The organism is Tatumella ptyseos ATCC 33301 (genome assembly GCF_000735525.1).
Lineage (GTDB): Bacteria > Pseudomonadota > Gammaproteobacteria > Enterobacterales > Enterobacteriaceae > Tatumella > Tatumella ptyseos.
Map to the genome: position 1 here is coordinate 1 of NZ_JMPR01000033.1, position 57671 is coordinate 57671.

The window sequence follows — 57671 nt, forward strand, 5'->3', positions numbered from 1 at the left end:
CCTCCACGTCAGCAGCGGTGTTGGGAGCTGAGGTTTTACATCTGAAACTGGAGCATTTAAGAAACATTGGCTTCTGGCTGAGCCATTGCCACCCATGAATACTACAATGAGTAGCTTCGCTACTTGCAACGTTTTCTACCACCCAGTCTTCAACGCATAACGGTGCTCGCGTTACATCCATGGTTATGTCTATCTTAAGAAGGGCGAGCTGAAGCTTATAACAATGTAGTTCATAACTATGGCGCAAATATTGCATATATAAATTGGATAAACTGAGACTATTTAGAATGTTAACGAGAAATATTTTATAAAGGTTTTATCATGACGCATTTCACACTCAAGCAACTTAAATATTTCGTCACTGTGGTTGAGACAGAAAGTATCGCCGAAGCGTCACGACAGCTGCACATTGCCCAGCCCTCGATTTCGGTTGCAATCAAAAACCTTGAGGACGCTTTTGAACAGCAGCTGTTCATTCGCCATCATGCTCAGGGCGTATCGCTCACCTCCAGCGGGAGACGGTTCTACGAAAAAGCAAAAGAGTTGCTGCGGCTCTCCTATGAGTTTGAGCAAAGTTCACACGCAGAAAATGAGCTGGTTTGCGGCACCATCGCCGTGGGTTGTTTTGAATCGGCGGCTCCGCTGTATATGCCCAAGCTGATTGCAGGTTTCAAAAAACTCTACCCGGAAATCAATATTCAGCTGTACGACGGTGAACAGCATGAGCTGATGCACGGTTTACATCGTGGCCGTTTTGACATGGCATTTCTCTACGATCTCGATCTGGAAAACGCGATTCAGAAAGAACCGCTGAATGCGCCGCATAAACCCTATGCGCTACTACCGGCGGCGCATCCGCTGGCGAAAAAAAGTGCGGTGACGTTACAGGAACTGGCAAGCGAACCGATGATCCTGTTGGATGCGGTACCCAGCAAAAATTACTTTATCAGCATTTTCAAAGAGAATGGTTATTACCCTGAAGTGGCCTATAGTTCACCGTCAATTGAAATGGTGCGGTGCATGGTCGGGCAGGGGCTGGGCTTTTCGGTGCTGGTGACCCGGCCCTGTTCGGATATGACATACGATGGGCAGCGCCTGGTGCAACTGGATATTGTCGATGAAATGGCGGCATCGACGCTGATTATGGCTTATCTGCAAAATAATGAACCCACGCGGCCCACGCGGTTATTTATGGATTATTGCCGCAGCGTTGAATTAACTCCGGCCGTCAGCAGCCATTAAAATGGTGGCTCTACCCGTTGCGGGTAGAGCCAACGTCAGTTGTACTTAACGTAATTCAATCCAGGTGGTTTTTAATTTGGTGAACTTATCAAAGGCATGTAAAGACAGGTCGCGGCCAAAACCCGATTGCTGATTGCCACCAAAAGGAACGGTCACATCCAGCGCATCAACGGTGTTGACCGACACCGTCCCGGCGTTCAATTTGCGCGCCACACGATGCGCCTGATTCAGGTCGTCCGACCATACTGACGCGGCAAGGGCGTAAATATGATTATTCGCCAATTCGATAGCTTCCGACTCATCATCAAAGACTTTTACCGCGAGCACCGGGCCGAACACTTCATCACGCCATAAATTAACGTTTTCACTTTCAATCTCAATCACCGTCGGCAGGATGTAGTTAGCGACCGTCTCGATTTCGCGTTGCTCGCCACCCGCGCGCACAATACCGCCCTGAGTCACTGCGGTCTGAATAAAATCCATCACCTTATTTTTATGCGCTGTCGAAACCATCGCGCCCATCTTCGCATCCGGGTTAAGCGGGTGGTCAGGTTGCCAGTCGTGCAACCTGGTGATCAACTTCGCCATAAAGTCGGGATAGATCTTACGTTCAACTAATAATCTGGAGTTGGCTGAACAAACTTCTCCCTGATTGAAACAGATACCGAAGGCGGCTTTTTCGGCGGCTAAATCGAGATCCTGGCAATTGGCAAAAATAATGTTGGCGCTTTTGCCACCACATTCCAGCCACACCTGTTTCAAATTAGATTGGCCGGAATAGGCCATAAAGGCTTTGCCCACCGCGGTCGAACCGGTAAAGGTCAGCACATCAACATCGTTATGCAGGCCCAGTGCGGCACCGGCTTCGATCCCCAGCCCGGTAACAACGTTTAACACCCCAGCGGGTAATCCGGCTTCCAGCGCCAATTCTGCCAGTTTCAGTGCGGTGAAAGGCGAATTCTCCGAGGGTTTCAGGATCACACTATTTCCGGCGGCCAGGGCCGGGCCGATTTTCCAGGCAGCAATATCGAGGGGGAAATTCCACGGTACAATGGCGGCCACAACGCCGACAGGCTCACGGGTGATGGTTGCCAGCGTTCCTGGCCGGGTCGGGGCCACTTCGTCATAAATCTTATCGATACTTTCTGCGTACCAGGAAATCACATGGGCAGCCCCCGGCACATCAACGTTATACGCATCGAGCACCGGTTTCCCCATGCTGACGCTTTCCAGCAGCGCCAGTTCTTCCCGGTGCTCCAGCATCAGATCTGCCAGCCTGCGCAGCACCGCTTTGCGTTGCGCTAACGGGCACTCGGACCAGATGCCAGAGGTAAATGCCTGGCGGGCGGATTCCACCGCTGCGTCAATATCCTCTGCCTGGCAAGCGGTGACTTCCGCTAACACCGCATTGGTGGCGGGGTTCACCACCGCCCAGGTTTTCTCCGCTTTGGCGAAGTAAGGTTTACCCCCGATAAGGGCATGCGTGCTAAAGCGTTGTTGGTTCAGCAGACTTTGCCAGTAATCACGATTATGCATACGCGTTCTCCTTATTCGTCTCGGTGTCAGCTACCGGCGTTCCTTGCAGGATCATGCTTGCCGCACGTTCGCCAATCATAATTGAAGGGGCATTGGTGTTGCCGCTGATAAGCGATGGCATGATTGATGCGTCAGCCACGCGCAAATTTTCCACGCCATACACTTTAAGGGTATCCGGTGCGACAACGCTCATTTCATCCCGGCCCATCTTGCAGGTGCCCACCGGATGGAAAACGGTGGCGCAATATTCTTTGACGTATTGATGCAGCTGTTCGTCAGTCTGAATATGTTTGCCCGGCAGCATCTCTTCACCCCGCAATGCGGCGAATTCAGGCTGAGCAAGAATGTTCCTTGCCACCTTGATCCCCTCAACCAGCACGCTGGCGTCATAAGGGTCGGCGAGGAAATTAAAATCAATTGCGATTTGCCCATCGCGCGTTAACTGCAACGCGCCGATCGATTTCGGGCGCAACACGCAGGTGTGAATCGCGTAGCCGTGGCCCCATTCAAATAAGCGCCCCCGGTGGCTGCGGTAACCCGGCACAAAATGGAACTGAATATCGGGTTCATCGCTACTGAGTTTTGTCGCGGCAAAACCACCCGCTTCAACATAATTGGTGGTTAACCACCCTTTACGACGAAACAGATAGTTGAAGGGTGAGGTCAGGATCGGTTTCCAGGCGGCGAGGGAAAAACCCAGCGTTAGCGGGTTGCCGGAACGCACGGTGACCAGACCATCCAGATGATCCTGAAGATTTTTCCCCACACCGGGAAGAGGGTGCATCAGCGGGATACCTGCGGCTTCAAGTTCGGCGGCAGGCCCGATGCCTGACTTCAACAGAATATGCGGCGAGCCAATCGAGCCTGCTGACAGGATGACTTCGCGGCGGCACAAAATTGACGTGGGTTGATCGCGTCCATGCTCAGTAATACGCACGCCTTTGACCATTTTGTCTTCAATGATTAACGTTTGCACGGTGCAGTCGGTCATGACCGTCAAATTGCTTTGACCAATATGGGGATGCAAAAATGCGCGATAGCTCGATAACCGTTTGCCCTCTTTTTGCGTAACGTTATAAATGCCGACACCCGCCAGCGATTTACCGTTAAAGTCGGTGTTCTCCGCTAATCCGACCCGCTTGCCCGCCGCGACAAATAGCGCTGATACCGGATTGGGATCGCGCGGTTTATCGACCAGTAATTCGCCGTTAAAACCATGATATGCCGGGTCCTGAGACAGCAGATTCTTTTCCGACCGTTTAAACCAGGGCAGGACATTATTCCAGCCCCAACCCTCACAACCTTGCTGTTCCCAGCGGTCATAATCAGAAGGTAATCCGCGAATATAAATCATGCTGTTCATGGATGAGGAACCACCCAGCGCCTTGCCGCGCGGGACGTGGAGTTGTCGTCCCCCCAGGCTTTTTTGTGGCGTTGAATAAAAGTTCCAGCTGAACTTTTTGCTTTTATACAGGGTAATGGTTCCCGCAGGCGTCTGGATGCGTGGGGTCTCATCGCGACTGCCAGCCTCAATCAGGCAGATCTTCAGATCTGCCTGCTCCGCCAGCCGGGCGGCCAGTACGGAACCTGCGGAGCCCCCACCAATAATGATGTAGTCGTAGGTATTGCTATTGTTCATAGTCATTCCGGTAATTATTTAACAAGAGAGGTTTGCGCCACTGCCTGAGTACGGCAGAGGAAATAATAAACAGGTGAGACGATGGCTAAACCAATAATCCAGGAGATGTCGGCACCACCTAACATATTCGCTGCCGGACCGGTGTAAATGGCGGTGGACATAAAAGGAATCTCGACCACGATACCCAGCAGATAACAGAAAATGGCTTTTGAATTGAAGTAACCGTATATGCCACCGTCGCGACGGAAGAATGAAGCGACATCATAATTACCGTGGGCCACCAGATAGTAATCAACCAGGTTAATTGCCGTCCACGGCACCAGCACATACAGCAGCATTAGAATAAAGTTGGTGTAATTGACCAGAAAGTTTTCCTGACCATAAATCGCAATCAGCACTTCGATAAGGATGGTGACAATCGAAACCACAATGCGGGCGCCAGAAAGTGGCGACCATTTAGGCAGGAATGTCTGGCCGAGCGTCAGGGTGCAGAGCACGCCGCAATAGAGGTTCATTGCATTGGTCGCGGCAATGCCTAAGGCAAACACAATAATTACGGTGGAGGATAATCCGCCGGTCATATTCACAATGCCGGTGATTAAATCACCATCCACGATGCAAATAGAAACCAGAATGCCAAGAATCATCGGGAACAATGAACCCAGTACGCATCCCAGGTAGCTACACCAGAAGACACTTTTTTCGCTGATATCTTTTGGCATGTAGCGGGAATAATCGGATACATAAGGCGCATAGGCCAGCTGCCATAACGCGGCGATGGAAATGGCACCGAGGAATCCGCTGAGATTAAAGCCATTACGTGCGAGAAAATCAGTCGGCAGACCATGCACGAAAACAATCCACGCAAAGGCCGCGAGCAAAATAATACCGGATACCCACGACATCACCTTGGTGTAGGCATGAATCAGGTTATAACCGAAGGCACAGGCGACCAGGCTGAGTACCGCAGAAACCAGGATGCCGGTATCGGTAGAAACCGGTGCGTAGATGGCGTGCAGTGACTGACCGCCCAGCACCAGGTTCGATGCCAGAAAGCCGATATACATGATGACGACTAACGCCACCACCAGCACGGAACCATAAGAACCAAACTGGCCGCGGGTTTGCACCATCTGCGGCACACCTAATTGTGGCCCCTGCGCGGAATGCAATGCCATAAACAGCCCACCGGCAAGGTTACCAATCAATACGGCGAGGGTGGCCCACATAAAAGATAAGTGGAAAATACTCACCGCCAGCGCACCGGTAATCACGGTAAGCAACATGATGTTTGAACCAAACCAGATGGTAAAAAGATCCCGTGGCTTTCCATGACGTTCATGCGCGGGAATAGGCTGGATGGTGCTCAACTCTATTGTGGTTGCAACAGCATTATCTTTTGGGTTGTTTGTCATCATAGTTATCTCAACAAAGTCATTTGCAGGCTTGCCGCATGGCTGCGGTTATAACCACCCAAAAAATTGGGAGGGGTGAAAATAACGTTGATGGGATGTTGCAACAGTTGGCTATAGAGAGAAATGAAGAAAAATATAGCCAACTAATATAAAAAAAAGATGCAATCTCGCTTATGGATTGGCTGCCCCAAATTGGAACGTTAAAGAATGACAGGCGAGATCTTTTTGAATCTAATTAACCATTTGATTATTAACATCTAAAATGCCACGTTCTGGCTGAATGCCTTATTTTGGTGCGCACCTGCACGTCACTGAAGCATCGTTGGCAATATTAAATATCGTCAATTTTGCAAAATTAATAAGTAAAAATGTTGCCTGTGAATCGCGTGAATTTGATTTATCTCAGCACCTTTTTATCTTGCCTGTGCAGAGCGGATGCGGCTTTAACAGGGCTTTGTATTTTATTTCGGCGATCAAGGTTGCCAGCAGGTTAAATATTTTCTATCCAGACGCTCACTTTATAATATTTTACCGCCTGCACGCGCTCCAATAGTCTTGGGTCCTTCTTAAGTGGTTAATCCCCTGCGTGATGCGGGATGAAGGACGTTGAAATGACATCATTAAAAACTGAAACAGATACGCTGATTATTGGCGCGGGTCAGGCGGGGGTTGCCATGAGCGAACACCTGACGCGTCTGGGCATTCCGCATCTGGTAGTGGAGAAAAATCGGATTGCCGAATCATGGCGTAGTCGTCGCTGGGATTCACTGGTTGCCAACGGTCCGGCCTGGCATGACCGCTTTCCGGGGATGGAATTTCCCGGCTGCTCACCTGACAGCTTCGTGGCGAAAGAACAGGTTGCCGATTATTTTGTCAACTACGCCGCCATGAACCAGTCACCGATTCATACTGGGGTCGAAGTGTTAAGCGCTGAACGCAATCAGGGGCGCAGTGGTTTTACCGTCACCACCTCCGCAGGCGTGATCAATGTGCAGCGTATCGTGGCCGCTACCGGTCCTTTCCAGCGTCCGGTTATCCCGGCGATTGCTCCTCAACATAGCCAGGTACAACAGCTGCACTCGGCAGACTATAAAAATCCGCAGCAGCTGCCGCAGGGGGGCGTGCTGGTGATTGGTGCCGGTTCTTCCGGCGTGCAGATTGCTGATGAGCTGCAACGTGCCGGTAAGCCCGTATGGCTGTCGGTAGGACCGCACGATCGTCCACCACGTTCCTACCGTGGCCGGGACTTCTGCTGGTGGCTTGGGGTGCTCGGCCTGTGGGATGCCGCAGCCAGCCAACCGGGCAAAGAGCATGTCACCATCGCCGTCAGTGGCGCACGCGGTGGGCATACTGTCGATTTCCGTCGTCTGGCGGCGCAGGGCGTTAACCTCGTTGGCCTGACGGAAAGTTGCACCGCTACCACCGTACGTTTTCAGGACGACCTGGCGGTGAATATTGCGCGCGGCGATGCTAATTATCTCGCATTGCTGGATGCTGCTGACGCGTATATCGACCGTAACGGTCTTGATTTACCGCCGGAACCGCAGGCGCGTGAGTTCCTGCCAGACCCCGCCTGCGTAACCCATCCGCAGTTGTCACTTAATCTGGCCGAAGCTGGCATCACCAGCATTATCTGGGCGACGGGCTACGTGGCCGATTACAGCTGGCTGAAGGTTAATGCCTTTAATGACCAGGGCAGACCGCAGCATCATCGTGGTGTTTCCAGCGAACCTGGCGTCTATTTCCTCGGCTTGCCGTGGTTGTCACGTCGTGGTTCCACCTTTATCTGGGGCGTCTGGCACGATGCCAAATTCATTGCTGACCAGATCGCTATCCAGCGTCAGTACCAGCAGTACCGCGCTCCCTCTGACTCGCTTTAAGGAACTGTTATGCCTACTCATCAACGTATTCGTATGTTCAACACCAAAGAAACCTATCCGAATCAGACGCTGGACAACGATCTCTGCCAGGCGGTACGCGCCGGTAATACCGTCTACGTGCGCGGCCAGGTCGGTACTGATTTTGCAGGGAATCTGGTCGGGCTGGGCGATCCACGCGCTCAAACCGAACAGGCGATGAAAAACCTCAAACAGCTGCTGGAAGAAGCCGGTAGCGACCTGAGCCATATCGTGAAAACCACCACCTATCTTACCGATCCACGCTATCGCGAGCCGGTTTACCAGGAAGTGGGCAAATGGCTGAAAGGAGTGTTTCCGATTTCAACTGGCCTGGTGGTTTCGGCGCTGGCACAGCCGCAGTGGCTGATGGAAATTGATGTGATTGCGGTGATCCCGGATGACTGGGAGGCGAAATGACGCTTTCGATTGCCGCACGCTGTGCGGAGTCCGGCCAGCTCGGTATCGCCATTAGCTCGTCGAGCATTGCCGTCGGCGCGCGTTGCCCGTGGCTGGTAGCCGGAGTGGGGGCGGTATCCAGCCAGAACATTACGTTACCGGCACTGGGGCAGCAGATTCTGGCGCGTCTTGAAGAGGGCTTAACGCCGGAACAGGCGCTGAAAAGCGCGCTGGCGGAAGATCGCTTTAGCGAGTATCGCCAGGTGACGGTCATTGACGCCAGCGGTCGCAGCGCTGCCTTTAGCGGTGACAAGACGCTGGGTATTTATCATGTGGTGCAGGGTAAAGAATGCGTGGCCGCAGGCAATATGCTGGCGGAGCAAGCGGTGATCGCCGCGATGGTGACGGCTTTTGAAGCCACCACCGGTGAACTCACCAGTCGTCTGATTACGGCGTTGCAGGCGGGGATCGACGCCGGTGGTGAGGCGGGGCCGGTGCATTCTGCTGCCGTGAAAGTAGTCGATGATTACACCTGGCCGCTGGTGGATCTGCGCGTTGACTGGGCAGAAGAAAACCCATTGGCAGAGCTGCACAAATTGTGGCTGGCGTATGAACCGCAGATGCAGGCTTACGTAACACGGGCACTGGATCCACGCGATGCCCCGAGCTATGGCGTACCCGGCGATGAGTAACGCGGTGCGCGACATCCTCGCGGCACTGCTGGCGTTTGATACCACCAGCCGCGAATCCAATCTGGCGTTGATTGCCTGGATTGAAGATTTTCTGGCGCAACGGGGTATCGCTTCGCAACGCATCATGGATGACAGCGGGCGCAAAGCCAACCTGTATGCCCGGCTGGGACCGGGCGGTGACGGCGGGGTGATGTTGTCCGGTCATACCGATGTGGTGCCGGTCGATGGTCAGCAATGGACGTTGCCGCCGTTTGCCCTGACGCTACAGGAAGGGTGCTACTATGGCCGTGGCAGTGCCGACATGAAGGGCTTTCTGGCCTGCGTGCTGGCATCGCTGGATAACTTTCTGGCCCAGCCGTTGCGCCTGCCGCTGCATCTGGCTTTTTCCTATGATGAGGAAGTGGGCTGCATCGGGGTGCGCAGCATGGTGGATTATCTGCGCGCGTCTGCGGAGAAACCCGCCATGTGCATCATCGGCGAGCCGACAGAAATGCGCCCGGTGTATGGACATAAAGGTAAGGTGGCGATGCGTTGTCAGGTGCATGGCCGCGCCTGTCACTCGGCCTATGCACCTTCCGGCGTCAATGCCATCGAATACGCGGCAAAACTTATCAACCAGCTCGGCGAGGCGGCTCAGCAACTGAAGCAGATAGAGGATGCGCGTTTTGATCCCCCCTATAGCACGCTCCAGACCGGTGTAATTCAGGGCGGTAGCGCGCTGAACATCGTGCCGCAGGATTGTCAGTTTGATTTTGAAATCCGCTATCTGCCGGGCGCAAATGTACAGAGTATCATTACACAGGTTGAACAGTTTGCGCTGCAGCAGTTGTTACCAGAAATGCAGGCGGTGGCAGCCGAAAGTGTGATCCATTTTCAGCCGCAGAGTAACTACCCCGGCCTGCTCACCGATCCCCAGTCGCAATTTGCCCAATGGCTGGCGCAATGGAGCGGTAGTAATGATTTCTCAACCGTGGCGTTTGGCACAGAAGGTGGATTGTTTGATGAAGCAGGAATCGCCACATTAATCTGCGGACCGGGTAGTATGGAGCAGGGGCATAAACCGGACGAGTTTATCGCTATTGAGCAAGTCGGTCGTTGTATGGAAATGCTCAATCATCTCTGCCAGTGGATGCGTGTTGCGTCATAAAAATTCTGCACAGTTGCCAGTCACATAGCTTATCCTCTGATTGCCGGATACATTGTTCCCTTTTGTCGGGTTACTTTTGCCTTATCAGATGTTTCCGGGTAAGGGGAGCAGTATAGTTCTGTCGTGGAGCAGTTATTACAGACGGCAATATTAATCATGAATGTCCAGAATTATACGCCACGACAAATTCTGAACTGGTATGAGGACGAGGAAATGCAACATATTAAACCCCATGTTTTTTTGAGTCCATTATATGTAAAAGGGTAATGACTCCAATTTATTGGTAATGATTTATCGTCAGATAGTGCCCGATGACTTTGTCATGCAGTTCCACTGATTTTGAGAACGACAGCGACTTCCTGCTCAGTCTTGCAAGGTGCTGTCTCAGATTCAGGTTATGCCGTTCAATACGCTGTGTGTAATGCTTGCTGATGACGTGCAGCTTTCCCTTCAGCCGTGACTCATACAGCGGCCATCCGTCCGTCATCCATACCACCACTTCAAAGGCCGACAACAGGCTCAGAAGACATTCCAGTGTGGCCATGGTCCGCTCACCAAAGACGTGTGCCACCACCGTTCTGCGTATCCTGTCATATGCGTAAAACAGCCAGCGCTGGCGCGATTTGGAGCCGACGTAACCCCACTGTTCGTCCATCTCCGCGCAGACGATGACGTCACTGCCCGGCTGTATCCGGGAGGTTACTGACTGCGGCGTGAGTTTTTTTAATGGCGCAAAATGGTGTTGAGGCCCACGCCCATAATGCGTGCGGTGGCGCGGCAACCGACGCCGTTCATGGCCATATCAATGATTTTCTGGTGTGTACCGGGCTGAGAAGCGGCATAAGTGAACTGAAGCTGCCATGTTTTACGGCAGTGAGAACAGAGATAACGCTGATGCCCGGCAGTACTTTTGCCATTACGCACCACGCCTTCAGTAGCGGAACAGGAGGGACAGCAGACGGAGATGGAAGCCACAGGAGCACCTCAAAAACACCATCATACACTAAATCAATAAGTTGGCATCACTACCCGAGTCAGACTGCATCATTTAAGCAATAGAGTTTGGTATAAAACCGTGCTCCTGCCCGATAATTACACGACGAGTGTGGTCTACCGCGGGATAAATATTATGCTGCTATGGTGCATGCCTCAAAACAGGGATTAAGCGATTCGTGCTGGATTATGTACAAGCAGGCACTGGCTGATAGTGGTCAGGTATAAAGGGGGGCACGGGGCAACGGCAATTTTAAACACCACGCTGGGGAAAGAAAATGAAATTTACGAGACGGAGTATATCCAGGGGCTGAAAACTTCACAGTGATTATTCTTGATCAGATTGACGGCCTGTCTGCAACGGATGAAACCAGAATAGCAATCTCTTACGCCACGTTTGACCCGCTACCACAGGCGAAAATTACGAGTAAAATGAATTAAGCCGTACCAGCACAGGCTGATACGGCTTAATTCATGATTTTTTTATTCCTGATGTCATGCGACCTTATGGCTGTTTTACAGACCCCGGATATACGGCGGCACCCAGGTTTCCCGGCACGCATCCAGATAATCCGACCACCACTGCATCATCTCCTTGCGGGCTTCCAGATGTTCGGCCTTATGAATGTAAGCCAGACGCACGGTGTTGCGCTCCTGATGACTCATCTGGCGCTCCACTGCATCCTGCGACCATAAACCGGACTCCATCAGGGCGCTACATGCCATTGCCCGGAAGCCGTGTCCGCAGATATCCTGTTTCGTGTCATATCCCATCAGGCGCAGTGCCTTGTTCACGGTGTTTTCACACATCGGCTTATACGGGTTGTGGTCGCCGGGGAACACCAGTTCACCATCACCGGAAAGCTCCTTAATCTGTTTCAGAATGGCGACAGCCTGTTCCGAGAGGGGCACGATATGCGGCGTGCGCATTTTCGCACCTCGCCCGGAATAACGTACGCCTGCAATGGCTTCGCGTGTCCCGGGTATCGTCCAGACCCGGTTTCTGAAATCAATTTCTGACCAGCGGGCAAAGCGCAGTTCACTGGAACGGATGAACAGATGCAGCGTCAGCAGGACAGCCAGCCGGGTGAGTTCCCGTCCCTGGTGATATGCCTCAATGCGTTCAATCAGTTCAGGCAGCCGCTCCAGGGGCAGGGCGGGATAATGCCGTCTGACGGGAGGAGCTGTCACGCCGTCAAGGTTTGCCGCCGGGTTGCTGTCGATTAATCCCTGATGAACTGCATGACGCATGATGTTGCTGAGGTGCTGCCGCGTGCGGGACGCAACTTCAAGCAGGCCTTTTTGCTCAATGCTTTTCAGCAGGTCAATGAAATGACGGGGTTTAAGTTCTGATACTGACAGGTGCCCGATAACCGGAAAGACATGATTGTTCAGGCTGGCAAGCAGGCGGTCGGCGGTGTTTTGCGACCATTTTTTATTGCTTTTATGCCAGCTCAATGCAACGTGCTTAAAAGTTTTTTCCGGTGAGCGGGCAGTTTTCTCTGCAATACGTTGTTGTGCTGGATTAATATTCTGCGCCAGCAGCTTGCGTATGCCATCTCGTTGCTGTCGGGCGTAAGCCAGGGAAACATCGGGATAGGGACCTAAGCTGAGGCGGGATTCTTTACCATTGATACGATATTTGAGATACCAGAGACGTGAACCGCCTGGGTTGACCAAAAGGTACAGGCCATGAGAATCGGAAACTTTAAAAGGTTTAGCGGATGGTTTTAAGCTGCGGATTTTCGTGTCGTTCAGAGACATATGGTGGTCACTCCATAATCGAACTGAAATGACCCCAAATCAGACCACCAATCTTGCCCGATGCGGAGAGGGAAATGAAAATGCATCGGGAAGACTTTTCACACTAACTTGTTGAATCTATATCGTATAAAGATTCGTGAAGATGCATGAAAATATAAATATGGCTCCTCTGACTGGACTCGAACCAGTGACATACGGATTAACAGTCCGCCGTTCTACCGACTGAACTACAGAGGAATCGTCGTGAAGACGGGGCGAATAATAACGAGGCAGTGCAGGGTTGTCAAAGATGTTTTTCGTCCGGGGTCTCTGTTTGACGATAAAAGAGACAAACCTGCGAAAAAAGAAACAGTTCGGAGAAAAAATATGCCGCTAAATATGAAAACTCCCGGTCTGGCCGGGAGTCGGAAGTTTACCTGTCAGCGTACCCGCCGGTCAGAACGGTGCATCAATATCCACCACATCGATCAGTTTATGGTTAACAAACTCTTTTAGTCCCAGGCCGAGTAATTCACGGCCATACCCTGAGCGTTTCACGCCGCCGAACGGCAGATCGGCTTTAACCATGGTCGGGTGGTTGATAAAGACCATTCCGGTAGTGATTTTTTTAGCCAGTGCATATCCGTAGCGGGTATCGGCCGTAAATATTGAGCCTCCCAGTCCGAAGTGCGAGTCGTTGGCAATACGCACAGCATCTTCGTCGTCTTTAGCTTTAATAATCATTGATACCGGGCCAAAGAACTCTTCATACCAGGCGGGGTTATCCGGTGTCACGTTGGTCAGTATTGTCGGCTGAACAAAAGCGCCTTGCTGCGGTACTTTCTCACCGACTTCAGTGGCGGTCGCGCCGTGTTTCACGGCATTTTCAATCTGTTTCCGCACGCCATCCGCAGCCCGCTGCGATGAAAGAGGGGCCAGTTGCGTGCTGCTGTCCATCGGGTCACCGGCTTTCAGTGCAGCGACACCGGCTGTGTATTTTTCCAGGAAGGTGTCATAAATTTTTTCGTTGATGATCATCCGTTTGGATGACACACACACCTGACCGGCATTCCAGTGACGTCCGAACACTGCCCATTTGACGGTCTTATCCAGTTCCGCATCGGCCAGTACCACAAAGGCATCCGTACCGCCCAGCTCCAGGGTGGATTTTTTCAGATATTTTGCCGCTGTCTGCGCCACGCTGGCCCCGGCCTTTTCTGACCCGGTCAGGGCCACGCCGTGCACGCGCGGATCCTTCAGCACATCCTCAATTTTATTGTGGGGCAGGAACAGATTGGTGAATCCGCCGGCAGGCAACCCGGCATCCAGCATCAGTTGCTGAAAGGCTTCGGCACACTGAGGTACGTTGGAGGCATGTTTCAGCAGCAATGTATTACCGGCGGCCAGCTGTGGCGCCAGAATTCGGGCAATCTGATAGAACGGGAAGTTCCAGGGTTCGATGGCCAGGATCACCCCCAGAGGCTGGTGAACCAGTACGGCTTTACCTTCCGCCGGGTCAGCGACCGGCAGCGGCTCATCCGCCAACAGCTTGCCGGCATTTTTAACGTAATATTCGAAAATAGCAGCAGATAATTCCACTTCGGCTTCAGCTTCAGCAAGAATTTTACCCATTTCCAAAGTGATGATTTTGGCGAATGTCGTTTTCTTCTCTCGCAGGATATCTGCGGCTTTCTGTAAGACGGGCACGCGTTCTGTGATGGAGAGTTCACGCCATTGTTTAAAGGTTTCATCGGCGCGGGTGATTGCGGCAGCGATGTCGCTGTCGGTTGCGTCCGCAAATGTTTTGACTGTTTCACCGGTGTAAGGATTAATGGTTGAAAATGGCATAAAGCGTACCTTCTGTTAGCCGGGCTGGCGTACTGCCTCAGTCCGGAGGGGTATTTTTCCCCGGGTTGTCATTACTCTTTTCTTAAGTGATTTATAAGCAAAGATGACCAAATATTCCAGATGGCACGCTCTATTGGTGCTATAGGTCACATTTTTTCTGTTTTTTCAGGCGATTACCCTTATGATTTTAAAGGGTATGCCGGCCTCTCTTCGGGGACAGAAAAGCCTGTTAAGGTGCAGAGGTATCGGATAATAACGGCAGACCAGGCCGGCCTGCCGGAAAGGCGGGTTATCTTATATTCCCTTGGACTGACGGACTCAGTTCAGGGATATGCGTACAATGCTGTCAGGGCCTTTGGTCGACATATCTTTATTGAAGTCCTGCTTCACGGTGACATACAGGGTATTACCGTCCGGAGAAACCAGCAGACTGTTCGGGTGACTGCTAAACGACCAGTGATGTTTTACGGCATACGTGGTGCCGTCCAGTACCAGCACTTTCTTCGATTCACGCTGGCTGATATAGACCTCGTTGCGTTTTGCATTGAATTTGATACCCAGGGCATCTCCCGGCAGACGTTTAATCACCTTACCGGTATGTTCATCAAAGACCAGAGTCGTTTTTTGTTTTGAATCATCGGTGACAAACAGGCGTCCTGTGGCAGGATCTTCAGCCATATTCAGGAACAAATACGCTTTGCCATCTCCCGCCGTCAGGCGTTTTTCGATTTTATGGCTGTGAGGATTAATGACCAGGATTTCACCGCCACCATTGGCGGCATAGATTTTGTCCGTCAGCGGTGAATAAATGATCCCGGTGACCCATTTACCGGCATTTTTGATTCGGGTCTTCAGGCGGAAGGTCCCGGTATCCACGACGGAGATAAAGCCCGGATCGGCTACCGCCCCTACGTATAACTCATTGCCGTGCCATAAGATTTCACGTGCGCCCACGGCATCACCGTCTTTATCTTTACCCCCGAACATCAGGCGCTGCAGCACCTTACCGGTCTGTGCATCGACTTTTGAGACTCCGCCATCCAGCGTATTTGTGGTGTAAAACACCTTGCCTTGCGCATCGGTCGCCATGCCGAAGTTTTTCAGATCGGTGTGAGTTTCGCCGATCACGTTCAGCGTGCGGGGATCAAGGCGGTACAGCACGCCACCGTTCACATTTTTAAAGCTTTGCGCACTGGCGACATACAGAACACCCGCGTCCTGCGAATAGGCCATTTCATACAGCCCGTCGCCTAATTCACGCTGAGTCAGTGACTGATCGACCGGCGCTTTTTCCGTGGCGCTCACGGCCGGTGCTTGTACTTTACCGGCGGGGGCTTGGCAGGCAGTCAGGCCGAAGGTCGTGGCAATAGCAACAGCCAGTGCAGCGTTACGCGCGCTGAATAATGGTCTCATTCTTAGCTCCGGAAGGGGGATAGGCAGCGCTTAGCGCTGACTTTTATTATCGAATTAGTAAAAAGAATGAGAAGCATACGCATTAACCATTGGGAAGTAAATCTTACTCTGCTTCTGGAGACGGCGGGAAACAGGAGTGAGGAATAATCACTACCGGCTCAGCGTTTTACCGGGCCTAAGTTTAAAGAATGCTTCTTGATCAAAAGGATAGATAAAAATGCCTGCGGTTTTTATTACTCGTACACAAATTGTTATATTTAGAAATACAACTTTTTAATATTTCCTGAAAAGAAATAATTATCATTATCCTTATCATTCTTTGTCCGGTGGCAGATGAGGGGCTTCTGCCACCGGGTCAGCATTATAACAACGTCCGTCATTCATCTTTGTCAGGGGATAACATGTCTTGCAATCATCATACAGTGGCAGGAGACAGCATTCTGCCGCTTCACCGTCGTACGTTTCGTGTCTCATTACTGGCCATTGCTGTTCAGTGTTGCCTTACATCACTGACTGTGCAGGCTGCAGAAAGCCCTGCCACACCGGCCACGGAAGGCAATACGTCCGACCTGGTGGTCACCGGAAATCCCGCGGCCGCCGGTAGTGCGAAGAAAACTGATTATACGGTACAGACCACCCGTGCCGGCACAAAGATGCTGATGACACCGCGGGATGTCCCCCAGTCACTCAGCGTGATCACTCAGGCAAGAATGAAGGATCAGGATCTGCAATCCATCGGCCAGGTTCTGGCCAACACCACCGGTGTTTCGGCGGATCTGGTGGACAGTGAACGTTCAGATTATTACTCGCGAGGCTTTAAAATCAGCAGTTTTACCTTCGATGATATCCCCACCTCGGTGAATGATGACTGGAACTTTGGTGATGCCGCTTCAGACACGGCGATTTACGACAGAATCGAGGTAGTACGGGGGGCCACGGGTCTGATGACCGGAGCCGGAAATCCCGCCGCCTCGGTCAATATGGTCCGTAAACAAGCCGACAGCAAAACCTTCACCGGAAATCTGACCGCCAGTTATGGCACCCGGAATAATCAGCGTTATGTGGCGGATCTTTCCGGGCCTCTGAATGCGTCCGGCTCACTGCGTGGCAGGGTGGTGACGGGCTATCAGGATCAGGACAGCTGGCTCGACCGCTATCATAAAACCAGTAAGTTCTTTTACGGCGTGGCAGAGGCTGACCTCAGTGAACGGACAACGCTCTCGCTGGGCTATGATTATAATGATACCGAAACAGGTAACCCGACCTGGGGGGGCTTGCCGGATTTCTACAGCAACGGTGACTTAACGCATTATCGCCGCAGTCTCAACTCTGCCGCTGACTGGACGCGTTATAACACCAACTCGCACAAGCTGTTAGCCAATCTGGTGCATCATTTTGATAACGGCTGGATATACCGTATCAACGGCACACATGCGATCAGTACCTTTAATGACAAACTGCTGGATGTGATGACCTACCCGGATGAGGATACAGGGGAAGGTGCGACCGGGTTTGGTAGTAAGGATCGCGGACACCGTTCCCTGGACTCGGTCGATACCTATGCCAGTGGACCGTTCAGTCTGCTGGGGCGTGAGCATCAGTTAATGGCAGGGATCAGCTATAGCCGTCAGCATAATGCCACTTACAGTCAGGACGGCATTACGGATGCGGATAACTATGATATCTCAGCTGCCGATATGGGGGTGTTTGATAATCACTGGAGCGGGAATATTGGCGAGCCTGAATGGCAAAGCTGGTATGTGAATGCTAATGATATTGTCCGGCAGAAATCGGCCTATACGGCGGCACGATTCTCACTGGCTGACCCGTTGACACTGATCGCGGGTGCGCGTTATACCCAGTGGAGCACCGACGGAACCAGCGGGAATATGGCGAAAAATAATATTACCCCGTATGCCGGCCTGGTCTATGACATCAACGATGCGCTGTCGGCTTACGCCAGTTATACCTCCATCTTCCTGCCACAGACTTACCGGACGGGGTCCGGTCAGACACTGGCTCCGGTGACCGGCAAAAGTTATGAAACGGGTCTGAAATCTGACTGGCTGAATGGCCGGCTGACGGCGACCTTCGCGGTATTCCGCATAGAACAGAACAATGTCGGTCAGGAAGAGAACGGGGTCTACGTCAATAACAGCACCGAACAGGCTTACACCGCGGTTAAAGGCGCCGTCAGCAAAGGGGTTGAGTTTGAGCTTAACGGTGCGGTCACGGATAATCTGGAAATGACGTTTGGCGCGACCCGTTATGTGGCACGCGATGCTGAAGGGCGTTTTAATCCGGAGCAACCACAGACGTCCCTGAAACTCTTTGCCCGCTACCAGGTGCCGGCGTTACCTGATTTAACCCTCGGCGGAGGCGTTAACTGGCAAAACCGCATCTTTGACGATGTGACCGGTGCGGACGGTGAGACCGTACGGGTGTATCAGAGCAGTTATCCGCTGGCGAGTCTGTTTGCCCGCTATCAGTTAACACATCAGGTCTCGGTACAGGCAAATATCAACAACCTGTTTAACCGGACCTATTACAGTTACCTGAACAATTATGTGTATGGTGCCCCGCGGATCGCGTCGGTCAGCCTTTCTTATCAGTTCTGACCGGTGAAAAAAGATCCGGGCCGGAGGGACAATGGCATGGGTTGACATGTGTTCAATCTATCGGAAATCGCGGTGATTGAGCTGACGGCTACCCGATACCTTACGGGGTTCAGAGCCGTCAGCAGTGGTTAAAATCCACAGGTTTCTACCCACAGAACCTCTGGCAATTGATAAGCGGAAGATTCAGCACGCATGAGAGACAGCAGTAAATATCATAAAAGATAAAGCATCAGGCTGTATGAATCAGGCAAATTTGCACAGGTTTGACTGACCTGTAACCATCACGGGTATCGGGTGTCTGAGAACATAATTCAGGAAAAAGATGGAACATTAAAAATAAAGGATTCTGATTCGGGGAAAACGGCCTCTTTCAGACATCCATGCCCGCATAAATCAGAGATCAGAAGGTACAGTCACTCTGTCTGCTGTACCGCCTGACCAGGCTAAAGAGGTATATCAAATACCGTTCTGACGTTCCGGGTCGTGACGAAATCAGTCAGCGGGTTTTCGGTAGGGCTATTGCTTAAAACAGTTTTTTCACCGCCACTCACATTCGCATGATGTTCTCCGGGCAACAAATTCTCCTCAGGGGGACTCTTTGCTTTACAGGCAGCCTGCAACCCGGCGGGTTTTGCCGTTACCGGGAATACCTTTGCCATTCGCAGATGACGTGGCAGTGAAGACTATTTACCAAATGACATCAATTCCTGAACTGATTTTTCGGTACAGATCTCAAAATACTGAATACCGTGCAGGATATTCACAGAGATACCCGAAGACCTCCCCCAGCCTTGCCATAACGATACATGAATCCCTCTTTCTATCACTTTATTATTGTCATTATAGCTTTACACCTATATAGGTCATTGGCTATATTACGCAGGAGGGATTGTGTGGACGATTAAAACAACGGATAGGTTTGATCACTGGTATTCCTCGCTCAATGATACCGACCGGGCTTGCGTGCTTGCAGCCCTGTTGGTGCTGAGGGAAAAGGGGCCGGGTTTGTCCCGACCTTATGCCGATACGCTCAGAGGCTCTCGCTATAGCAACATGAAAGAGTTACGCATTCAGAGCCGGGGGGGAGCCCATACGGGCATTTTTCGCTTTTGATCCGGCCCGTGCCGGCATCGTACTTTGTGCCGGAAATAAAGTTGGCAATGAAAAACGTTTTTACGATGAGATGCTCCCGGTCGCAGATCGGGAATTCACCATCTGGTTGAACACAATGAGAGAGAAGGAGTAACGCGATGGGCAGAACGCTGGAGCAGCTTATTGCGGATGAAAAACCTGAAGTCGTGGCCGAAGCTCAGGCAATGGCAACGGACATCCTGCTGAATATTCACCTTGCCGAACTGCGTGAGAAAGTACAGAAAACGCAGGTCGAAATGGCGAAGGCGCTGGGCATCAAACAACCGACTGTTGCCGGTATGGAAAAACCGGGACGCGATCTGAAACTGTCCACGCTTAAACGTTATATCGAAGCCACCGGGGGAAAACTGCGCCTGGATGTTGAATTGCCGGATGGTTCTCACTACGGATTTGTACTGTAAAGAGTGGTGCCCCGCGCAGCGCGTCGGTCAGGCTTTCTTATCAGTTCTGACCGTTATGCTGTGAGCAGTGACGGGAAGGATCCCGCCCCTGTTGCCTGCGTGCGTGCCCGTCCGGTGGGAGGCTACCGGATGAAGGTCGCCGGTCCTTTGCCGGCGGTGAAGCCCGTTGTTTCTGCCGGTCTGGCCCTCGTTATCCGCGGGCCTGCCAGGGTCACGAAATGTCGGTCATAATGTGTTTGATACGGGTATATTCTTCCAGGGAGTAGGCCGATAAGTCCTTGCCGTAACCTGACTTTTTAAAGCCGCCATGCGGCATTTCGGCACAAAGCGGGATGTGGTTATTGATCCAGACGGTGCCAAACTCCAGTTCATGACTGATCCTGTGCGCCAGCCGGAGATCCTGCGTCCACACGCTGGCCGCCAGCCCGAATTCCACCTCATTCGCCATTTCGGTGGCTTCTTCTGCGGTAGTAAATGACTGAATGGTCATCACCGGACCGAAAATTTCCTGCTGAATGACTTCATCCTGCTGGCAGAGTCCGGAAATTAATGTGGGTTCAAAATAGAAACCCGGTCCCTCACCGGCCTGCCCACCGGTTTCAATACGGGCATGGGCGGGCAGGCGTTCGATAAAACCACGAACCTGATCACGTTGTCTGCTGCTGTTCAGCGCGCCATAAAAGGCCGAGGTATCTTCCGGTGCCCCATAGCGTAACTGTCCTATCTGCGCTTTCATCGCCTCCAGGAAGCGGGGATAAATCGTCTGCTGGACAATCAGCCGTGTGGCCGCAGTACAATCCTGACCGGCATTGAAAAAGCCGGCAGCACAGATTTTTTCAACAGCCTGTGGAATATCCGTATCTTCGAAGACGATCACCGGGGCTTTTCCGCCCAGCTCCAGGTGTGTCCGTGTCAGGTTCTCTGCGGCGGAGGCAGCGACCTGTTGGCCAGCCCGTACCGAGCCGGTAATAGACACCAGCGCCGCCCGCGGAGATGAAATCACCCGCGAGCCGGTGGCCGCTTTGCCCAGTAAGACATTAATGGTCCCGGCCGGGAAGAACGGTGCGGCGAGTTCGGCCAGCAGCAAAGTGCTCTGTGGTGTGGTATCACTGGGTTTCAGTACCACCGTATTTCCGGCTGCCAGCGCAGGGGCTATTTTCCAGACTGCCATCATAAACGGATAGTTCCAGGGCGTGACCTGGCCGACCACGCCCAGCGGCTCGCGGCGGATCACCGAGTTCATGTCCGGTAAATATTCGCCGGAATTTTTACCCTCCATACAGCGGGCTGCACCGGCAAAGAAGCGGAGAGTATCGCAGGAAGCAATAATCTCTTCCTGCCGGATGAAGTGTCGGAGTTGTCCGGTTTCCTGGCTCTGCACAGTGATAATCTTATCGGCATTGTCTTCTATCGCGTCTGCAAGCTGCAGCAATGCCCGCTGGCGTTGTGACGGGGTCGTCTTTTTCCAGATCCGGAAAGCCGCATGCGCAGCATCATACGCAGCGTCCACCTCTGCCTGACCGGCCTGAGGTGACAGTGCATAGACCTCGCCGCTGACCGGGCTGATTAACTCAAAATAGTCAGAGGACGTTTCCGCAGTAAAAGCATGATTGATAAAATGCGATAATTTGCGCACGGTTTCCTATCCTTAATCATAATATTTATTATGTTTTATCATCCGTGAACGGGAATTTATAGCGACAGCATCATACGATTTTTATATGAAAGCAGACCGGTGGAGGGGGGAAAGAAATGATAAAATTAATGGGTAACTTCACCCGAACGGAACCTACGGTAAAGACGCCATGGTGAAATTAACAGGGAGAGGGGAACGTCAGCCGCGGGCAGTTCATCCGGAGGTGTTGTCTTATGATCGCCAAAGAGAGATTGTCACGACCCGTCTGTCTTCCCCCTTAATTGAGCTCTGCCTAAAGAAATCACGAGGCCTATGATTACTCATGCTGTGATTTTTTCACCTATCGGTCAGTCCAGTCGTTCAGACCAGATCATACAACGACTGGCAAATGCCATTATTTCCGGTTTATTGTCAGCGAATGAGCAATTACCGAATGAGGCTGATCTGGCCAGGATGATGGGTGTTTCACATATCACCATCCGGGAAGCACTGAATACTCTGCGCGCCAGGGGGCTGATTTATACCGCCCGCGGCCGGAACGGGGGCAGTTTTGTGGCCGACTCTGTTCAGAAAGAGGCAGCTCCGGAAGACCCTTTTTACAATATCAGCACCGAATATCTGTCGGATCTTGGCGAATGGCACAGTGCCATCTTTTGTCATGCGACCCGCCTGGCTGCCACGCGGATGACCGAAAAAGATCGGCAGGGATTAACAGAATTTATCGACGTACTGGAACAGTCAGACAGTCCGGAACTCCGTTGTCAGTCTGATATGCGATGTTTGCTGACGATTGCGGCTAATTCCCAGTCGGCGCGGATAGCGCATCAGGAGCTGATGATCCAGGCCGAATGGGCAGCACTGGTCACCATCCTCTATCAGTCAGAGGCATTTCACCGGCAGATTGTTGATGACTATCGCCATCTTCTTGCTGCTTTCCGGGCACAGGATGAGCTGCTGGCAGCGAAGGTGGCCGGCACACTGATTGACCATTTTACGACCAGACTGATCGAGTTTAAGTTCAGCGTACAAACGCTCTAGCTACGCGGCAGGAATAACATGTTAAATGAAGATGAAGTTAAAGTCTGTGTCGCTGAAAGAACTGAACATCTGTTCAGTTCGGTTACCGCATCGGCAGCCGCGCTCTCTGCCGGAATGGCTGACGTACTCTCGGTGATGGCAGATGCTGAGCACTTTCCCCGCAAGCTCCCTGAAAGTCAGTTACGGAAAACCCTGTTTCCCGTGATTGAACACACGCTTGCCGAAAGCCGGTATTGTTTTGGCGCGGGGTTTGCCTGCCATCATCATCTGCCGGAGGATAAGCAGCCTTATTGGTTTCTGGAGTGGTGGTTTAAAAACCCCCGAAAAAATCAGAACTCCTGCCTGGAACTGGATCAGGCCACGCAGCAACGGCTGGACTTCAGTACCTTCGAATGGTTTAAAAATACCCGTGACACTGAAAATGTGTCTCTGCACGGGCCGTATGTGGATTACGTCTGTACCTCAGCGTATACCCTGACGGCATCCTCGCCGGTGATGATCAACCAAAAGCAGGTCGGGATTGCGGCGGTGGATGTGCTGGTCAGTGTGATAGAGGCAGAATTGCTGACCTTACTTCGTCAGTGCCGGCAAAAACTGGTTATCGCTAATCCTGATGGCAGGGTGATGATATCCAGCCATCCGCGTTACCGGACCGGGACGTTGATTGACGGTGAACAGCAGGGCGATACGCTTCGCCGGCAGTTCTTTATGCTGTTTACGCCACACTGAGCTGATGGCTTACCTGTCACCGGTGTGACAGGTAAGCAATGAGCGGGCGTTTCAGAACGAGATCATTTTTCCGGGAGCCAGCCGCGTGGAAATCCCCAGTAAGGTTTTTGCCAGCGGGATAGCGACCGGTGCCAGTTGCCTCCCCATAAATAACGGGGTGTGCTTTATGGCAGCCAGCATCGCGAAGTCATCACTGGCCCCGGTGATATCATCGGTGATCGCTTTCCCTATCCTGACGGTTTGCGCTACACCGTGGCCGCTCCAGCCGTGTACCGAGTATATCTGTCCCCGTGAACCACTTTTCCGGCAGTCCGTGGCACCATTCAGGGTCAGGTCGGTTGTGCCACTCCAGGCGAAATCGAGTTCGAGGTCTTCTCTGTCTGCAAAAACGGTACGTAACCGGGAGGTCAGGTAGTCTACGGTCCGGTTATTGTCCCAGCGCATGCCGGTACCCTGACCCCCGAATAACAGCCGCTGATCCCGGACCGGGCGATAATAATCTATCTGTAACTGGGTATCATATACCGCTGTGCCGGTCGGCAGCAGGCTGCGGTTCCCGCCCCCGACCGGACGGGTGACCCCTACATAGGTATAAAAGGGCAGGGTGGTCGCGGGGTCCTGGCTCAGCAACGAGTGGGTATCATCATGAACAGCGATGATGACTCCCCGCGTTGCGGTGACAATGCCGGACGGCGTATGCACCCGGGTGCCCGCAGGAGTTTCCTCAATACGGATCACCTCACTGTGTTCATGCACGGTACCGCCATTCTTCAGGAAGCCATAAATCAGGCCGCGGTTCAGGGCCAGAGAATGGATCTGCCCGCCACAATCGTCATGGATCCCGCCGTGGTAGATTTCTGAACGGATATGTTCCCGTAACTCATAATTGCTCAGCACTGTGACCTGATGATCCCCCAGAGAGTGTCGGGCATCGGCGGCCTTAACCAGCGCGCTCATGTGTCCGGGGTGCACTGCGGCAGTAAGATGCCCGTGCTTGCGGTCAAGGTCGAGTGAATATTTGGCGGCGATATCATCGATCAGGGACATGGCTTCGGCGGAGGTAAATTTCCAGAGTCTGCGTGCCTCCTGATAAGAGAGGTTCTCCAGCATGGATTCGGCCTCCCAGCGGGCAAGGCCCGGAGTAAGCTGGCCACCATTGCGCCCCGACGCGCCTGACCCGATGGCATTTTTCTCCAGCAGTATCGTCTCCACCCCCGACTCCGCCAGATGAAGCGCCGTCGAGGCACCTAATAAACCGCCGCCAATCACTACGAGTTCACACTGTGTATCACTTTCCAGCGGCGGGAAGGACATCCAGGGGGCAAGCGTAGACTCGTAGTAATTCGCGGGGTTTCCTGGGTCAATTTTCTGGCTTTCATCGTTATGGCGTTCACTGTCAGGCCGGACCCAGTTCCAGTCCCCGTCGGTGATAATGCGACTGATAAGCCCCGTTCGTGCGTCACTGACCAGCTCGGGTTTAATAATCCTGTCATTACTTTTCATGGTGTTTTTCCGGGTGATTGATAAAAGCACAGGTAAACTCACTGTGCGTTACTGGTTTTCGTTATTCCGAAACGGTGGTGGCAGATTTACTCATACAGCTGTAAACGACCCAGCCCAGACCGATCACTGCCCAGACAGAGCCCAGCACAAAGGCATCGTGGTCAAGATTGACCCACATAAAGGCGACACTGGCCAGGCCCGCGGCCGGAGAAATCAGATTACGCAGGATGTTACGCATGGAGTTCAGCCCTTGTTCTTTAACAGCGAACCTGGCAATTACACAGATATTGACGGCGCTAAAGGCGACCAGTGCACCGAAACTGATTAAGGAGACGGCGGTATCCAGGTTGAAGAAAATAGCGCTCAGAGAGAGAAGGCCGGTAAAAAGCACACAGTAGAGCGGCGTGTTTGTCACGGGGTCAAGATAACCAAACAGCGGTGCGGTGAAACGGTTATCCTTACTCATAATGTGCAACAGTCTGGCGGCACTGGCATGAGAGGCGAGCGCAGAGGCAAAGGTATTGAATAAAATAGCGACCAGAAACAGGGTCTGGAATATCCGGCCACCGACATACAGCACAATTTCCGGCATGGCTTCGGTCGGGTTTTTGAAGGCAGAATTATCAGGATAATAGAGCTGGATAAACCAGGCGGCGATAAAGAAAATAATCCCGCCACTTAATGCCGTATAAAAAATGGCTTTAGGGATAAGCGTGTGCGGACGTTGTGTCTCTCCGGATAGCGTCGTGACCGCATCAAACCCCAGATACGAGAAGCACAGGATCGCCGCGCCGCTGATTAAAGGCATTACGGAGTGCTGGCCATTAAACAGCGGAGCCGTGGTCATGACCCGGTGGATCCCGGCCGTGGTCGTCAGATCATGTACGACCATGTAGATAAAGGCCATCATCAGTAATACCGGTAAGCCGACGAACAAGACATTGGCATTGGCCAGCAGTTTGATTCTGCAGCAGTTGAGGTAAGTGACCAGCGCCGTAAATATCAGTATCGAAATCCAGCCAGGCACCTCAGGAAAAAGGGATCGCAAATAGATCCCGGCCAGCAGGGAATTAATCATCGGCAGTAACAAGTAATCCAGCAGTGAGGACCACCCGACCATAAAACCGCTGTGTCGCCCGAAAATATGTCGGGTGTAACTGTAGGCCGACCCCGCAGACGGGTAAATCTTTACCAGCCGCCCATAACTCTGCGCGGTGAATAATACCGCGACCAGCGCAATCAGATACGCCAGTGGCACACGACCCACAGTGACACCAGAGACGATGCCGAAAGTATCAAATACAGTCATCGGGGTCATATACGCGATACCGATGATCACGACCTGTAATAACGAAAGTTGTTTTCGCGAGTGGTTATTTTTATCCATCGTCAGTCCTTAAAAATATTATCAGGTGCCGGTTTCTTCCGTGATAACAGCAGCACCGGTAGGTAGTCACGTAATTAACCGCAGCCGGCGGCCTCTGTGCTGTTACTGGCCGTTAATATGGTTCTGATAATGCTGGCCATCGGTTACTTTCCGGTACGGACGTGCAGTCAATAAATAAAGCAGCCCGCATCCCGTCACCACCGCCAGACCGGCTAAGACAATCCAGCGATCAAGGAAATTATTCCCGGAGGCAGGTACACAGAGCAGGTAAATGCCGAACAGACCATAACCCAGCGCCAGCAGGTTGTTCAGAAAGCCCCAACGCCCGAGTGACCACGGGCCGGCCGGTTTCCAGCCCTGTACCCTTTTACGGAGAGCCGCCAGGACGACCATCTGAAAAGAGATATAAATACCGGCCACCGCGAAGGCAGTAATTCTGGCCAGGTTATCCGGCTGGTAATACACCCAGAGGCAAATCAGCAACGGTAAGGCACAACTGACGATCATGGCATTATCCGGGACCTCATTTTTTGAGATACGGGCCATCCATTGGCTGCCGGGCAGCATATTGTCGCGTGAGAAAGAGAAAATGAGCCGGCTTAACGCGGCCTGTAATGAAAGAATGCAGGACAGCATGGCAATAATCGCTATCACCACAAAGATCTTTTCACCCTCTGTCCCGAGTGCATTATTCAGAATTTCCGGGATCGGGTCCTGAATTTTACCGGAGACAATATCTTTCAGATTCGGATAAGAGAGCAGATAACCCAGTACTGAGATAATGGCAGAGATAGCGCCAAAGAAAATACTGAGTATCATCGCCACGGGAATTTTTCTGCCGGCATCTTTCACTTCTTCTGCCACATTGCCGCAGGCTTCAAACCCGAAAAACATAAATAATCCCAGCAACGAGGCCGTCATAAAGGCATGGGAATAACCGGCAGATCCGCTGGCTGCACCCATGCTATCAAACAGGATCCCTACAGGCTGAGTACGGTGGAAAATTAACAGGTAAATACCCAGTGCAATAACACTGATAATTTCGCACCAGAATCCGATACGGGCTACACGGGCAAGGTTCCTGGTGCCCGAAAGATTGACCACCATCATCAGTAACAACAGTAATACCGAGGTCAGCAATAAGTGGCTGGCTGTCTGGGTATAACTGAACAGGGAAGCGACGAAGGTTGCACTGTATTCTGCAATGGAGGTGATGGTGACCACCAGTGCCCACAGATAGATCCAGGCGGCAATCCATGCATATTTCTTACCCCATAACAACCGCGCCCAGGGATAAAGTCCGCCGGTGATCGGATACTGCGAGGCGACCTCACCAAACACCATAGCTACCAGCATCTGGCCTGCGGCCGCAATCAGGATCCACCAGATGGCGGGCGGGCCGGCCAGGGTCATTGACAGAGCAAACAGTGAATAAACGGCGGTTAGTGGCGAAAGATAGGTGAAACCAAGAGAGAAGTTAGACATCAGGCCGATTGAACGGTTGAATTTACGCACATCCGGAGCAGATGGCGGTGTGACCATGTCGGGGGGAGAACTACGCATTAACACCTCGATAAAATATTCACAGATCCAAAGATGTCTGAATGTATAAAACATAAGATTTTATATGTATATATATGTAAAGAGGCTGTTTTCGTAATTTATTGATATAAAAGAATAAATCACTTCATACTACTTTCTTATGAAAAAAGACGGCATATTTTATGTGCCACACAGGGGGGACAATGTATTGAGAGTTATGCGGGCAGGGATCAGGTGGCTGGCGGGAGAATATATGCCTCAGAGCACAGGTGACCTGGATTTCTGACACCGGCGGCGGCGTGGATAAAACGAAGGATCAGACCGGCGGAAGAAGGTAACACCGGGACTGCCACAGCAGACCCGGTGTTATCGCGATTTTCCCGGAATCGCAAGGGAATTACGGATTCAGCTGCGGCTAAGGACCAGTTTCAGACCGGCAATTGCAAAACAGACGGCTAACAGAGCCTCCAGGCCGCGACGGATCCGGCGGTAAAAAGCCGCCATCACGGTGGTAGAAAATAAAAGAGCATATCCACAGAAAACCAGCATGCATATTACGGCACAGCCGCCGATCACCATAGGTAAGGTGGAGGCTGCCGCACCTGGCTTCAGTGCTACAGACATAATGGCCACCCAGGTCAGGATAGCTTTCGGGTTGCCAATATGCATTAATATTCCCTGGCGGAACAAACTGGTGTAGGCGGCTTTTTTTGTCTCCTGCAAACAGGTTTCCGTGACCGGATGGCGTAATGCCGATTTACCGGCTTTGAAGGCCAGCCACAGCAGATATAAACCGCCGCAGACTTTTAACACGATCAGCAGTTGAGCAAATGTAGCCAGCACTGTCAGCCTGCCGCAGGCGGCGAGCAGGGCCCACAGCATGGAACCGCTAATCACTCCGGAGGCCAGCGCGAGAGCAGCGCCGCGTCCGCGTTTCATGGCTGCACCCATAATAGCCATATTGCTGGGGCCGGGACTTGCCGTAGCAACAAAATAAGTGGTGTAAATCAGGAGTAATTCGTGCGAAATCGACATAGTATTTTCCTGCAGCAAGGGGAATATTTATTCTATAGCGGGTTTTAGTCAGGGACAATAAAGATATTTTCAATATACCTGGTATGCTATAAATTTTCTGATTTTATTTATTAAACAAGCCAACCTCTGGCTATGCCAGAGGTTGTCCGCAGAGGTCCATAGGTCGACATTCTTAACTGAAGCAGGGTATTAGTATATAACTATAACTGATTGTTTATCAGGCTCTGTGAGTAGCATGGCCTGGATTTTACTACAGATAAAATCCGGGTGTTATTTATGTCGATTATTAACTTACTCTTGACGCTGATGAAAATAGTTTCCAAACCTGCAGTTCGTACCTTTACTGTAACGTCTTAAAAGTACGCGGTTTTATCATAATGACGAGAATTAAAAAGGTAACTGAACTGATGAAAAATAACAAATTAACGGCCAGTCGTAAACTAATGTGGTCTATAATAATCCCTGATAAAACAGGAACCCAATTGGCAATGTAAGCTATCACATAGAATAGTGATAATGTTTTTGCATGACTCTCTTTAGGGGAGGTTATATTTACAAGTGTTGCACTTCCGACGAATATAGCACCATATGCATATCCGGCAATAGCTATTCCAATGCATGCAATAACTACGGATTTTAGTTCAATTGATAGATAAAATATAAATAATGAAACAATCTGAGAAACACAACCTAAAATCAAAGAGTGTTCTGCTCCAACACGTCGACTCAGAATCTGACTAATACCTGCAATAATAAGGTAAATAGCAATTACATATCCAAACACGCCTCTGCTATGTACGTCTAATAATAAATCAGACACAGCAGGACCAATAGAGAAAATGCTTGCAGCAACAGCCCAGCATGTAAATAAAGATGCTGCACACAAAAAGAAACCAATTCTATCAGAGCGTAACTCTTCTTTCAGGGTATTATCTTTTGAATGAAGGCTGATGTGTTTTTCAGGTATCTTATCTTGTGCTACATTATCATTCGAAGGCCACGCCAATAGAGTTCCCATCAGGGAAATAAAAGTAAATATCATAATAATATAAAAAGGAAATGATGTCGGATGAAAGTTCGCTTGCAAAGCTATACCACTCAGAATAGGTCCTAATGCTAACCCGGTCGTAAATGATAAAGTAGCTATCAGAGCTGCAGATTTCCCTTGATTTCCCGGCCCAAATTTGACTAGCGATAGATTAGCCGCTCCGGTTAATGCACCAGTTCCAACACCGGCTAAAAATCGGGCAGAAAGCAACATCATGAATGAATTTGCTATAGTAAATAACATGGCGCCAATTAAAACAATGAGTAAGGCGGGGGTAATCATGTAACGTAAATCTCTGACCTTATTTGTCATATTACCAATGCACAGGAGTGAGATAAGAACACCTGCTGCATATGCACCATATATAATAGTCAGACTGAGAGATGTTAATCTCAGTTGATGTTGATAAAAGGGGTAAAGAGGTGTCGGAGCTGTACTATTCAGTAATGCTGACATCAGTGCCATTGCAAGAAATAGTAAAATAAAAAATCCACCTGTATGAGTGCGCTGACTTTTTATAGATAAACTTTCTGACATTGAATTCTCCAAAAATTCTGATGTTTTCATTCCTTAAAAGAAAATAATATTATCTGGCACCAGATATACCAGGTGCCGTCAATAATAACGTAATGATTGAGTAGCAGGAATATACAAAAATGCATCATGCTGATTCAATTATGCATTCCGGACGGTTTAACTAATGGCTGCATCCATATCTTCATGATATAGTTGTTATCTTCCTGGCTGTCATTGTATTTACAAAGGAATAAGTGATGCTATCAGGAGTGTAAAATATATGTTGATTGATTTTTAATTCAAATTCTTGGTTAACATTTTCAATATTTTTATTGCACCATTTATTTTATTGGAAGGGTTTTATCTTACCACTATTTCTATCTGCTACTAACAAGTCGTGAGAATGTGAATTTTGGGGTCAGAGCTCATAGTTTATACATCCAAAGATAAATATTTATTTAAATTTCATCTGCCGTTATAGAGTGGGGGTGACCTTTTTAATAAAACTATCTTTTTAAAGTCTATGATCAAATACACTTTTTATCTAACCATAAAAATCATCTCTAATGGAGCTACAAAAAACTTATTGATAAAGATGTATTTTTTAGTAAGAATCTTGAAGGCATGTTGCCGGTGTGTTATTTTTATAAATATATTTTCGGTTTATGGAGTTAAAGATAAATCCCATATGTCTTACAATATACAGAAATCGGACAAAAAATGTCTCTTAATGAATTGGGATGATACACGTTTTTTTCTTGCATTAGCTCGAAGTGGTACTCTGCGTAAAGCTGCGATGGAGTTGCATGTGGATCAAGCAACGGTAGGCAGACGAATACAAGCTCTTGAAGAATCAATTAATTCCAAACTTTTCATTCGTACACCAAAACATTTCTCTCTTAGTACATTAGGTGAAGAGTTACTGCCTAATGCCATTGATATTGAAAATGCAATCCATGCCATCAACCGCAAAGTATCTAAAGGTGATGACAGTCTGTCCGGGAATGTCAGTATTGCAACAACCGATACGATGGCTGAGGCATTTGTTATACCAGCATTGAAAGTATTGCGAACACAACATCCCGATATTACCATTAAGCTGTTAACAGCTGTAGATATAGAGGATATTTCTTACCGTAGTGCAGATATGGCAATCCGGGGTGCCCGTCCTGAAGAAGAGACATTGGTAATTAAACGATTGGCAACAATCGAGATGGGGCTTTATGCAGCACAAGAATATGTCGATAGAAAAGGTATTCCGGTTCAAGATTCTCAACTTGAAGGCCATGATCTTTTGATGTTCCCGCGTGATTTAGTGCCGCGTCATTGGGATAGCTTCTGCGGTGAAAAGATTAACAACCCCAATGTTGTACTACAATCTAACTCGCAAATGCTTATACGTTCTGCTGCCCGAAATGGTTTAGGAATAGGTTTGCTCTCATCATTTATAGCTGAGAAAGATCCTGAACTTATTCGTATACTCCCCGGGAATAAAGACTGGATCGATATATGGCTGGTTTTACATCCTGACCTAAAAAAATCAGCAAAAATAAGAGCTGTTATTAACTCTATTGAGCAGTCCTTTGCTGCGTATGGAGCATCGTTAGATCATCCTCTCTAAAAAAATGACCTGGATATGAATCAGTTTTGGTCATTTATCAGTTCAGGTCTGAGACAATTCGGCTAAATATTACCCTCTTATAAATGATGTAACATGCTTAATGTATTCAGATTAAGCAGTCCGATGGAGATCCCACCGTTTTGCATTTGCAGGGTGTTCACGCTGTACAGTATGAGTTAAAACCAGCCATCTCCTTTTGTGAGACACCCATGAAAAAAGCGCAGTAATTTTTATCCTGGTTACCAAAGAAAATTTCATTTTCAACTGCCATGATAATAACAGTATTTGACACAATCCTTTTGTTTTCGTGAAGTCACAAAATCCGAACAGTTTGATCATCTATACACCGACCTGGTGGCGGGATAAATATGATTTAATTCTCAATAACGCTTCAATTTGTGCTTTGGTATCACTAATGGCTCTTCTGGCAGGCGTTTCAGGGATTCACAATCAGGAGATAAAGCGACGGTTACTCCGGATAGGAACTAAGCCGGGGCGGGCTACTTTATCGTTAATACGGTATCTGAGATATCAGAGATGTGAACTGTGAGGATTAACTAAAAGGTATTAACGTTGTGCACCAGAGACTTTAAGGGGCTATCAGCAGGCTGAGAGTACGGATTTTCGCGTCGGTAGGGGAATAGGTGGGACTCAATAATCGAATCCAAATGACCCCAATTGATTGAGTCTATGTCATATAATGGTTCGTGATAAGGCATAAACGCAAAAAACCCGCTTAAGTTTCCTTAAGCGGGTTTCTTAAATATGGCTCCTCTGACTGGACTCGAACCAGTGACATACGGATTAACAGTCCGCCGTTCTACCGACTGAACTACAGAGGAATTGTCGTGAAGACGGGGCGCATAGTAACGGGCCGGGGCGACGTTGTCAAAGTTGTTTTCGCGTAAAATAAACTGTTTGCTGATAAAAAAGACATAATGGTGCAGAAGTGGTCAATGGTGTCCGTTGTGAGTTCCCGGCGAAAGGCTATCTCAGGAGAATACGTCCGACAGGCCACCCGTAGATTGTGGCAGGCTCCTGCCCCGGACAGTGTGAAACGCTGGCCCCTGCCTGGCAGTAATGTGCCTTACCCGTACTGGCAGGTTTGCGAACCGGAAATTGAATCGGGGATATTCATGAACTTTCAGCGGCACGGTATTGCCATCCGGTAAAAATGCAGGCCGGACCAATACAGAAAATGCGCTGATCGTACCGGGCCTGCCGCGAAGACAGGCCCGGTCAGTGTCGTGCGGGTGTGCTTTGCCTTACCACATCAGGTCATCCGGCACTTTGAAATCGGCATAAGGATCATCTTCGTCCTGCGCTTCCTGGCTCAGCGCACTGTTCAGGACTATACTGTCGGCATCCCGCTGTGCAATTTTATCCGCAACGCTTGCCGGAATGATCGCGTAATCGGCGATATCACTCTTCTCTTTCAGCAACCGGGCAATGGCCAGACGGCCATTCATCAACTGATCCCGGGTGGCTTTATCCACGGTCAGTTGTTTGATCAGGTTATTATCGGTGAAATTGAAACTGATATTACCTTTGATACCGCTGATGCGGTTCATCTCAATCAGTTGTTTTACCTGAGCTTTATATTCCCGGGAAAGTGCCGCTTGTTTTTGTTGCTCGTTCAGTTCTTTTGCGCGTTCTGTCTGCGCCTTTTTATTTTCCTCGACCGCTTCGCGGGCTTCACGTGCCTGAACACGGGATTTTTTTGCGGTTCTCTGAACTTTAGCCATCTTTTTATCGGTGACTAATCCGGCTTTGAGCATCTGCTCCTGTAAGGTAAGTTTTGCCATGTCTGTATCTGAATTTGTGGGGTAATGTCCGGATTATACCTGCAATCGCCGGATTTGTGCAGGCGTAGCATGACGGCGATGTAGTATCAGAAGCGATCTTCAGCGACTCCTCAATCGAAATTACCCATGCTCAGAGATGAAAGTACCGGCACCTCACGGTGGCTCCGCGAGGGCAAAGACAGGGCAGGCTATCGGGCCTCAGTTTTCTGCGGTACAACCTGACCGGGAGGCTCAGTATACGGGGGCAGATCGTTTTCTCCCTGTCCCGGTAATAGCTTTTTGTAATACCGTGGCTCTCAGCCCTCCCGGCAGGTCGTTACATTTTATGACCCGGCCGCGCAGAAATGTCATCGCGGGGCAGGGCGCTCCGGGAGAGATGGGGCCGTCCGGGTAAGCGCCGGATATCGCGTGATCAACCAGGCATAACGCACTGTGCAGAAACATTCTGCACTGTCTTTGTGCAGGCAGCCTGAGTTTTGTCCCCGGTAAAAATGACTACTGCGAACAGAAAATGGCCGAAACGGCTTCTTTTCATAGTGTTTTTGTTATGACATTCGGATCAGCGAAACAGTTTAGTCATTTCTGGCCTGTTAATTGCAACTACCGGTATATCCAGCCACAGGCTTAGCCTGCTTCGAGTATCCGGATTTAGTGACGGGAGAGAAAATGAACTTAAGACGACTGAAATACTTTGTGAAAATTGTCGATATCGGCAGCCTCACTCAGGCCGCAGAGGTATTGCACATCGCTCAACCGGCACTGAGCCAGCAGGTAGCTACCCTGGAAGGGGAGATGGATCAGCAATTATTGATCCGCACCAAACGCGGGGTGACCCCGACCGATGCCGGTAAAGTGCTCTACACTCATGCCCGTAATATTTTGCGGCAGTGTGAACAGGCACAGATGGCGGTACATAATTCCGGTAATATCCTCTCAGGACAGGTCTCCATCGGGCTCGCTCCGGGAACCGCCGCGTCTTCTCTGGTGATGCCATTGCTGCGTGAAATCCGTGAGACCTGGCCGGATATCCTGGTATACCTGCACGAAAACAGTGGTCAGGCGTTGAATGAGAAAGTCATCAATGGTCAGCTCGATATGGCTTTATTGTACGATCGCACGCCGGAAAAGGGCCTGAGTTCTCAGCCACTGATGCAGGAAGAATTGTATCTGGTCGGCACCGGCGTTTCTCCGGGGGCACAGATTGATCTCTCTGAAGTGGCGGGAATGAATCTGTATCTGCCGCGTGATTACAGTGCGGTAAGACAACGGGTGGATGAAGCTTTCTCTCTGCGCCGTCTCAGTGCACATATCATTGGTGAAATTGAATCACTGTCGACATTGTCCGCAGCAATTTCCAGTGGTATGGGAGTTTCGGTATTGCCTGAATCGGCGGCAAGATCGCTCACTGCTCCGATTAATGGCTGGATGGCGAAAATCATTTCTCCGTCACTGCATCTGCCATTATCTCTGAACACCTCTTCAGCATTACCTCTGTCAGCCTCTGCCCGGGCTGTCCAGCATCGTCTGCTCGCCCTGGCTCAGCGTCCGGCGGTCACCGAACGTGAACTGATGCTGGTGAGTTAATCACCACTTTTCCCGCCGGAAGCCGCTAAACCGGCTTCCGGCTCTATTTTCCGCCCCTGAGGGACAAAAAATTATTGCCCCCGGGGGCCTCTATCATTAGGATTGGCGCCGGTAAGAAAACGTTTGCGCAGCGTATTGCGCTGACCGGGGTTTCTCCTCTCGCAGGAACTTATTCCGAATACTGAACCCGTGCTGCGCCATGGCACGGGTTTTGCTTATGTCATTTTGGGGTGGAATGAAGGTTTGTCTGTCCGGCCTGTTACCGGGCGATGACAACCATTTCTTAAAGACTGTTATAAAATAAAAATCGTGATAAGCGAGATCTATAAAGGACCGACTCATGCTTGAAAAACTCTTTAAGTTGAAAGCACATAAGACTACTGTTCGTACAGAAGTCATTGCAGGACTAACGACCTTCCTGGCGATGGCCTATATCCTGTTTGTTAACCCGAGTATCCTCGGGGCAACCGGTATGGATAAAGGCGCAGTCTTCGTTGCTACCTGTCTGGCAGCGGCCATTGGCTCGGTGCTGATGGGAATGATTGCGAACATGCCTATCGCTCTGGCACCGGGAATGGGCTTAAATGCCTTCTTTACCTATACCGTTGTGCTGCACATGGGTTATCACTGGCAGGTCGCTCTCGGGGCGGTCTTTATTTCTGCGTTAATCTTCTTCGCATTATCTCTGTTCAAAATCCGTGAATGGATCATCAACAGTATTCCGTTACCGCTGCGCTCTGCAATAGCCGCCGGTATTGGTCTGTTCCTGGCGCTGATTGCGCTTGAAGGGGCGGGGATTGTGGTAGGTAACCAGGCAACGCTGGTCGGCTTAGGGGATCTCACTAAAGCCGGTCCGTTACTGGCTATCCTGGGCTTTTTCCTGATTGTGGTTCTTGAAGCCCGCCGTGTTACCGGTGCCGTACTGATCGGTATTCTGGTGATCACTGCCATTTCGATGCTGTCGGGTATGACACCTTTTGCAGGGATCTTCTCTGCGCCGCCATCTATTGCACCGACTTTCCTGAAACTGGACATCGCCGGGGCCTTTAATGTCGGACTGGTCAGCGTGATTTTTGCCTTCCTGTTTGTCGATGTCTTTGATAACTCAGGTACACTGATCGGTGTCAGCCGCCGTGCGGGTCTGACGGATGAGAAAGGAAATATCCCTGCGATGGGTAAAGCGCTGATTGCGGACAGTTCAGCAGCGCTGTTCGGTTCTCTGCTGGGGACGTCTACCACCACCAGCTTTGTTGAATCTACCGCAGGCGTCAGTGCCGGCGGACGCACCGGTCTGACCTCTGTGGTGGTCGCTATCCTGTTCCTGCTGTCACTCTTTTTCTCGCCGCTGGCAGGCAGTGTTCCTGAGTATGCGACTGCCCCGGCATTACTGTTTGTGGCGGTACTGATGACCTCCGGGCTGGCTGAAATTGACTGGAAAGATATCACCACAGCAGCACCGGTGACGGTGACCGCGCTGGCGATGCCATTAACGTACTCTATCGCGAATGGTATCGCCTTCGGGTTTATTACCTGGACGGTGGTGAAGTTACTGACCGGTAAAGTCCGTGAAGTTAACCCGGCATTGATTATTCTGTCTGTCTTGTTTGTGATCAAGCTGGGCTGGCTCAGCGCCTGATACCTGCATCGCTGAGATTAAAAAGGAGCTTCGGCTCCTTTTTTGTTTTATCTGCGACGTACGACTCCTGGCGTTACTCACCTGACCGGGTCCGTACTGCAAAGCTGCTGTGCCGCGGGACTCTCACTGACCAGCAAACGGGGACTCCCTGACAGGCAGTGGCAGAGTATCGGTAATCCCGGGTAGTCTTTTCACCCCGCCGGGTATAAAATTACATCACCGCGCTTCCACTTCCGGCGGCATCCTTTACGGCATGAATAGTGGTCGATACGCTCTCCGTTACCGGGAACCACTGATTATTCCTCCCTTTTCTGTTCAGATGATTTGGTATCGCCGTGCGAAATCCTGGCTTAGTGTTAACTGATGCAATAAAAAGAACGTCCTGGTATCCCAGGCGCAGACGTTATACGACCTTAATGAAAAGGGAGATAACGCCACTGGCATTGCCAATTCTGATAGAAAATCTCTGTGTCATGCTGATGGGGGTGCTCAGTACATTCCTGGTCAGTTGGCTTGGAAAAGCGGCGATGGCCGGGGTGGGCCTGGCGGATAGCTTTAATATGGTCGTTGTCTCGTTTTTCGCGGCGGTTGATCTGGGGACTACGGTGGTGGTTGCCTTCAGTCTGGCAAAACGAGACAGTGAACGAGCCAAAGCCGCCGCCCGGCAGTCACTGGGATTGATGACAATCCTTTCATTACTGCTGGTGGTCATTATCGAATTTCGCGGGCATGTCATTATCGATTTGATCGCAGGCAGTGCGGAGCCACAGGTAAAAACCTTTGCACTTAATTACCTGCAAATTTCTGCCTGCAGTTACCCGGCCGCCGCCATTGCCCTGATCGGCAGTGGTGCATTGCGCGGGTCAGGGAATACCAAAATTCCGATGCTGATTAATGCCGGGATGAACATACTGAACATTATTATTACCAGCGTGCTTATTTATGGCTGTTTTTCATGGCATGGAATCGGTTTCTCTGGCGCTGGCTGGGGGCTGACGATTTCCCGGTATATCGGTGCCCTGGTGGTGATTACGGTACTGATGGGACGCCTGAACGGGGCGCTTACGTTGCCTCTGAAGAGTTATTTTCAGCGATGGAACCTGGCGATACTCAGTGAAGTGCTGAGTATCGGAATTCCTGCCAGTATAGAGTCGGTATTGTTTAATGGTGGTAAACTACTGACTCAGGTATATGTGGCCGGAATGGGAACCAGTGAAATTGCCGGTAATTTCATCGCCTTCTCAATAGCCTCATTAATCAACTTGCCCGGCAACGCGCTCGGCTCAGCATCGACTATTATTACCGGGAAAAGGCTCGGCAGAAATCAGGTCTATCAGGCGACAATACAGGTACGTCATATTTTCTGGCTTTCTACCTTAGGGCTTTGCAGCCTTGCCCTGCTTTCTGTGCCATTGGCCGGGGTTCTGGCCCGCTTTTATACGCGGGACCCGGAGGTCATTCGGGTGACTGAGCATCTGATTTGGCTGAATGCAGCCTTTATGCCCATATGGGCCACTTCCTGGGTGTTACCGGCCAGTTTTAAAGGGGCGCGGGATGCACGCTTTGCCATGTTCGTCTCGATGTTTAGTATGTGGGGGGCCAGGGTGGTGCTGGGATATCTGCTGGGGATCTCTCTGGGTATGGGGGTAGTCGGTGTCTGGCTGGGAATGTTTATGGATTGGGCGGTGAGAGGGGCCTGTTTCTGGTGGCGCCTTGTCAGCGGTCATTGGCTGAATAACTACCGCCGTCTTCAGGAAAAATCAGCCCGCCGGGCCGTGATGATCCGCAAGGTACCGGACGAAAAGTAAGTTAGCGAAGTGCTAAACACAGGTTGGCTCAATCATTAACTGTAGTGATAGCTTATCCGGGGAAAGTAGTAATGATTGGTTAATTTCACTTTGGGTCATAGAGTGGGTCAGACTAAATGAATACTAAAAAAGAATCCTTAAAAGAAGAATCAGTGATAACTGATCCCGCATCCTCTGCATCGGCGGAGGCGTTTCAGATCTTTAAAGACGTGTTTTTTGATAGCGTACCGCTGCCTGCCTGGATTATCTCCGGTTGCGGACAGGAAGTTGTCGCCAATCAGCAGTGGCATAAAACCATGTCTCTGCCCCCGGTGATGTCTGAACCACACTGGATGCACTGGTTACATCCGCAGGATAAAGCCCGGATCAGCGCCGCCTGGGAAAGATCCATACAGCACTCTGACGTCTTCCGCCAGCCAGTCCGGCTGGGTGTGGCTGCAGGAAGTTATTACTGGTTTATTGCCTGCGGACACTTTATCCCTGCGCGTAACCTCTGGCTGATCACATTTATCGATATTAATGAATTGCAGGAGGCCCGCGAGGATATTACTCAGCATCTGCGGACTTATAAAAGCATGCTGGATGCCAGCATCGATTGCATCAAACTGATAAACCTGCAGGGTGAGTTAATCAATATGAATCTGTCCGGGTGTAAGGCGCTCGGGGTTTCTCCGGAGTCCGGATTCGGTATGGACTGGTTAAATCTTCTGCCACCCGAAATACGGACACGTGGCCGTAAGGCCCTGAAACTGGCCAATACCGGCAGGAATGTCCGTTTCTCGGGTAAAAGTCAGGTGGGTGAAAATAAGCCTTTTTACTGGGATAATATTCTGACACCGCTGCAGGACCCGCAGGGTGGGGTGACCAGTATTCTCTGTGTGTCACGGGATATCACTCGCTTACATCAGGCGGAGCAACGGTTTAAATTTATCAGTGAGCATGATGAACTGACCGGACTTCCCAACCGGCGAATGTTCAACACTACGCTGAAAAAATACCTGCGGCAGGCCGGTCATCATAACCGTCCTTTCGCACTGGTACTGATTGATCTGGATTATTTTAAACTGGTCAACGATACCCTGGGGCACCCGGCAGGCGATTACCTGCTGAAGAGCGTGGCTAACCGGCTGAAGAAATCACTCTGTCGCGATGCCTTTGTTGCCCGCATCGGCGGTGATGAATTTGCAGCGGTGTTGCCTGGCATCGGGGACAGTCAGTCGCTACTGGAGGCAGGAGATAAACTGATTGCCGATACGACGGAACCCCTGACATATCAGGGGCAGACTATCTATACCAGCCTCAGTATGGGCGGGGCTATCTTCCCGCAACAGGCTGCAGACAGCACTGCGATGATTAAAGCCGCCGATATCGCTCTGAATGAGCTGAAAAAGAACGGCCGCGGCGGGGTGCTCTGTTATGACCCGGCCATGTCAGATGTCGTGGATACCACCCGGGGGCAAATGGAACTGGCAAAGCAGCTGATTTATGATGAAGCCATTTTGCCGTTTTATCAGCCAAAGGTTCGTTTAGAGGACGGGAAGATCATCGGGCTGGAAGCTCTGATGCGCTTCTTCAATAGTCAGGGTGAGCTTTGCTTCCCGGGGGATATCTGGTCGGCGTTTGAAAACTACGCGCTGGTCGAACGTATTGGCTATATTATCCGTGACAAAGTGTTTGCCGATATCCGGTGCTGGATAGACAGTTCGCTGGACGTGGTTCCGGTTTCCGTGAATGCCTCCCCGGTTGAGTTTATGCGTGATAACTATGCCGAGAAGGTACTGCAGCAGCTGGAACATTACCGGATCCCGCCCGCGCTGCTGGAGATTGAGATCACCGAACATATGTTTGACGGCCGCGGAGCCGGGTATGTCTTTCGCGCACTGAATCTGCTTAAAGCACAGGGTGTGCGGATCTCGTTAGACGACTTCGGGACCGGTTATTCTGCGCTGGCAAACATCCGTGACTACCCGGTCGATGTGATCAAAGTTGACCGGAGTTTTGTTGCCAGTCTGAGTAAAGGTAAAGAGGGTCTGGCGGTGATTAAGGCACTCTGGTTGCTGGCCACGGAGCTTGAGCTGGATGTGGTGGCGGAGGGTATCGAAGAACCGGGGCAACGGGATGCCTTGATCCGGGAAGGTTACTTACTGGGGCAGGGGTTCCTGTTCAGTATGGCAGTCCCGGCCGATGTTATCGCAGGTTTTCTGAACAACCGGCATACTTTTACCTTACTTCAGTATCCGGTGAGCGCCTGACACCGTCGTAGCCGCCGTTGCGGGTGAGGGAAAAGACGGTGATTTACAGGAGATTGCATTCCGGCTTTTCCTGACCGGCAGGGGGAGTTAATGACATATCCCCGATCATTACCGCCGGCCTGACGTTGTGTCAGGCCGGGCAGTACAGAAAGACATTACATCTTCAGTACGGTTCTTCCTTTTTTAACCGCTTCACGCTGAGCGACTAATTCTGCCCAGCGGTTCAGGTGTTTATAAGATGCGGTATCCAGGAACCGGGCCGATCCTTCATATATTCCTCCCTGAGCCAGTACACCATACCAGGGCCAGATGGCAATATCGGCAATGGTATATTCCTCACCGGCGATATAGGTATGCTTCGCCAGCTGTTTATCCAGCACATCCAGCTGACGCTTAGCTTCCATCGCAAAACGGTTGATCGGGTATTCCATTTTTTCCGGCGCATAGGCAAAGAAATGTCCGAAACCCCCGCCCAGGATCGGGGCGCTGCCCATTTGCCAGAATAACCAGGACAGGCAGGATGCACGCCCGGCAGGGTCGGACGGAATAAAACGGTTAAATTTTTCGGCCAGATAAAGCAGCATGGCACCGGATTCGAAAATATTGATCGGCTCCGGGCCACTCTGATCGACCAGTGCCGGGATCTTCGAATTAGGGTTAACCTCAACAAAGCCTGACCCGAACTGTTCACCCTTCATGATATTCACCAGGTGAGCATCGTATCGGGCACCTTCAATCCCGAGTTGCAGTAACTCTTCCAGCATCACACTGACTTTGACACCATTCGGCGTCCCCAGTGAATAAAGCTGGAAAGGGTGCGAACCTGCAGGCAACGCTTGCTCAAATCGGGCACCTGATTCCGGGCGATTTATTGCCCCGAATTTACCACCAGGTTGTTTATCGTTCTTCCAGACTTCGGGGGGGACATAAGAGGATGTGCTCATAATATTTTCTGCTCCTTAGGCTGAATGAAGGGCCTGGTTAACTTGTCACTCTTCTCAAGAATAACATTCCCTGTTTGCGGCAGTTATCTGCATGTGCGGTAGCTCTGCCGGCCGTCTGTCACGCTGATTTTGCCAATCACCGGGACGTTGTTATCCCGTGGCAGTGGATACGTAAGTTTGCGGCTAATAATCTCTTTGGTGATAGTTAAAACCTTGTAATGTTTTCGTTGGAAAATATTCCTGGTCGCACTACTATCAATGAAGTCAGTCATATTATGACAATTATGGTCAGGGTTATGGCCACCGATTCACTTAAACCGTTTTGGCGGTTTTTACATTACCGGGTCATCATGTCTTTCAGCACACCTAATGAAATTGCAGTACAGGCCGTACAGGCCGGCGTGAAAAAGAGCCATCATTCGTTGCAGAATCTCTTGATTCTGGGTTTTCTTGGCGGGGCTTTTATTGCTATCGGGTTTCTGCTGGATCTGCATGTGACCGCCAGGTTACCTGCTGACTGGGGATCCTTCGGAGGGCTGCTCGGGGCGATGGTGTTCCCGCTAGGGTTAATTCTGACGATTATCGGCGGAGCTGAACTACTGACCGGTAATATGATGGTGATGACCCTCGCGGCATTATCGAAAAAAATCAGCTGGGTTGCGCTGGTGCGTAACTGGTTCTGGGTGACGGTAGCCAATTTTATCGGCAGCATAGCGGTCGCCTGGTTTTTTGGTCATCTGCTGGGCATGACCGAAGGGGTATTTCTGAAGAGTACCTTGGCGATAGCCGCGGCGAAAACGCATGCGACTTTTCTGCAGGCGTTTATTTCCGGTATCGGCTGTAACTGGCTGGTGTGCCTGGCGGTCTGGCTGGGAATGGCCGCTAAAGACGCTGCCGGAAAAATACTGGGGATCTGGTTCCCGGTCATGGCCTTTGTGGCGATTGGTTTCCAGCACGTCGTCGCGAACATGTTTATTATCCCGGCGGCTATTTTTGCAGGGCAGGGAACCTGGACCGACTATTTTACTAATTTCGTGGCGGTATTTGCGGGTAATGCGGCAGGCGGGGCGATATTCGTTGCCCTGATTTACTACCGGGCTTATCGCCCTGACCTGCAGGGAACGACAGGGGGACTCTGAACCTTTATCCGGCAGTTTCCGATACCGAAAAGCGGCAGCCATAGGCTGCCGTTTTTTATGGGCAGCCTGAAAATCGGGCAGATATTTGCGAACGCCGCGGCCGGAAAACTATTTATCCGCCCCCCTGAAACAGCGCGTGGCAAGGCTGATTGTTGTATCCTTCAACCGACAACCTTAGTCGCGGGCGGTGATGAACGATAAGTGCAATAGTGTGTTCGTCGATAAGACACAACTTAACTTATAACAATCACTAAGAAGGTTATTATGAAAACAAAATTACGGATGGTTCAGGCTTCACTACTGGCAGCATTAAGTCTTGGTGGCTTTGCGTGTTCGGCGGCAGATACCGGCGGGTTCTCAAATACCACCGGCGGAGATAGTTATCCGGCGGTTACCGTCACCACCCTTAGTCAGCTGGAAAGTGCGGTAAACAGTGGTCAGCATCATATTATTGTCAGTGGCACCCTTTACGGAGGTTCGGGATTAACGACTCTGACATTCTCGTCTGCCAACAATAACAATACGACCATTGAGGGGGCTGCGGGCGGCAAGGCAGCACTGGAAAATATTCAGTTGAAATTTGACGGTGAGCTGCTGGCCAGCGGCACAAATATTCAGAATATTAAGGTCTCTAACCTGACGTTCTTTGGTAAGATTTCAGATCTACAGGCGATGCCTCAGCAGGTATACGGTTCATCTGACAGCACTAAAAAGGTTGGGATCAATTACGAAGGCATCTCTTTACGTCGTGTCACTAATGCCCTGATCACGCACTGTGCCATTTATGACACCAGTGATGATTTAATGAGTGTGGCACTGAGTTCAGATAATGTGACTCTGTCGTATAATCACCTTTACTTCAGTGACAGTTGGGTCAATATGAGTCCGGATCCGGTCTGGAACTGGGTGGGGTATAATACGGATCTTGCCGGTGAACGTTTGGCCATGGTCGTGGGGGCGAATACCTCTGACTCCTGGCAGGGGACGGGGAAATTGCACGTCACATTACACCATAACTGGATTGGTCCGAACGTGCGCGGACGTCCGTTATTCCGTGGCTGGATCCATGCGTACAGTAACTATTTTGATAATAGCGAAACCTACTCAGGCACGGATTATAATACCGCGACAGACGGCAATAAATATCCGAAACAACAGTATGAAGCACTGCAGCTGGTGAATGGCAGCGTGGTATATTCCGAATCCAATTACTTCCTGAAAACGAATAATACCAACACGCTGACTAACGATGGCAGCAGCTATACCGATAAGTTCTACGAGAAGAATAATACCTACAGCGGAACCACCGGAACATCGGCCACCGGCACCACGTTCAGCTCTCCGGTCAGTTATTCTTACTCTGTCACCGCCAGTGCCAGTGTACCGGCCTATGTGATGGCAAACGCCGGTCCTAAATGATCCGGCAACCGCCTGAACTGAACAACTCTCAGACCCGGTCAACTGGCCGGGTCTTCTTTTTAGGGTGCAATCCCCTGACGGCGGTGACCTGAAGCGTCGGGCGGGTCTGCAGACATCACAGTATTACCGATAGCCGGAACAGGCCGCTCAGCAGCACTTGATCCGGCTGACCGCAGCAACAGGTGTTGTGTCGTCGGGGAAACAGACGTTATCTGACTCCCTGCCGTGGGTTCCGGGGGCGGAGGCGGTTGCGTGAGTTCGTAATGCTATTTTTTGCGGTCCTTCGCCAGCGTCACTTCATATAGGAATCGAGTACCTTCAGAACAATGTCCAGATCTTCTTCCCGTTTGCTCTCCTCGCTTTCATGGACGATATGCTCAGTGATATGCCCCTTGATCACTTCCCGCAATAACCCGTTCACGGCACCGCGTATTGCGGCAATCTGCTGCAATATAGCCGTACATTCATGGGGTTCATCCAGCATTTTCTTCAGGGCAACCACCTGACCTTCGATCTTGTTTGTCCGGGCTTTCAGCTTTTTTTTATCACGAATAGTATGCGACACGACAGGGCTCCACGTTCCAGAAGACACTGCAGATCTTACCACCCGGTTCTACTGGGGGGTAGTATATTGTACTGGGGGGGAGTAGAATCAACGTAACGTTAATCCTTAGGAATGATCTCTGTGACTGAATTTACGACGCTTCTTCAACAAGGCAATGCCTGGTTTTTTATTCCCGGCGCTATTCTGCTGGGCATACTACATGGGCTGGAACCGGGGCACTCAAAAACAATGATGGCGGCGTTTATCATTGCTATTAAGGGGACTGTGCGGCAGGCGGTGATGCTGGGCCTGGCTGCAACCTTGTCACATACGGTCATCGTCTGGTTAATCGCTTTCGGGGGGATGTTTATCAGCAGAAAATTTACGGCTGAGTCGGCTGAACCCTGGCTGCAACTGGTTTCTGCGGTCATCATCCTCGCAACGGCTGGCTGGATAGTCTGGCAGACCTGGCGGGGGGAAAAGCTGTGGCTGAAAGCGATGCATGGCAACGAACCGCATCATCATCACCATCATCACGATGAAACCCGGCGGATCGATACCGGCCACGGGGTCGTTGAACTGTCAATTTCAGAGGAAGGAGCACGCCCTCACTGGCGTCTGAGGACGCTCAGTGGCCAGAAATGGCATGCCGGTGAAGTTTCATTAACCACGATGCGCGAAAACCATGCTTTCTCTCAGATCTTCGAATTTACTGATGGCGGGGATTATCTGGAGTCTGTGGCTGCGGTCCCGGAACCTCACACTTTTGACGTTCGTCTTTCCCTGATGCATCGCTCCCATGTTCATGATTATGAAGTGAAGTTCAGTGAAGACGGCCATAGTCATGACCATGACCTTTCCGGTATTGAGGGTTCCGGCGCAGGTCTGGCTGAATACCAGGATGCACATGCCCTGGCACACGCGAAGGATATTAAGCATCGCTTTACCGGGAAAGAGGTGACGACCGGACAGATCCTGCTGTTCGGGCTGACAGGCGGGCTCATCCCTTGTCCTGCAGCGATCACCGTCCTGTTAATTTGTCTTCAGCTAAAGGCCATGATGTTAGGGGCCACGCTGGTGTTATGTTTCAGTCTCGGACTGGCATTAACACTGGTGACGGTCGGTGTAGGTGCGGCGCTCAGTGTCCGGCAGGTGGCTAAACGCTGGGGCGGATTCGATGCCCTTGCCAAACGAGCGCCTTACTTTTCCGGGGGCCTGATGGCTGTGGTGGGGCTCTATATGGGGGTTCATGGCTGGATCGGGCTGGTTCACTGACAGGTCATTCAGATATTCCGGCTTCTTTCCCGGGCTTTTTCCGGGGGCTAACAGGAGGATCGGTACGGCGGGTGGCTCGTGCATCCGCCACAGTTGCGTCACCCTGCCTGAGACGAAGGCTCACCGGTGAGCGGCAGCAATATCGTGAGTCCGGTGGGCCGGAGGGGGGAGGTGATACAGGGAGGGGCCGCAACTACCCGTTTGTCAGCAGATAAAAACACCCCCGGGCAGGCCGGGGGTGACTGACGAAGCGATTGACGATTAGTGAGAAACGTCTTCGCCGAAATATTTTTCAGAAATCTTCTGGTAAGTCCCGTCTTTTTTCATATCGGCCAGAGCATTGTTGATGGCACCCTGCAGTGACGATTCGCCTTTTCTCATCAGAACACCGGATGCGCTGGCATTGTCTTCTGAAGCAACGATCTTAACCGGTGCATCAGGGCGGTGTTTTTTGAAGTCCAGGAACGACAGCTTATCATTCAGGGTGGCATCTGCACGGCCCTGAACCACCAGGTCGATGGACTGGTTAAAACCATCGGTGCTGACCAGGTTAGCCCCTGCATTACGGGCCAGTTGCGCATAGTTGCTGGTCAGTGACTGGGCAGCATTCTTACCTTTCAGGTCGGCAAAACTGTGGATGCTGTCGTTACTGTTTTTCACAATCACCACGGCTTTTGAGGCGATGTAAGGCTGTGAGAAATCATATTTTTTCTCACGGGCCGGGGTGATCCCCACTTCATTGATGACCACGTCATAACGTTTGGCATCCAGACCGGCGATCAGGCCGTCCCATTTACTTTCGACGAATACCGGTTTGACATGCAGTTTTTGTGCAATGGCCCGACCGATTTCCACGTCAAACCCGGTCAGGTCACCGGAGATAGTATGGAAGGTGAAAGGGGCGTAGGTCCCTTCTGTACCGATAGTCAGCTCACCGGCAGAGCGGACTTTTGCCAGAGAATCATCTGCCAGTGCTGAGTGAGCAACACCCAGAGATAACAGGGCTGAGAGTAACAGTGTTGTTTTTTTCATTACTTGCTCCTAAGTAGTATCAGACCTGGCCAACGGCAGAAAGGCCGCCGGTCAGTGTGGCAATATATTGGGCCGTCCTGGCCTTCTGCGGGTGCCTGAACAGCTGTGCGGAATCGCCGGTTTCAATGATTTCACCGGCTTCGAGGAAAATGGTGTGACTTGCGACCGAAGCCGCCAGACGCAGATCATGGGTTGCCATCAGCATGGTGGTTCCTTCTTCTGCCAGCTGTTTCAGCACGGCCACCACTTCTGCAGACAGTTCCGGGTCCAGTGCGGATGTCGGTTCATCACAAAGCAACACTTTCGGGGAGGGGGCCAGCGCTCTGGCAATGGCCACCCGTTGCTGCTGCCCGCCGGAAAGTGTCGCCGGCATCACATCACGTTTATGCAGCAGACCGACTTTTTCCAGCAGAGTTTCGGCACGGGCGACTGCATCGCCTTTACTCCATTTGTGCACCACCAGCAGACCTTCTGTAATGTTTTCCAGTACCGTTTTATGCGGAAACAGGGAGAAGTTCTGAAAGACCATCCCGGTCTGTCGGCTGATGCGCTGGATATCCCGGGTGCGCAGAGGCTTTCCGTTAAAGGCCAGCGTTTCCTGATCGAGCGTGATACTGCCGGACTGCGGTGTTTCCAGAAGGTTCAGGCAACGCAACAGGGTGCTTTTCCCGCTACCGGAAGGGCCTATCAGGGCAGTCACTGAGCCTTTCGGCAGTTGCAGCGAGATATCCTTCAGAACATGATTATCCTGAAAATATTTGTTAATCCCGTTTAATGAAATCATCTGCTTACGACTCCGCTTTCTCTTCGCGGGAGAAATGAATCTCCAGTTTGTTCTGCAGCGCAGAAAGGATTGTGCTGAAGAACAGATAAATCAGTGCAGCCTCGGTATAAAGGATCAGCGGCTGATAAGTCACGGCGGCAATACGTTGTGCGGCCAGGAACATCTCCGGCACCGTGATCACCGACGCCAGTGAGGTATCTTTCACTAATGAGATAAAGGTGTTTGATAATGGCGGAACCGCAATTCTCGCCGCCTGCGGCAGAATGATGCGACTTAATGCCTGACGCCAGCTCATTCCGATGGAGTGCGCGGCTTCCCATTGGCTGACCGGTACCGATTTAATGGTTGCGCGAATAATTTCAGAAGAGTAGGCACCGATATTTAAGGTGAAGCCAATCACCGCCGCAGGGAATGCAGAAATAGTGATCCCTGCACTCGGCAGTGCGTAGAAAATCAGGAATAACTGGACCAGCAGGGGGGTACCCCGCAACAGCCAGACATAGAAACGGGCAAAGATCTTTAACGGTTTAGGCCCGTACAGACGGATCAGCGCGACAATAAAGCCCAGAGAAAGCCCCAGAACAAATGACAATAACGTCAAAGGGATTGTAAAAGTCAATCCGGCGTGCAACATCGGCCAGAATGATTCAGCGGCAAGAGATAACCATGCTGGCACAGTACACCTTCCAAAGAAAAAGAGAAAAAAACAGGCCAGCCCGCAAGGCTGACCGCTTTGGCTATTTTAGGCAGTAATCGGCGGCAGGGAAATAATAATTGTGCATATCTTTAGAGAGATATTTAACCGTAATGGCTTTTTGTCCCTCTCCGGGGACGTTGCTGCCGGAATTCTGAGCAGAATTCCCTGTGTATGGGGAGTACACTGATAAGCCAGGTCAATCTGAAAACACGCGCAAACGCAGTTCTCTGCATTAATGAGGTCAGATAAATGATTACTTTTAAACGGGTGTACGAACCGGCAGCCGGACAGGATGGCTGGCGGGTACTGGCTGATCGTCTCTGGCCCCGCGGGGTCAGCAAATCCTCGCTGACAATGGATGAATGGTGTCGTGACATTACGCCCTCCGCAGAACTCCGGCAGGCTTATCATCATCAGCTGATTGATTTTCAGACCTTTGGTGAGCGCTACCTGGCAGAACTGACGCATCCGGAGGCTGAGGATTGTTTGCGACGGCTGGCCCTGAAGGCCAGCACCGGGAATCTGACTCTGCTGAGTGCGGTGAAATCACCGCAGACCAGTCATATTCCCTGGCTGACCCGTGTGCTGGAGCAACACATTCGCCTGCTGAACGATGGTCTGACAGAGCAGTAGTCCCGTCATATACCCGGTGCAGATAACGCTGGTGGTTTAACCGGGCATTTTTTCTTTTTGCCGTTCGCTGCCTCTGTTTACCTTCCTCTCACCTCATCTCTGTGCCGGTTCACCGGCAGGTCTGTCTTTGTCACGTTTATTCACAGAAAAAGGAGCACATCGCTGACCGGCAGGGTACAATACTAAACTGATCCGTTCGGTTATTAATTGCAGGGAGCCCGATGAGAACATTAACAGAAGAACGCAGAGATGCCATTATCGACGCCGGACTGGCGCTGTTTCAGGAAATGGGGTACGAGCGTACTTCCATGAATGAAGTGGCAAAACGAGTCGGCGGATCGAAGGCTACGTTGTATAACTACTTCTCGTCCAAAGAAGAGTTGTTTGAGACGGTCGTCCGGCGTTACAGCACACTTTTTCTGACGGAAGCGGCCGCTGAACTGCAGGATACCGGGCCCGGGAAACTGGCGCTGGAAGATAAACTGACGCGCTTTGGCGAAAAGATGTTGTCGGTGCTGACCAGCGAAAACCAGGCGATGCAGATTTACCGTTGTGTGATTTCCGAAGCCGGGCATTCAGATATCGGCCGGCTTTTCTTCGAATCAGGACCGAAAGAGAGTATGGAAAAACTGAGTGAGCTCTTTGCCGAAGCGATGAATAACGGCGAGCTGGCACCGGCTAATCCGATGCTGCGGGCCTCTCAGTTTACTTCATTGATCAAGGCTGAAACCGAAGTCATGCTTTTCAGCCGTGAAGTGCCGCGCTGCACTGACGAGCAGATCCGGCAAATGGTAAAAAACGGCGTCAGTTTGTTTATGAAAGGTGCAGCTACACACTGATCCCTTTCACTGCGATCCTTATTGCGCCATTCCCGGGCATTGAGGACCGCCAGCCACTACCGCGACGAACCGGCAGGGCAGTGCCTCACCGGGCCTGGTGTATTCGCGGTATCGGCTATCTGCCGGGCCAGTTGCGATATCAGTTGTTGCCATGCCGGGAACAGGGGGGCAATCCCGCCCGTCACAGGCAAGGTTAGCGTGCTATAACAACTCAGTCGTTCACGATGAGCCCCTTCGCGGGTCAGAAGTTGCCAGTCCGCCTCCAGGGAAACATTCTGTCCGGGCCTTGCATCGAACCGTCTCACCTGTAGCCATAGCCGTTGGGCGGGTAAAGCCGCATCCACAGACGTCAGAGAAACCGGTGTCTGTAACCGGGCCTCCAGTGCATTGCGGATTTCATCACTTAACGGGCTGAGCCACTGGTCGTTATTCAGGATATAAACGCGGTCAGTGCCTCCACGAACAATGATCTGCGACCGGTCAAGCGATACCGGGACCCCGACCGGCAGAATTTCCAGCGGGGCCAGTAACGACGGTACCGCCGGATGATCGGCCGCCCCGGTGCCGGTAAGCGTATGGTATCGGATGGCCGGTGAAGCACAGCCGCAAAGCAGGCAAAAAATTATCAGCCCCGCGATATGCCGGATATCACTCATGGGTAACTCTCCTTTCTGTCATGTGCCGTTCCGGTCGGTATTTCAGGGGACATTTCCTCCTGACGTCCTTTCAGCAGCGCTCCGGGCGATCGGCTTAACTGGTCGGTAAACAGGCGTACTGCGCGTAAGGTGCCATTGGCCTGCCGGAGTGTTTGTAGCAAACTGACCATCAGCGGCGAGTCTTCGGCCAGTAGATCCCGGACAGTTTGTGTCGTTTTCAGGGCCTGGCCTGTCAGTTGATTCACTGACGGTAATGTCTGAGAGTTGACCAGTGTTAAGGTCCGGTCCAGGCCGGCCAGCGTCCCGTCAAGATGTCTGCCAATGGAAACCAGAGGCATCTGATTAACCCTGGTCACAATACCGGCAATCTGCTCCTGTATTTTATCCAGTCCGCCGTTGATGGTCGGGAGCTCTATCGGCCTCGCCTGCAGGTTGAAAGGTACCCGGGGAGCATCGGCGATAAAATCCAGCGAAATATAAAGTTGTCCGGTCAGCAAATTACCCGGTACGGCCCGCGCGCGTAAACCGTTCGCTACCAGTTCATGGGTAAAGAGCGCCGCATCGCTTTGTAAATCGTCTGAAGTGCGGCCCGGTAACCGGGATAACACATGGCCCAGACGTGACGGATACACGTCAATATTCACCAGGGTCGGAAAGCGGTACCCCGTCGGGTTGTAGTCCAGCTCCAGTGAGGTGACTTTACCAATTTGTACGCTGGAAAATTCTACCGGTGCTCCGACGGTCAGGCCGCGCAGCGACTGGTTAAAACGCAACCGGAAGCGGATCGCCGGGCCGTCCGGTGAGGCCATCGCCGCATCCTGATCCGCCGCCAGTACATAGTGAGCTGCGGGCGGAGTTGTCACTCCCCCATTGGCAGGCGGGGGAGTAGCAAAGGCGATACCGCCTGCCATAATTGCCGCGACGGTTTCCGTTTTCAGACGGAAGCCGTTCGCGCCAACCGACAGGTCGAGTCCGCTGACATTCCAGAATCGGGTGTCCGGGGTCAGCAGATGATCATAAGGTGCGTCCACAAAGGCGGTAAGTGTGATACCACTACCATCTTCTTTCAGATGATAAGAGGCGATCCGGCCAACCTGAATACGGCGAAAGTACACCGGAGAGCCGATATCCAGCGATCCCAGATCCTGAGTCTCAATCAGTATCTGGCTGCCCGGGGTGTTATGGATCACCGCCGGAGGAGTTTCAAGGCCGGTAAAACGGGTAGCCGGCCGCGGCTGATAGCCTTTGTCGGCTTCAATATAAGCCCCGGAAATCAGGGTATCGATCCCGCTGACGCCATTCATGCCAATGCGCGGCCGCACCACCCAGAAGCGGCTATCGGTGCGGAGAATATTTTCGGCATTTTTATCGATACTTACACTGACCAGCACGGAGGCATCATCGTTGCTTAACGCAATACTCTGTACCACACCGATGGTGACATCCTTATATTTCACCGGGGTCTGACCAGCCACCAGCCCGGCCGCACTGTGAAACGTAATGGTAACTTCCGTACCGGTATCCAGTTGTGCGCGGATAAGCGTAAACAGTCCCCAGACCAGCGCCAGGACGGGCAACAGCCAGACCAGACGATGCCATCGGTTTTGCTGCAGAACACGGGGTACGGCAGGAGGCGCGTATTTCATTGAGTCGTTCTCCACAGCGTACGCGGGTTAAAGCAAAGCGCGGAACAAAGCGTCAGGATCACCACCAGACCGAAAAACAGGATCCCGGCCCGGGGCTCAGCCTCAGCCAGCCCGTTAAAACGCACCAGACCGCACACGACGGCAACCACCACCACATCCAGCATCGACCAGTAACCCACCCACTCTATTGCCCGGTAAAGTCGGGTACGCCTGAGCCTTTGCTGTTCACTCAGTTGCCGGACATTCAGCAGCAGCCGGATCATCACCAAAAATTTCAGACAGGGGATCAGGACACTGGCAATAAAGATAATGGCGGCAATTGCACAGGAGCCGCTGTGCCAGAAGTCAGCGACGCCCTGCAGGATAGTGCTTTCACTGCGCCGGCCAAACAGGGTAGTACTCATCACCGGCAGAAGGTTGGCCGGAAGATAGCAGAGCATGGCGGTGATCAGGCAGGCCAGGGAGGGGCTCAGACGATGATGTGGCTGAGCGATCAGGCTGTTACAGCGTACACAGCGCACAACAGCACCATCTTCCGGCTGCAGGCGAAATGCCAGACCGCATTCGGAGCAGCTACAGACCGCCGGATGACGGGATAAAGAAATATTATTCATGATGCGTTTTCACCTTGTGGCGGCGGGCAGAAAGCAGCGACCACAGAGGCTGCAGGTCATAGCTGTTAATAATGATCAGTAAAATCACAGAGGCCACCATCGCCGGGCTGCCGGGACCCGGTGCAACGTCGAGAAAAGAAGAGAGCTTCACTGCCGCGACCAGGAACCCTGAAACAATGACTTCCGCCATACTCCAGGGGTGCAAACGTGCCAGTAGTTTCATCACGACCACAAATCCGGGCGCTGGCTGTCGGAGACGGGCAAACAGCAGCACCCAGCCGGTGAGCAGGATTTGTATTAACGGCACGCCGATCAGCAGGCCTGCCGTCAGGATCCCGGTAAGCACCGAAAAGCTCCCGGTGATCGCCAGAATGCCTTGTAACAGCGTGACACTGCGGGTCAGCCCGTGAGCCGTCACTGTCATCACCGGCATCAGGTTTGCTATCAGGAAGGTCACCAGCGCTGCGAAACAGAAAGGCAGCAGATCCTGCAGGGTAAATGCACTCCTGCGGTAAAGGACAGTCGCGCAGCGCCGGCATTGCAGGCTGGCTTTCCGGTCAGAAAGCCGGTAACGGTAAACGCTTTCGCAACAGGGACAGACGATGAGATGCGGGTAAATTTTCATAGCAGCTCTGAGGGGCCGGAGACGGGCTGCGGGCAGCGATATCCGGTGTCCCCGGAATACGTTACCCTCAGATCCGTGCTGTCAGTGGGAGATCCGCCCCCGGGCCTGGCCCGGGGGCGGGCAGCCTTATTTCAGTAATTCAAGTAACTGATCGGCACCCTTATCGATACCGGTTTCTGCGGCACTCATCGAACCGAAGGTTGCGCCGATATTCATGGCATTCGGATACTGATGGGTAATATAGGAGCCAAGCAGTTGATTTGTGCTGGCGTCATAAATTTCAGCGGCGTAATTCACTGAACCGCTAAACATTCCCCGGCCGCCACGGATAGACTGCACGATATTATAGGGGCCGCCGGCCAGATCAAACTTAGTGACGGTACCGACCACCTGTGTGGTTGTGGCAGCTCCGGTCAGCGTAAGCTTCAGACGCAGGGTGCCGGGGGTGGCTTCGGTAGTTTCGACAAACCTTTCGCGCAGCGTTTCAGCAAATTTATTCTGCATATAGCGGGCGAGATCCTGACGATCGGACTGTGACAGGTCACCGAACTGGTTGTCTGTTCCCTGATAAACGGTGACCGGATCAATGATGATATTGCGGTATTTTTTCCAGTCAGTACGGGTCACAAAATGGTACGGAATTTTGTCAGCGTCTTTGCCGGTATTCACGGTCATCTGTGATGCCGAACTTACCCCGGAATAGCGCGGTGGGGGATTACCGGCACAGCCTGCCAGCACAACAGCCACCAGCAATATCATCGATCGTGAAGCCCGCGGGAATGTCATCATAGTTAAATATCCTGTAATTATTTGCCAGAGGTATGGATGAGTTACTGTGTCTTTAGTGATCCCCGTGATGGCGGGGATCAACCCGATCCTGTAATAACTGTACAGTCTAGTTTTGCATTGGCAGTGTAAAACTGTCAATCGGTGTTTCCGGATGTGTCATTCATCAGAAGAGTCGCTCCTTTTGTAGAGGGGTTTCATTTTAGTTGTTAAATATCATGGTGTTACTTTACTTTTATTGGCAGAGTACCGGGCAGGCAGAGAAGATAATGTAATGACTATGTAAGGACAAACAGCAGGAAAGTGCGGGTCATAGTATAATTTCAGATAAATGAACCGAGGTGTACAGTTTTATTGCGGGGCAGCCGTCTGACACTGAGCGGCTTTATAGATCCGCTGAGCTTCCTGTCGGTACGCCCGCTATTTCTGTTGAATGGAGGTTATATGCTAAGAAGAGTAATGAATGGCAACCGCCGTTTTTTCGTTCTTATCGTTACCAGGTTTTGACTACAACATTTGTCGCGAAGATATTAATCACGTCTATCTGATCAGGGGGAAGTGTCAGGCGTTAATCAGCCCGGATATTGACTGCTGAGAACTGAGAACAGAAGGCGAAAGAGTTTATCACTGACAGATTCGGGTCTTGCCATTAAAATAATATTGCGTTCATATCCTTTGCCGACGGGTAACTGAGTGAGTCCTGTCGCGATGGCAGAAAGTCCGGGCCAACGAGGAAGTAAGCTTATCCCCATTTTTTCCCTCACCAGAAGTGTAATAGCCTCGATACCTTCCAGTTCCAGCAACTGATTTGGCTGGAGAGCATTGTCATCCAGATATTGTTGTGCCAGACGCCCTCCCCATGAACCGGAGGCATAACGGATATAAGGTCTGGTTTGCAGTAAGTCAGACACATTACTCTCAGGCGTATCTGACAATAATATTAGCTCTTCAGCGTAAAGCTGTTGCCAGCGATAGCATTTAGGGATATCAAAGGGAGGCTGTACGATAATTGCCACATCGATAATTTCCTGTACCAACGCATCATAGAGTGCACTTGAGGTACCGGGGGTGATCTGTGGACGAATATCCGGCGCTTCATGGTGTAATGATAACAGGGCACGCGGGAGAATGCCTGTCAGTACCGTCGAAATAGAACCCATCTTCATGCTGCCACTGAGCGTATTTGTCTGAATATCGCTACGCAGCAATTCGACATCACGGACAATACGCCTGGCTCTGGGTAATATGGCCATCGCGGCATCCGTGGGTTTTGCGGTATGTCCCATTCTGTTAAGTAATGTTGTACCGAGCATTTCCTCCAGTACCTGAATTCTCTGACTCACTGCGGCTGCGGTGATCCCTTGCTGACGGGATGCTTTGGCAATGGAACCACATTCAATCGCTGAGATCAGACTTGCAAGGGCTTTGCTATCCACAACTTTTCCTTACGAACGAATATATAAAAACATGCTATTTCTTTTGTACATGATTTGAGAAGCTCTCTCAATACCTGACCGGAGAAAGACGATGAAATCAGTATTTCACCTTGCTTACCACGTTAACGATCTTGATGAGAGTCGCCAGTTTTATGGTGATTTATTAGGGTGTACTGAGGGCCGGAGTACAGAAACCTGGGTGGATTTCGATTTTTTCGGACATCAGATATCCCTGCATTTAGGTGAGCCTTTTAAAATTACACTTACAGGAAAAGTCGGTGACCATTGGGTCCCAATGCCTCATTTAGGGCTGGTACTGAGTCTTAACGAATGGCAAGTCATTGCCCGTAAACTACAGTCAGCGGCGATTGACTTTATTTTGCCACCCCAAAAACGATTTGCCGGGGAACCCGGGGAGCAATGGATTATGTTTTTTCAGGATCCCTCCGGAAACCCGATAGAAATTAAGGGATTCGAAGATTCATCACAGTTATTCGCTCAATAGCAAGCTTGATTAAAAAATCTACGCTGGCATACCCGACATTATTATTGCCCGACAAGGTCGGATTAAAAGATCAGGTGGATCCGGAGTCATCCTGCGTGTGCTCATTAAGGGTCTTACTTAGAAAATATCTTTGCAGGTATACAGAATGTCTCAAAATAACACCGACAGCCGACTGGCAAAAAGAGTATCGCGTACAGAATTATCCATGACGGTGCAAATTGCACAACGCGCCCGTGAGTTACAAGCCAGCGGGAAGAAAATTATTAATATGGGTGCAGGAGAGCTGGATTTTGAGACTCCGGAGTACATCAAGCTCGGTGCCATTAAAGGCATTATTGAAGGGCAGACACGATACACTAATGTCAGGGGAACATCAGACCTGACGGAGGCTATCTGTCAGAAGTTTCTGGATGATAATCACCTTATCTATTCCGCCGCAGAGGTCATTACCGGAACAGGGGCAAAACAACTATTATTTAATGCATTTCAGGCAACGTTGAATGACGGCGATGAAGTGATTATCCCCGCACCTTACTGGGTTTCATACCCTGAAATGGTACGATTAGCGGATGGGGTACCGGTAATCATTACCACTGCTGCAGAGCAGGGATATAAAATAACTCCTTCGCAATTGCTTAATAGTCTGACGCCGAAAACTAAGTGGTTACTGATCAATTCACCCGGTAATCCCAGCGGAGCTATTTATACCCGGCAGGAATTACTGGCTTTGGCCGCTGTACTAAAAGATTATCCTCAGGTGCTTGTCCTGTCAGACGATATTTATGAAGCAATTACCTTCGATGCTTCCTTTATTTCCTTTGCCA

General features: G+C 51.1%; 46 protein-coding genes, 2 tRNA genes and 1 pseudogene (1 of these 49 running past the window's edge). 22 read left to right on the forward strand and 27 right to left on the reverse strand.

Annotated elements, in window-relative coordinates; genetic code table 11:
* The first annotated feature begins 321 nt into the window (after positions 1–321).
* Entirely contained in the window at positions 322–1242 is a 921-nt protein-coding gene (locus tag GTPT_RS09110) for a LysR substrate-binding domain-containing protein (RefSeq protein WP_029989548.1), read from the forward strand.
* A 45-nt stretch (positions 1243–1287) separates the two neighbouring features.
* On the opposite strand, the gene GTPT_RS09115 is transcribed toward GTPT_RS09110, so the two are convergent.
* From GTPT_RS09115 to GTPT_RS09125, 3 genes are read right to left on the reverse strand one after another with little or no spacing between them, the layout of a single operon-like run.
* Entirely contained in the window at positions 1288–2778 is a 1491-nt protein-coding gene (locus GTPT_RS09115; RefSeq protein ID WP_029989547.1) for an aldehyde dehydrogenase, read from the reverse strand.
* Positions 2771–4417 (reverse strand): GMC family oxidoreductase, encoded by a 1647-nt coding sequence (locus tag GTPT_RS09120; protein ID WP_029989546.1) that lies wholly within the window; start codon positions 4415–4417, stop codon positions 2771–2773. Before GTPT_RS09120 ends, GTPT_RS09115 begins: the two co-directional genes overlap by 8 nt.
* A 14-nt stretch (positions 4418–4431) precedes the next feature.
* Complete coding sequence (locus GTPT_RS09125; protein ID WP_029989545.1) at positions 4432–5835, reverse strand: purine-cytosine permease family protein; 1404 nt, start codon at positions 5833–5835, stop codon at positions 4432–4434.
* Between the two features lie 608 nt (positions 5836–6443).
* On the opposite strand from GTPT_RS09125, the gene GTPT_RS09130 reads away from it, so the two are divergent.
* From GTPT_RS09130 to argE, 4 genes are read left to right on the forward strand one after another with little or no spacing between them, the layout of a single operon-like run.
* Complete coding sequence (locus tag GTPT_RS09130; RefSeq protein ID WP_029989541.1) at positions 6444–7712, forward strand: flavin-containing monooxygenase; 1269 nt, start codon at positions 6444–6446, stop codon at positions 7710–7712.
* Between the two features lie 9 nt (positions 7713–7721).
* Positions 7722–8147: a RidA family protein gene (locus tag GTPT_RS09135; protein WP_012541190.1), complete on the forward strand. Its 426-nt coding sequence runs from the start codon at positions 7722–7724 to the stop codon at positions 8145–8147.
* A complete protein-coding gene (locus GTPT_RS09140) occupies positions 8144–8818 on the forward strand; it encodes a DUF1028 domain-containing protein (RefSeq protein WP_029989538.1) in 675 nt (224 codons plus the stop codon). Before GTPT_RS09135 ends, GTPT_RS09140 begins: the two co-directional genes overlap by 4 nt.
* Entirely contained in the window at positions 8811–9965 is a 1155-nt protein-coding gene (gene argE, locus GTPT_RS09145) for an acetylornithine deacetylase (RefSeq protein WP_029989537.1), read from the forward strand. The genes GTPT_RS09140 and argE overlap by 8 nt, the downstream gene beginning before the upstream one ends.
* Before the next feature lie 277 nt (positions 9966–10242).
* On the opposite strand, the gene GTPT_RS09150 is transcribed toward argE, so the two are convergent.
* The 5 genes from GTPT_RS09150 to GTPT_RS09175 form a co-directional block, all read right to left on the reverse strand.
* Positions 10243–10940 (reverse strand): IS1 family transposase gene (locus tag GTPT_RS09150; protein WP_241964830.1). Its coding sequence is split into 2 segments (ribosomal slippage): positions 10243–10691 and positions 10691–10940, totalling 699 coding nucleotides; the frame shifts between segments, so codons are not numbered across the junction.
* Between the two features lie 534 nt (positions 10941–11474).
* The gene (locus GTPT_RS09160) at positions 11475–12722 is read right to left on the reverse strand and encodes a tyrosine-type recombinase/integrase (RefSeq protein ID WP_029989532.1); all 1248 of its coding nucleotides are present in this window, start codon (positions 12720–12722) and stop codon (positions 11475–11477) included.
* 161 nt (positions 12723–12883) lie between these two features.
* A tRNA-Asn gene (locus tag GTPT_RS09165) sits at positions 12884–12959 on the reverse strand.
* A 198-nt stretch (positions 12960–13157) separates the two neighbouring features.
* Positions 13158–14549 (reverse strand): NAD-dependent succinate-semialdehyde dehydrogenase, encoded by a 1392-nt coding sequence (locus tag GTPT_RS09170; RefSeq protein WP_025901345.1) that lies wholly within the window; start codon positions 14547–14549, stop codon positions 13158–13160.
* A gap of 318 nt (positions 14550–14867) precedes the next feature.
* Positions 14868–15962, reverse strand: a complete 1095-nt coding sequence (locus tag GTPT_RS09175; protein ID WP_029989530.1) for a YncE family protein — start codon at positions 15960–15962, stop codon at positions 14868–14870.
* Between the two features lie 401 nt (positions 15963–16363).
* On the opposite strand from GTPT_RS09175, the gene fhuE reads away from it, so the two are divergent.
* The 3 genes and pseudogenes from fhuE (at position 16364) to GTPT_RS09185 (ending at position 20133) form a co-directional block, all read left to right on the forward strand.
* Positions 16364–18580 carry a ferric-rhodotorulic acid/ferric-coprogen receptor FhuE gene (fhuE, locus tag GTPT_RS09180; RefSeq protein WP_025901343.1) on the forward strand — a complete coding sequence of 739 codons (2217 nt, stop codon included), beginning with the start codon at positions 16364–16366 and terminating at the stop codon, positions 18578–18580.
* Positions 18581–19471: 891 nt separating this feature from the next.
* Positions 19472–19826: pseudogene (locus tag GTPT_RS17050) on the forward strand (type II toxin-antitoxin system RelE/ParE family toxin).
* A 4-nt stretch (positions 19827–19830) separates the two neighbouring features.
* Complete coding sequence (locus GTPT_RS09185) at positions 19831–20133, forward strand: helix-turn-helix domain-containing protein (RefSeq protein WP_025901341.1); 303 nt, start codon at positions 19831–19833, stop codon at positions 20131–20133.
* 211 nt (positions 20134–20344) lie between these two features.
* Here the strand turns inward: GTPT_RS09185 and GTPT_RS09195 are convergent, their stop codons facing one another.
* On the reverse strand, positions 20345–21769 hold the full coding sequence (locus tag GTPT_RS09195) for a gamma-aminobutyraldehyde dehydrogenase (RefSeq protein WP_025901339.1): 1425 nt from the start codon (positions 21767–21769) through the stop codon (positions 20345–20347).
* 312 nt (positions 21770–22081) lie between these two features.
* On the opposite strand from GTPT_RS09195, the gene GTPT_RS09200 reads away from it, so the two are divergent.
* Positions 22082–22807 (forward strand): FadR/GntR family transcriptional regulator, encoded by a 726-nt coding sequence (locus GTPT_RS09200; RefSeq protein WP_025901338.1) that lies wholly within the window; start codon positions 22082–22084, stop codon positions 22805–22807.
* Positions 22808–22825: 18 nt separating this feature from the next.
* On the forward strand, positions 22826–23536 hold the full coding sequence (locus GTPT_RS09205; protein ID WP_025901337.1) for a cache domain-containing protein: 711 nt from the start codon (positions 22826–22828) through the stop codon (positions 23534–23536).
* A gap of 51 nt (positions 23537–23587) precedes the next feature.
* On the opposite strand, the gene GTPT_RS09210 is transcribed toward GTPT_RS09205, so the two are convergent.
* From GTPT_RS09210 to GTPT_RS09230, 5 genes are all read right to left on the reverse strand, one after another.
* Positions 23588–25039, reverse strand: a complete 1452-nt coding sequence (locus tag GTPT_RS09210; RefSeq protein ID WP_025901336.1) for an NAD(P)/FAD-dependent oxidoreductase — start codon at positions 25037–25039, stop codon at positions 23588–23590.
* 61 nt (positions 25040–25100) lie between these two features.
* Positions 25101–26426 carry an APC family permease gene (locus GTPT_RS09215; RefSeq protein WP_025901335.1) on the reverse strand — a complete coding sequence of 442 codons (1326 nt, stop codon included), beginning with the start codon at positions 26424–26426 and terminating at the stop codon, positions 25101–25103.
* A 102-nt stretch (positions 26427–26528) separates the two neighbouring features.
* A complete protein-coding gene (locus GTPT_RS09220) occupies positions 26529–27989 on the reverse strand; it encodes an APC family permease (RefSeq protein ID WP_051170872.1) in 1461 nt (486 codons plus the stop codon).
* A gap of 384 nt (positions 27990–28373) precedes the next feature.
* Positions 28374–29003 carry a LysE family translocator gene (locus tag GTPT_RS09225; RefSeq protein ID WP_029991013.1) on the reverse strand — a complete coding sequence of 210 codons (630 nt, stop codon included), beginning with the start codon at positions 29001–29003 and terminating at the stop codon, positions 28374–28376.
* Positions 29004–29343: 340 nt separating this feature from the next.
* Positions 29344–30588, reverse strand: coding sequence for an MFS transporter (locus GTPT_RS09230; RefSeq protein ID WP_029991011.1), 1245 nt, complete (start codon positions 30586–30588; stop codon positions 29344–29346).
* 709 nt (positions 30589–31297) lie between these two features.
* Here GTPT_RS09230 and GTPT_RS09235 point away from each other — a divergent pair.
* Positions 31298–32188 carry a LysR family transcriptional regulator gene (locus GTPT_RS09235; protein ID WP_029991010.1) on the forward strand — a complete coding sequence of 297 codons (891 nt, stop codon included), beginning with the start codon at positions 31298–31300 and terminating at the stop codon, positions 32186–32188.
* 766 nt (positions 32189–32954) lie between these two features.
* Here GTPT_RS09235 and GTPT_RS09240 read toward each other — a convergent pair.
* Together GTPT_RS09240 and GTPT_RS09245 are read right to left on the reverse strand one after the other, a co-directional pair.
* Positions 32955–33030: transfer RNA gene (locus GTPT_RS09240), tRNA-Asn, on the reverse strand.
* Between the two features lie 423 nt (positions 33031–33453).
* Positions 33454–33993 carry a DUF2058 domain-containing protein gene (locus tag GTPT_RS09245; protein ID WP_029991008.1) on the reverse strand — a complete coding sequence of 180 codons (540 nt, stop codon included), beginning with the start codon at positions 33991–33993 and terminating at the stop codon, positions 33454–33456.
* Between the two features lie 666 nt (positions 33994–34659).
* On the opposite strand from GTPT_RS09245, the gene nac reads away from it, so the two are divergent.
* The 4 genes from nac (at position 34660) to GTPT_RS09265 (ending at position 41273) form a co-directional block, all read left to right on the forward strand.
* On the forward strand, positions 34660–35577 hold the full coding sequence (gene nac / locus GTPT_RS09250; RefSeq protein WP_029991007.1) for a nitrogen assimilation transcriptional regulator NAC: 918 nt from the start codon (positions 34660–34662) through the stop codon (positions 35575–35577).
* Between the two features lie 340 nt (positions 35578–35917).
* The gene (locus tag GTPT_RS09255; RefSeq protein ID WP_029991005.1) at positions 35918–37213 is read left to right on the forward strand and encodes an NCS2 family permease; all 1296 of its coding nucleotides are present in this window, start codon (positions 35918–35920) and stop codon (positions 37211–37213) included.
* Positions 37214–37566: 353 nt separating this feature from the next.
* The gene (locus GTPT_RS09260) at positions 37567–39021 is read left to right on the forward strand and encodes an EmmdR/YeeO family multidrug/toxin efflux MATE transporter (RefSeq protein WP_371190657.1); all 1455 of its coding nucleotides are present in this window, start codon (positions 37567–37569) and stop codon (positions 39019–39021) included.
* Positions 39022–39173: 152 nt separating this feature from the next.
* Entirely contained in the window at positions 39174–41273 is a 2100-nt protein-coding gene (locus tag GTPT_RS09265; protein WP_162139946.1) for a putative bifunctional diguanylate cyclase/phosphodiesterase, read from the forward strand.
* A 155-nt stretch (positions 41274–41428) separates the two neighbouring features.
* Here GTPT_RS09265 and yghU read toward each other — a convergent pair whose 3' ends face one another.
* Positions 41429–42217: a glutathione-dependent disulfide-bond oxidoreductase gene (yghU, locus tag GTPT_RS09270; RefSeq protein ID WP_038011301.1), complete on the reverse strand. Its 789-nt coding sequence runs from the start codon at positions 42215–42217 to the stop codon at positions 41429–41431.
* 350 nt (positions 42218–42567) lie between these two features.
* Between yghU and GTPT_RS09275 the strand changes: the two genes are divergently transcribed.
* Positions 42568–43356 (forward strand): formate/nitrite transporter family protein, encoded by a 789-nt coding sequence (locus GTPT_RS09275; RefSeq protein ID WP_029990998.1) that lies wholly within the window; start codon positions 42568–42570, stop codon positions 43354–43356.
* 264 nt (positions 43357–43620) lie between these two features.
* The gene (locus GTPT_RS09280) at positions 43621–44775 is read left to right on the forward strand and encodes a pectate lyase family protein (RefSeq protein WP_025903526.1); all 1155 of its coding nucleotides are present in this window, start codon (positions 43621–43623) and stop codon (positions 44773–44775) included.
* Between the two features lie 292 nt (positions 44776–45067).
* Here the strand turns inward: GTPT_RS09280 and rcnR are convergent, their stop codons facing one another.
* The gene (rcnR, locus tag GTPT_RS09285; RefSeq protein ID WP_025903525.1) at positions 45068–45340 is read right to left on the reverse strand and encodes a Ni(II)/Co(II)-binding transcriptional repressor RcnR; all 273 of its coding nucleotides are present in this window, start codon (positions 45338–45340) and stop codon (positions 45068–45070) included.
* Positions 45341–45460: 120 nt separating this feature from the next.
* Between rcnR and GTPT_RS09290 the strand changes: the two genes are divergently transcribed.
* Positions 45461–46594 (forward strand): nickel/cobalt efflux protein RcnA, encoded by a 1134-nt coding sequence (locus tag GTPT_RS09290; RefSeq protein WP_029990995.1) that lies wholly within the window; start codon positions 45461–45463, stop codon positions 46592–46594.
* 261 nt (positions 46595–46855) lie between these two features.
* On the opposite strand, the gene GTPT_RS09295 is transcribed toward GTPT_RS09290, so the two are convergent.
* From GTPT_RS09295 to GTPT_RS09305, 3 genes are read right to left on the reverse strand one after another with little or no spacing between them, the layout of a single operon-like run.
* A complete protein-coding gene (locus GTPT_RS09295) occupies positions 46856–47626 on the reverse strand; it encodes an amino acid ABC transporter substrate-binding protein (protein WP_025903523.1) in 771 nt (256 codons plus the stop codon).
* Positions 47627–47645: 19 nt separating this feature from the next.
* The gene (locus GTPT_RS09300; protein ID WP_025903522.1) at positions 47646–48410 is read right to left on the reverse strand and encodes an amino acid ABC transporter ATP-binding protein; all 765 of its coding nucleotides are present in this window, start codon (positions 48408–48410) and stop codon (positions 47646–47648) included.
* A gap of 4 nt (positions 48411–48414) precedes the next feature.
* On the reverse strand, positions 48415–49086 hold the full coding sequence (locus GTPT_RS09305) for an amino acid ABC transporter permease (protein ID WP_025903521.1): 672 nt from the start codon (positions 49084–49086) through the stop codon (positions 48415–48417).
* Between the two features lie 270 nt (positions 49087–49356).
* On the opposite strand from GTPT_RS09305, the gene GTPT_RS09310 reads away from it, so the two are divergent.
* Positions 49357–49740, forward strand: a complete 384-nt coding sequence (locus tag GTPT_RS09310; protein ID WP_029990991.1) for a DUF488 domain-containing protein — start codon at positions 49357–49359, stop codon at positions 49738–49740.
* 221 nt (positions 49741–49961) lie between these two features.
* Positions 49962–50579: a TetR/AcrR family transcriptional regulator gene (locus tag GTPT_RS09315; RefSeq protein WP_025903519.1), complete on the forward strand. Its 618-nt coding sequence runs from the start codon at positions 49962–49964 to the stop codon at positions 50577–50579.
* A gap of 56 nt (positions 50580–50635) precedes the next feature.
* On the opposite strand, the gene GTPT_RS09320 is transcribed toward GTPT_RS09315, so the two are convergent.
* The 6 genes from GTPT_RS09320 to GTPT_RS09345 form a co-directional block, all read right to left on the reverse strand.
* Positions 50636–51235, reverse strand: a complete 600-nt coding sequence (locus GTPT_RS09320) for a PqiC family protein (protein ID WP_051170861.1) — start codon at positions 51233–51235, stop codon at positions 50636–50638.
* On the reverse strand, positions 51232–52881 hold the full coding sequence (locus GTPT_RS09325) for a PqiB family protein (RefSeq protein WP_029990988.1): 1650 nt from the start codon (positions 52879–52881) through the stop codon (positions 51232–51234). Before GTPT_RS09325 ends, GTPT_RS09320 begins: the two co-directional genes overlap by 4 nt.
* Positions 52878–53495 (reverse strand): paraquat-inducible protein A, encoded by a 618-nt coding sequence (locus tag GTPT_RS09330; RefSeq protein ID WP_029990986.1) that lies wholly within the window; start codon positions 53493–53495, stop codon positions 52878–52880. Before GTPT_RS09330 ends, GTPT_RS09325 begins: the two co-directional genes overlap by 4 nt.
* On the reverse strand, positions 53488–54120 hold the full coding sequence (locus GTPT_RS09335) for a paraquat-inducible protein A (RefSeq protein ID WP_038011305.1): 633 nt from the start codon (positions 54118–54120) through the stop codon (positions 53488–53490). Before GTPT_RS09335 ends, GTPT_RS09330 begins: the two co-directional genes overlap by 8 nt.
* Before the next feature lie 126 nt (positions 54121–54246).
* Positions 54247–54909, reverse strand: a complete 663-nt coding sequence (locus GTPT_RS09340) for a DUF3313 domain-containing protein (RefSeq protein ID WP_025903514.1) — start codon at positions 54907–54909, stop codon at positions 54247–54249.
* Between the two features lie 569 nt (positions 54910–55478).
* On the reverse strand, positions 55479–56342 hold the full coding sequence (locus tag GTPT_RS09345) for a LysR substrate-binding domain-containing protein (protein ID WP_029990983.1): 864 nt from the start codon (positions 56340–56342) through the stop codon (positions 55479–55481).
* Between the two features lie 91 nt (positions 56343–56433).
* On the opposite strand from GTPT_RS09345, the gene GTPT_RS09350 reads away from it, so the two are divergent.
* On the forward strand, positions 56434–56847 hold the full coding sequence (locus GTPT_RS09350) for a VOC family protein (protein ID WP_029990981.1): 414 nt from the start codon (positions 56434–56436) through the stop codon (positions 56845–56847).
* Positions 56848–56992: 145 nt separating this feature from the next.
* Positions 56993–57671: the 5' portion of a pyridoxal phosphate-dependent aminotransferase gene (locus GTPT_RS09355; protein ID WP_029990979.1), read on the forward strand. Its footprint extends 539 nt past the window's final position; the window shows 679 of its 1218 coding nt (coding positions 1–679); the start codon lies at positions 56993–56995; its stop codon lies beyond the right edge, outside the window.

Coding starts and splice junctions, on each gene's coding strand:
- GTPT_RS09110 (WP_029989548.1), top strand. CDS start 322: ATGACGCATTTCACACTCAAGCAACTTAAATATTTCGTCACTGTGGTT.
- GTPT_RS09115 (WP_029989547.1), bottom strand. CDS start 2,778: ATGCATAATCGTGATTACTGGCAAAGTCTGCTGAACCAACAACGCTTT.
- GTPT_RS09120 (WP_029989546.1), bottom strand. CDS start 4,417: ATGAACAATAGCAATACCTACGACTACATCATTATTGGTGGGGGCTCC.
- GTPT_RS09125 (WP_029989545.1), bottom strand. CDS start 5,835: ATGATGACAAACAACCCAAAAGATAATGCTGTTGCAACCACAATAGAG.
- GTPT_RS09130 (WP_029989541.1), top strand. CDS start 6,444: ATGACATCATTAAAAACTGAAACAGATACGCTGATTATTGGCGCGGGT.
- GTPT_RS09135 (WP_012541190.1), top strand. CDS start 7,722: ATGCCTACTCATCAACGTATTCGTATGTTCAACACCAAAGAAACCTAT.
- GTPT_RS09140 (WP_029989538.1), top strand. CDS start 8,144: ATGACGCTTTCGATTGCCGCACGCTGTGCGGAGTCCGGCCAGCTCGGT.
- argE (WP_029989537.1), top strand. CDS start 8,811: ATGAGTAACGCGGTGCGCGACATCCTCGCGGCACTGCTGGCGTTTGAT.
- GTPT_RS09160 (WP_029989532.1), bottom strand. CDS start 12,722: ATGTCTCTGAACGACACGAAAATCCGCAGCTTAAAACCATCCGCTAAA.
- GTPT_RS09170 (WP_025901345.1), bottom strand. CDS start 14,549: ATGCCATTTTCAACCATTAATCCTTACACCGGTGAAACAGTCAAAACA.
- GTPT_RS09175 (WP_029989530.1), bottom strand. CDS start 15,962: ATGAGACCATTATTCAGCGCGCGTAACGCTGCACTGGCTGTTGCTATT.
- fhuE (WP_025901343.1), top strand. CDS start 16,364: ATGTCTTGCAATCATCATACAGTGGCAGGAGACAGCATTCTGCCGCTT.
- GTPT_RS09185 (WP_025901341.1), top strand. CDS start 19,831: ATGGGCAGAACGCTGGAGCAGCTTATTGCGGATGAAAAACCTGAAGTC.
- GTPT_RS09200 (WP_025901338.1), top strand. CDS start 22,082: ATGATTACTCATGCTGTGATTTTTTCACCTATCGGTCAGTCCAGTCGT.
- GTPT_RS09205 (WP_025901337.1), top strand. CDS start 22,826: ATGTTAAATGAAGATGAAGTTAAAGTCTGTGTCGCTGAAAGAACTGAA.
- GTPT_RS09210 (WP_025901336.1), bottom strand. CDS start 25,039: ATGAAAAGTAATGACAGGATTATTAAACCCGAGCTGGTCAGTGACGCA.
- GTPT_RS09215 (WP_025901335.1), bottom strand. CDS start 26,426: ATGGATAAAAATAACCACTCGCGAAAACAACTTTCGTTATTACAGGTC.
- GTPT_RS09220 (WP_051170872.1), bottom strand. CDS start 27,989: ATGCGTAGTTCTCCCCCCGACATGGTCACACCGCCATCTGCTCCGGAT.
- GTPT_RS09225 (WP_029991013.1), bottom strand. CDS start 29,003: ATGTCGATTTCGCACGAATTACTCCTGATTTACACCACTTATTTTGTT.
- GTPT_RS09230 (WP_029991011.1), bottom strand. CDS start 30,588: ATGTCAGAAAGTTTATCTATAAAAAGTCAGCGCACTCATACAGGTGGA.
- GTPT_RS09235 (WP_029991010.1), top strand. CDS start 31,298: ATGAATTGGGATGATACACGTTTTTTTCTTGCATTAGCTCGAAGTGGT.
- GTPT_RS09245 (WP_029991008.1), bottom strand. CDS start 33,993: ATGGCAAAACTTACCTTACAGGAGCAGATGCTCAAAGCCGGATTAGTC.
- nac (WP_029991007.1), top strand. CDS start 34,660: ATGAACTTAAGACGACTGAAATACTTTGTGAAAATTGTCGATATCGGC.
- GTPT_RS09255 (WP_029991005.1), top strand. CDS start 35,918: ATGCTTGAAAAACTCTTTAAGTTGAAAGCACATAAGACTACTGTTCGT.
- yghU (WP_038011301.1), bottom strand. CDS start 42,217: ATGAGCACATCCTCTTATGTCCCCCCCGAAGTCTGGAAGAACGATAAA.
- GTPT_RS09275 (WP_029990998.1), top strand. CDS start 42,568: ATGTCTTTCAGCACACCTAATGAAATTGCAGTACAGGCCGTACAGGCC.
- GTPT_RS09280 (WP_025903526.1), top strand. CDS start 43,621: ATGAAAACAAAATTACGGATGGTTCAGGCTTCACTACTGGCAGCATTA.
- GTPT_RS09295 (WP_025903523.1), bottom strand. CDS start 47,626: ATGAAAAAAACAACACTGTTACTCTCAGCCCTGTTATCTCTGGGTGTT.
- GTPT_RS09300 (WP_025903522.1), bottom strand. CDS start 48,410: ATGATTTCATTAAACGGGATTAACAAATATTTTCAGGATAATCATGTT.
- GTPT_RS09310 (WP_029990991.1), top strand. CDS start 49,357: ATGATTACTTTTAAACGGGTGTACGAACCGGCAGCCGGACAGGATGGC.
- GTPT_RS09315 (WP_025903519.1), top strand. CDS start 49,962: ATGAGAACATTAACAGAAGAACGCAGAGATGCCATTATCGACGCCGGA.
- GTPT_RS09320 (WP_051170861.1), bottom strand. CDS start 51,235: ATGAGTGATATCCGGCATATCGCGGGGCTGATAATTTTTTGCCTGCTT.
- GTPT_RS09325 (WP_029990988.1), bottom strand. CDS start 52,881: ATGAAATACGCGCCTCCTGCCGTACCCCGTGTTCTGCAGCAAAACCGA.
- GTPT_RS09330 (WP_029990986.1), bottom strand. CDS start 53,495: ATGAATAATATTTCTTTATCCCGTCATCCGGCGGTCTGTAGCTGCTCC.
- GTPT_RS09335 (WP_038011305.1), bottom strand. CDS start 54,120: ATGAAAATTTACCCGCATCTCATCGTCTGTCCCTGTTGCGAAAGCGTT.
- GTPT_RS09340 (WP_025903514.1), bottom strand. CDS start 54,909: ATGATGACATTCCCGCGGGCTTCACGATCGATGATATTGCTGGTGGCT.
- GTPT_RS09350 (WP_029990981.1), top strand. CDS start 56,434: ATGAAATCAGTATTTCACCTTGCTTACCACGTTAACGATCTTGATGAG.